The organism is Paractinoplanes lichenicola, from assembly GCF_016785085.1.
Lineage (GTDB): Bacteria > Actinomycetota > Actinomycetes > Mycobacteriales > Micromonosporaceae > Actinoplanes > Actinoplanes lichenicola.
The window spans coordinates 336324-393994 of the sequence record NZ_JAENHO010000002.1 but is presented as its reverse complement, the minus strand read 5'-3'; the positions used below and the strand labels follow the sequence as shown (position 1 = coordinate 393994).

45 protein-coding genes (2 of these 45 cut by a window edge) are annotated in these 57671 nt (G+C 70.6%); 22 read left to right on the top strand and 23 right to left on the bottom strand.

The window, feature by feature from the left end:
• Positions 1–635 carry the 3' portion of an APC family permease gene (locus JKJ07_RS06390; RefSeq protein ID WP_202990299.1) on the top strand. It extends 901 nt beyond the left edge of the window, so the window shows 635 of its 1536 coding nt (coding positions 902–1536); its start codon lies beyond the left edge, outside the window; the stop codon is at positions 633–635.
• Between the two features lie 182 nt (positions 636–817).
• On the opposite strand, the gene JKJ07_RS06385 is transcribed toward JKJ07_RS06390, so the two are convergent.
• Together JKJ07_RS06385 and JKJ07_RS06380 are read right to left on the bottom strand one after the other, a co-directional pair.
• A complete protein-coding gene (locus JKJ07_RS06385) occupies positions 818–1369 on the bottom strand; it encodes a GNAT family N-acetyltransferase (RefSeq protein ID WP_184955746.1) in 552 nt (183 codons plus the stop codon).
• A 402-nt stretch (positions 1370–1771) separates the two neighbouring features.
• On the bottom strand, positions 1772–2248 hold the full coding sequence (locus JKJ07_RS06380; RefSeq protein ID WP_202990298.1) for an Lrp/AsnC family transcriptional regulator: 477 nt from the start codon (positions 2246–2248) through the stop codon (positions 1772–1774).
• Between the two features lie 170 nt (positions 2249–2418).
• Here JKJ07_RS06380 and JKJ07_RS06375 point away from each other — a divergent pair, with 170 nt between their 5' ends.
• Positions 2419–4053: a substrate-binding and VWA domain-containing protein gene (locus JKJ07_RS06375; RefSeq protein ID WP_202990297.1), complete on the top strand. Its 1635-nt coding sequence runs from the start codon at positions 2419–2421 to the stop codon at positions 4051–4053.
• Positions 4054–4060: 7 nt separating this feature from the next.
• Here the strand turns inward: JKJ07_RS06375 and JKJ07_RS06370 are convergent, their stop codons facing one another.
• Both JKJ07_RS06370 and JKJ07_RS06365 read right to left on the bottom strand, forming a co-directional pair.
• Positions 4061–4687 (bottom strand): NADPH-dependent FMN reductase, encoded by a 627-nt coding sequence (locus JKJ07_RS06370; protein WP_202990296.1) that lies wholly within the window; start codon positions 4685–4687, stop codon positions 4061–4063.
• A 24-nt stretch (positions 4688–4711) separates the two neighbouring features.
• Positions 4712–5515 (bottom strand): hypothetical protein, encoded by an 804-nt coding sequence (locus JKJ07_RS06365; RefSeq protein ID WP_202990295.1) that lies wholly within the window; start codon positions 5513–5515, stop codon positions 4712–4714.
• Between the two features lie 226 nt (positions 5516–5741).
• Here JKJ07_RS06365 and JKJ07_RS06360 point away from each other — a divergent pair, with 226 nt between their 5' ends.
• Positions 5742–6131, top strand: a complete 390-nt coding sequence (locus JKJ07_RS06360) for a DUF1801 domain-containing protein (protein ID WP_307834139.1) — start codon at positions 5742–5744, stop codon at positions 6129–6131.
• Here JKJ07_RS06360 and JKJ07_RS06355 read toward each other — a convergent pair.
• The 4 genes from JKJ07_RS06355 to JKJ07_RS06340 form a co-directional block, all read right to left on the bottom strand.
• Complete coding sequence (locus JKJ07_RS06355) at positions 6121–6843, bottom strand: TIR domain-containing protein (RefSeq protein ID WP_202990294.1); 723 nt, start codon at positions 6841–6843, stop codon at positions 6121–6123. The two genes, JKJ07_RS06360 and JKJ07_RS06355, sit on opposite strands and share 11 nt — an antisense overlap.
• Before the next feature lie 369 nt (positions 6844–7212).
• Positions 7213–7485, bottom strand: a complete 273-nt coding sequence (locus tag JKJ07_RS06350) for a hypothetical protein (protein WP_202990293.1) — start codon at positions 7483–7485, stop codon at positions 7213–7215.
• 86 nt (positions 7486–7571) lie between these two features.
• Positions 7572–8231, bottom strand: coding sequence for a hypothetical protein (locus JKJ07_RS06345; RefSeq protein WP_202990292.1), 660 nt, complete (start codon positions 8229–8231; stop codon positions 7572–7574).
• Positions 8232–8323: 92 nt separating this feature from the next.
• Positions 8324–11581 carry an NACHT domain-containing protein gene (locus JKJ07_RS06340; protein ID WP_202990291.1) on the bottom strand — a complete coding sequence of 1086 codons (3258 nt, stop codon included), beginning with the start codon at positions 11579–11581 and terminating at the stop codon, positions 8324–8326.
• A 6-nt stretch (positions 11582–11587) separates the two neighbouring features.
• Between JKJ07_RS06340 and JKJ07_RS06335 the strand changes: the two genes are divergently transcribed.
• From JKJ07_RS06335 to JKJ07_RS06305, 7 genes are all read left to right on the top strand, one after another.
• On the top strand, positions 11588–12556 hold the full coding sequence (locus tag JKJ07_RS06335) for a phosphotransferase (protein ID WP_236028444.1): 969 nt from the start codon (positions 11588–11590) through the stop codon (positions 12554–12556).
• Positions 12557–12637: 81 nt separating this feature from the next.
• Positions 12638–13918, top strand: coding sequence for a phenylacetate--CoA ligase PaaK (gene paaK / locus JKJ07_RS06330; protein ID WP_202990290.1), 1281 nt, complete (start codon positions 12638–12640; stop codon positions 13916–13918).
• Complete coding sequence (locus JKJ07_RS06325) at positions 13918–14202, top strand: putative quinol monooxygenase (protein WP_202990289.1); 285 nt, start codon at positions 13918–13920, stop codon at positions 14200–14202. Before paaK ends, JKJ07_RS06325 begins: the two co-directional genes overlap by 1 nt.
• Positions 14202–14879 carry a hypothetical protein gene (locus JKJ07_RS06320; protein ID WP_202990288.1) on the top strand — a complete coding sequence of 226 codons (678 nt, stop codon included), beginning with the start codon at positions 14202–14204 and terminating at the stop codon, positions 14877–14879. The genes JKJ07_RS06325 and JKJ07_RS06320 overlap by 1 nt, the downstream gene beginning before the upstream one ends.
• A complete protein-coding gene (locus tag JKJ07_RS06315) occupies positions 14876–15451 on the top strand; it encodes a hypothetical protein (protein WP_202990287.1) in 576 nt (191 codons plus the stop codon). Before JKJ07_RS06320 ends, JKJ07_RS06315 begins: the two co-directional genes overlap by 4 nt.
• Positions 15448–16959: an amidohydrolase family protein gene (locus tag JKJ07_RS06310; RefSeq protein ID WP_202990286.1), complete on the top strand. Its 1512-nt coding sequence runs from the start codon at positions 15448–15450 to the stop codon at positions 16957–16959. Before JKJ07_RS06315 ends, JKJ07_RS06310 begins: the two co-directional genes overlap by 4 nt.
• Before the next feature lie 174 nt (positions 16960–17133).
• The gene (locus JKJ07_RS06305) at positions 17134–18096 is read left to right on the top strand and encodes a Gfo/Idh/MocA family oxidoreductase (RefSeq protein ID WP_202990285.1); all 963 of its coding nucleotides are present in this window, start codon (positions 17134–17136) and stop codon (positions 18094–18096) included.
• Positions 18097–18130: 34 nt separating this feature from the next.
• Here JKJ07_RS06305 and JKJ07_RS06300 read toward each other — a convergent pair whose 3' ends face one another.
• Both JKJ07_RS06300 and JKJ07_RS06295 read right to left on the bottom strand, forming a co-directional pair.
• Complete coding sequence (locus JKJ07_RS06300) at positions 18131–21943, bottom strand: serine/threonine-protein kinase (RefSeq protein WP_202990284.1); 3813 nt, start codon at positions 21941–21943, stop codon at positions 18131–18133.
• 93 nt (positions 21944–22036) lie between these two features.
• Positions 22037–23029: a hypothetical protein gene (locus JKJ07_RS06295; protein ID WP_202990283.1), complete on the bottom strand. Its 993-nt coding sequence runs from the start codon at positions 23027–23029 to the stop codon at positions 22037–22039.
• A gap of 220 nt (positions 23030–23249) precedes the next feature.
• Between JKJ07_RS06295 and JKJ07_RS06290 the strand changes: the two genes are divergently transcribed.
• Both JKJ07_RS06290 and JKJ07_RS06285 read left to right on the top strand, forming a co-directional pair.
• Positions 23250–23693, top strand: coding sequence for a lamin tail domain-containing protein (locus JKJ07_RS06290; protein WP_202990282.1), 444 nt, complete (start codon positions 23250–23252; stop codon positions 23691–23693).
• Positions 23694–23729: 36 nt separating this feature from the next.
• A complete protein-coding gene (locus tag JKJ07_RS06285; protein WP_202990281.1) occupies positions 23730–24134 on the top strand; it encodes a DUF3224 domain-containing protein in 405 nt (134 codons plus the stop codon).
• On the opposite strand, the gene JKJ07_RS06280 is transcribed toward JKJ07_RS06285, so the two are convergent.
• Entirely contained in the window at positions 24119–24757 is a 639-nt protein-coding gene (locus JKJ07_RS06280; RefSeq protein ID WP_236028443.1) for a TetR/AcrR family transcriptional regulator, read from the bottom strand. The genes JKJ07_RS06285 and JKJ07_RS06280 overlap by 16 nt on opposite strands.
• Before the next feature lie 49 nt (positions 24758–24806).
• Here JKJ07_RS06280 and JKJ07_RS06275 point away from each other — a divergent pair, with 49 nt between their 5' ends.
• Complete coding sequence (locus JKJ07_RS06275; protein ID WP_202990280.1) at positions 24807–25751, top strand: zinc-binding dehydrogenase; 945 nt, start codon at positions 24807–24809, stop codon at positions 25749–25751.
• 65 nt (positions 25752–25816) lie between these two features.
• Here JKJ07_RS06275 and JKJ07_RS06270 read toward each other — a convergent pair whose 3' ends face one another.
• From JKJ07_RS06270 to JKJ07_RS06250, 5 genes are all read right to left on the bottom strand, one after another.
• Positions 25817–26287 carry a VTT domain-containing protein gene (locus JKJ07_RS06270; RefSeq protein ID WP_202990279.1) on the bottom strand — a complete coding sequence of 157 codons (471 nt, stop codon included), beginning with the start codon at positions 26285–26287 and terminating at the stop codon, positions 25817–25819.
• Positions 26284–26853 (bottom strand): CDP-alcohol phosphatidyltransferase family protein, encoded by a 570-nt coding sequence (locus JKJ07_RS06265; protein ID WP_236028442.1) that lies wholly within the window; start codon positions 26851–26853, stop codon positions 26284–26286. Before JKJ07_RS06265 ends, JKJ07_RS06270 begins: the two co-directional genes overlap by 4 nt.
• Positions 26850–27077: a hypothetical protein gene (locus tag JKJ07_RS06260; RefSeq protein ID WP_202990278.1), complete on the bottom strand. Its 228-nt coding sequence runs from the start codon at positions 27075–27077 to the stop codon at positions 26850–26852. The genes JKJ07_RS06265 and JKJ07_RS06260 overlap by 4 nt, the downstream gene beginning before the upstream one ends.
• A gap of 4 nt (positions 27078–27081) precedes the next feature.
• Complete coding sequence (locus tag JKJ07_RS06255) at positions 27082–27414, bottom strand: ArsR/SmtB family transcription factor (RefSeq protein WP_202990277.1); 333 nt, start codon at positions 27412–27414, stop codon at positions 27082–27084.
• Positions 27415–27548: 134 nt separating this feature from the next.
• The gene (locus JKJ07_RS06250; RefSeq protein WP_307834138.1) at positions 27549–28544 is read right to left on the bottom strand and encodes an MsnO8 family LLM class oxidoreductase; all 996 of its coding nucleotides are present in this window, start codon (positions 28542–28544) and stop codon (positions 27549–27551) included.
• Between the two features lie 139 nt (positions 28545–28683).
• Here JKJ07_RS06250 and JKJ07_RS06245 point away from each other — a divergent pair, with 139 nt between their 5' ends.
• Entirely contained in the window at positions 28684–29217 is a 534-nt protein-coding gene (locus JKJ07_RS06245) for a SigE family RNA polymerase sigma factor (protein ID WP_202990276.1), read from the top strand.
• Positions 29204–30394, top strand: a complete 1191-nt coding sequence (locus tag JKJ07_RS06240; RefSeq protein ID WP_202990275.1) for a hypothetical protein — start codon at positions 29204–29206, stop codon at positions 30392–30394. Before JKJ07_RS06245 ends, JKJ07_RS06240 begins: the two co-directional genes overlap by 14 nt.
• Positions 30395–30447: 53 nt before the next feature.
• On the opposite strand, the gene JKJ07_RS06235 is transcribed toward JKJ07_RS06240, so the two are convergent.
• Both JKJ07_RS06235 and JKJ07_RS51050 read right to left on the bottom strand, forming a co-directional pair.
• Positions 30448–30822: a hypothetical protein gene (locus JKJ07_RS06235; protein WP_202990274.1), complete on the bottom strand. Its 375-nt coding sequence runs from the start codon at positions 30820–30822 to the stop codon at positions 30448–30450.
• 32 nt (positions 30823–30854) lie between these two features.
• Positions 30855–37883, bottom strand: coding sequence for a polymorphic toxin-type HINT domain-containing protein (locus JKJ07_RS51050; protein ID WP_268919086.1), 7029 nt, complete (start codon positions 37881–37883; stop codon positions 30855–30857).
• Between the two features lie 235 nt (positions 37884–38118).
• Here JKJ07_RS51050 and JKJ07_RS06225 point away from each other — a divergent pair, with 235 nt between their 5' ends.
• On the top strand, positions 38119–42618 hold the full coding sequence (locus JKJ07_RS06225; RefSeq protein ID WP_202990272.1) for a LamG domain-containing protein: 4500 nt from the start codon (positions 38119–38121) through the stop codon (positions 42616–42618).
• A gap of 45 nt (positions 42619–42663) precedes the next feature.
• On the opposite strand, the gene JKJ07_RS06220 is transcribed toward JKJ07_RS06225, so the two are convergent.
• The 4 genes from JKJ07_RS06220 to JKJ07_RS06205 all read right to left on the bottom strand — a co-directional run bounded on the left by JKJ07_RS06220 (position 42664) and on the right by JKJ07_RS06205 (position 48744).
• The gene (locus JKJ07_RS06220) at positions 42664–43290 is read right to left on the bottom strand and encodes an alpha/beta fold hydrolase (protein WP_202990271.1); all 627 of its coding nucleotides are present in this window, start codon (positions 43288–43290) and stop codon (positions 42664–42666) included.
• A complete protein-coding gene (locus JKJ07_RS06215) occupies positions 43287–44963 on the bottom strand; it encodes a hypothetical protein (protein ID WP_307834137.1) in 1677 nt (558 codons plus the stop codon). The genes JKJ07_RS06220 and JKJ07_RS06215 overlap by 4 nt, the downstream gene beginning before the upstream one ends.
• A 95-nt stretch (positions 44964–45058) precedes the next feature.
• Positions 45059–47674, bottom strand: coding sequence for an AfsR/SARP family transcriptional regulator (locus JKJ07_RS06210; RefSeq protein WP_202990270.1), 2616 nt, complete (start codon positions 47672–47674; stop codon positions 45059–45061).
• A 122-nt stretch (positions 47675–47796) separates the two neighbouring features.
• Positions 47797–48744 carry a ketopantoate reductase family protein gene (locus JKJ07_RS06205; protein ID WP_202990269.1) on the bottom strand — a complete coding sequence of 316 codons (948 nt, stop codon included), beginning with the start codon at positions 48742–48744 and terminating at the stop codon, positions 47797–47799.
• An 84-nt stretch (positions 48745–48828) separates the two neighbouring features.
• On the opposite strand from JKJ07_RS06205, the gene JKJ07_RS06200 reads away from it, so the two are divergent.
• Positions 48829–49422: a TetR/AcrR family transcriptional regulator gene (locus JKJ07_RS06200; RefSeq protein WP_202990268.1), complete on the top strand. Its 594-nt coding sequence runs from the start codon at positions 48829–48831 to the stop codon at positions 49420–49422.
• Here JKJ07_RS06200 and JKJ07_RS06195 read toward each other — a convergent pair.
• The gene (locus tag JKJ07_RS06195; RefSeq protein WP_202990267.1) at positions 49358–52027 is read right to left on the bottom strand and encodes an nSTAND1 domain-containing NTPase; all 2670 of its coding nucleotides are present in this window, start codon (positions 52025–52027) and stop codon (positions 49358–49360) included. The genes JKJ07_RS06200 and JKJ07_RS06195 overlap by 65 nt on opposite strands.
• A 153-nt stretch (positions 52028–52180) precedes the next feature.
• On the opposite strand from JKJ07_RS06195, the gene JKJ07_RS06190 reads away from it, so the two are divergent.
• From JKJ07_RS06190 to JKJ07_RS06170, 5 genes are all read left to right on the top strand, one after another.
• Positions 52181–52675 carry an RICIN domain-containing protein gene (locus tag JKJ07_RS06190; protein WP_202990266.1) on the top strand — a complete coding sequence of 165 codons (495 nt, stop codon included), beginning with the start codon at positions 52181–52183 and terminating at the stop codon, positions 52673–52675.
• Positions 52676–52765: 90 nt separating this feature from the next.
• Positions 52766–53089 (top strand): PadR family transcriptional regulator, encoded by a 324-nt coding sequence (locus JKJ07_RS06185; protein ID WP_202990265.1) that lies wholly within the window; start codon positions 52766–52768, stop codon positions 53087–53089.
• Entirely contained in the window at positions 53086–54123 is a 1038-nt protein-coding gene (locus tag JKJ07_RS06180) for a hypothetical protein (protein ID WP_202990264.1), read from the top strand. Before JKJ07_RS06185 ends, JKJ07_RS06180 begins: the two co-directional genes overlap by 4 nt.
• A 117-nt stretch (positions 54124–54240) precedes the next feature.
• Positions 54241–56157, top strand: coding sequence for an APC family permease (locus JKJ07_RS06175; RefSeq protein WP_202990781.1), 1917 nt, complete (start codon positions 54241–54243; stop codon positions 56155–56157).
• Positions 56158–56494: 337 nt separating this feature from the next.
• Positions 56495–57671, top strand: the 5' portion of a protein-coding gene (locus tag JKJ07_RS06170) for an ABC transporter transmembrane domain-containing protein (protein WP_202990780.1). The gene runs 416 nt beyond the window's last position; only the first 1177 of its 1593 coding nucleotides appear in the window; its start codon is at positions 56495–56497; its stop codon lies beyond the right edge, outside the window.

The following is a 57671-nucleotide window of genomic DNA, read 5'->3' as shown; positions in this document are numbered from 1 at the left end:
GCGTGTTCGCGGCGCTGCTGGCCTTCCACGCGGCGGTGTCGCGCTATCAGTTCGCCCTCGGGCGTGAGGGCGTGCTCCCGGCCGCGTGGGGGCGCACCCACCCGCGTACGGGAGCTCCGCTGCTCGGCTCCATCACCCAGAGCGTGCTGGCCATCATCGTGCTCAGCCTGTACGCCCTGGTCGGCTCCGATCCGCTCGTCTTCGTCTTCGCCTGGCTGACCACGATCGGCGGGCTCGGCGTCCTGATCCTCATGTGGGCGGCGTCGGCGGCCGTGCTGGCCTTCTTCATGCGCAACAAGCGCGGGGAGAGCGTCTGGAAGGCCTATATCGCCCCGGCCGCGGCCTTCCTGCTGCTGACCGTCGTGCTGGCGGCGACATGCATCGGCTTCGGCGAGTTGCTCCAGGTGGACGGCAATTCACCGTTCCAGTGGCTCATTCCCGCGCTCTATCTGGCGGTCGCCCTGGTCGGCTTCGTCTGGGCCCTGATCATGCGGGCCGCCCGCCCGGAGGTCTACGCGGCGATCGGCCGCGGCTCCGAGGGGCGGGTGAGTGTCGTCCCCGATAGCACGTCGATGCTGCGGGCAATGCACGCCGACCCGGTCGGTGCCCGCAGCGGAAGCGGATATCCCTACTAGCTTCCTCCGGCAGGCGCGAGACGTCGCGCCCGCCGGACGGAAAGAACCGGCGGCCGCGGCCGCCGAGAAACCGACATCCACTTCGATCCGGAGGTCGCCTATGGCCTGAAGGTTTCCCCCCAGCTCCGCGGCAGACCGTCGATGAATCGGCGGCCTGCCGCGTTTTCGCGGCCGGGAAGCCGTCAGGCGGCCGACGGGAATTCGTAGAGCCAGTACGACTGCTGGTCGATCCGGGTGAACTTCATGTTGTCCGAGAGCCGGCTCACCATCATCCGGAACACCCGGGACATCCGCCGCACCTCGTCGTTGTGGTTGCAGATGTCCAGACAAACAAGTCCGTTCTGGGCCGAGGCCACCATGTACATCTGCTCGACCAGCTGGGCGAACGCCTCGCGGCCCTGCGCGTGCGGGCTCACCGCGACGAACCCGATGTACCAGATCTTGTGAGCGGCATAGTGCTCGGGCCAATGCCGCTCGAAGTACTGAGGGGCGATCAGGGGCACGGCTTCCAGATCATTCGTGTAGGTCGCCACGCCGCAGATGGTGCCGTCGTCATCGAGGGCAAGATACTTGTCGACCCGGGTGTCCGCCATTACCTCGTCGAACTCGGACCGGAACATCAGATGACGCTGAACCGCCAGGTGATTCAGCTCCTCGAACGCATCCGTGTACATCTTCCACATTGTCTCGTGGAGGGTGGCGTCGGTGATCCGGTCGATGACTTTGATCAGCATGCTCGGCTCCCCCGCAGGCCGCCGCCAGGTCGGCCCGCTTCTCGCACTCATCTTGATCGATGATTGTTGACCATCAGCGTACGAAGGGTCACCCGGACAGAACAATGCGTGTCGACGGATTGAATGTGCCAATTCATCTACCGGACGCGTCGAGTGCCCGTTTTGGCGTGCAACTTGCAGTGGCCACAGTAGATTCGTCCCTCGATTCGGCACATTGTTCAGGCCCCGGAGTACTAAGCATCGTGCGCATTACCCCTGGTGCACGCCCTTGAACAACGGCGAATAGCGCTACCGTTCCATAATTGATCTTTAACGTGGCCAGTCAAGTGCGCAGCGGCTCTTTTTTCGTAGCAACATCAAATTCCTGCCGCAACTCGGTGACGCTCAGTCACGGATCTTTCGTCAGCGCGACTCCGCTGTGTGCCGGCGGAGCAGCCCGTCGACGCTGTTGGGCGCCACCTCGTGCAGCACGATCGACGTCGACGTGCGCACCACGCCCGGGGCGGCCACGACCAGGTTGGTGATCCGATAAAGGTCGGCGGTGTCCTCGGCGACGATCCGGACGAGCAGGTCGCCGTCGCCCGTCGTGGCGAGGATCTCGACCACCTCGGGGATCCGGACGATCTGCCGCGCCGCCAGGTCACCCTCGCGCTGACTGAGCGACAACGTCATGAACGCCATCAGCGGATAACCCAGCGCGGCCGGCTCGAGGCGGCGCGAATAGGCCCCCAGCGCGCCCGACTCGCGCATGCGGCGCAGCCGGGCCTGCACGGTGTTGCGCGACATGGACAGCCGCTCGGCCAGGGCGACCACGGTGGCGTCGGGATCGGCGTCGAGCGCCAGCAGAATGCGCGCATCGGTCGCGTCCAGAGATCGCATCGTTGCATCCTCCCCCGTTACCGGCCATTCTGCTGTGCGTTTGCACAGCGGGCAAGGACATCGGTGGGCAAGATGCTCTTTATGATCAACAACGGTCTATGTGCATTCCTGGTGAAGAAATCAGCCGAACGGCCATGGTCCCGGACCGGCGATCAGATCATGATGTCTCGATGCCTGGCCGTCATCGTCAGCTCCAGCGCTCAGGAATCGTCGCCGTCGTCGCCGCGGCCGCCGTGCTCGTCGCGGCGGGCGGATGGGCCGGATATCGGCGACTGTCCACCGACGAGTGTCCCGAGACCATCGCCCTCGACGTCGCCGCGGCGCCCGAGATCGCGCCCGCCGTGCGTACGGCGGCCGACACGTGGACCAGCAACGGGGCCTGCGTGACCGTCGCCGTGACGGCCGTCGACCCGACGGCGATGGCGGCCGCGGTCGGGCAGAAGCACGGCGTCAACCTGGTCGCCGGGCTGACCAGGAAGCAGGACACGACGGCCGACGTCTGGATCCCCGACTCGGCCACCTGGCTGCTGCGGCTCGCGTCGGAGGCGCCCGGCTTCGTGCCGTCGGCGCTCGGCTCGGTGGCCGAGAGCCCGCTCGTGCTGGCCGCGCCGCCCGGCAGCAAGCTGACGGCCCAGGGGCTGGCCCAGCGGATCGCCACCGACAAGACCCTGCGACCCGCGGTCGCCGACCCCGGACGGGACGCGACCGGGCTGGCCGGGCTGATCGTCGTGGCCGGTGCGGCGGGCCGGGACGCGCGGCTCCGGGTGGGCGCGATGCGGGCGCTGGCCGAGAACCGCTCCAGCATCCGCGACGACGTGCTGCAGGAGTTCCAGAGCGACGACCCGATCGGCATGGCCCCGCTGTCCGAGGCCGACGTGATCGCCTACAACCGGAGCGGGCCGGCCACCCCGCTGACGGCCGTCTACCCGCCCGCGTCGGTGGTGCTTGATTACCCGTACGCGGTCATGCCCGGCATCGACCCCCGCAAGGCGGCCGCCGCGGCGACGCTGCGCACCGCTCTGAGCACCGGCCTGTTCTCGGCCGAGCTGGCCAAGGCGGGGATCCGCAGCCCCGGCGGCACGACCGGTCCCGGCTTCGCGGCCCCGCCCGGCGCGCCCCCGGCCCTGCCGCCGCCGGCCACGCTCGACGCCAAGGCGATCACGCAACTGCTCGGCAGCTGGACGGCGATCACGCAGCCTGGCCGGATGCTGGCCGTCTTCGACGTCTCCGGCTCGATGAACGCCAAGGTGCCGACGGCCGGCGGCCTGACCCGCGCGCAGGTCACGCAGGGAGTCGCGCGGCAGGGCCTGGGCCTGCTCGACGACCGCTGGTCGGTGGGCAACTGGACGTTCTCGACCAACATGGCCGGCACCCGCCCGTGGGTCGAGAACGTGCCGATCTCCCCGTGCGCCACCCACCGGGCCGAGATGGAGGCCGCGATCGGCCGGATCGTCCCCCGGCCCGGCGGCGACACGGGCCTGTTCGACACCGCGCTGGCCGCCTACCAGCGGGTCCAGCAGGGCTGGCGGGCCGGGGTGTCGAATTCGGTGGTCATCTACACCGACGGCCGCAACGACAACCCCGGCGGCCTGACGATCGACGAGCTGGTCACCCGCATGACCAAGCTCCGCAACCCGCAACGCCCGGTCCGCATGATCATCATCGGCATGGGCACGGCGATCGACCGCAAGGAACTGGAAGACATCGTCGAGGCGGCCGGCTCGGGCGGGGTCTTCATCGCCACCGACCCCGCCAAGATCGGCGAGATCTTCCTGGAGGCGATAGCCAGCCGCAAAGGCGCCTGACTTTCGTTCAGCCCGCCTGCCAGTCCGGGAGGGAGGACTTGTCGCGGCGCTCGATCACTGGGAGGACTGTCGAGTAGTGCTGCCACGCCGGGCGGGGCTTGTTCTCGCTCATGGAGAGGACGCGGACCAATGCCTGCAGCGCGTCCTGCAGGGCCTGCAGCAGAAGCGCGTCGGTGATCAGGCCCGACTCGTCGATCGTGCTCGGGTCGATCGGGACCCGGATGCAGGCCGCGCGCAGCACCTTGGCGTTCGTGTGGCTGAGCACGGTCTCGAGCGTGGCGCGGGCGCCGAAGTCCTCGCCCTCGCCCGAGACCGACAGCCAGGCCACCGGCTTGCCGTCGAGCAGGTTGTCCTCGATGAGCCAGTCGAGCAGGTTCTTGAGGCTGCCGGGCAGCGTGCCCGCATACTCCGGGGTGCTGATCAGCACGGCGTCGGCGATGCGCACCTGATGGCGCAGCAGCACCACCGTGTCGTGCGGGTCCGTCTCGCCGGGCACGAAGGCCGGGACGCCGCGCAGACCCTCGAACAGGCCGGCGTTGATGTCGTCCGGAGCGAAACGAGCGGCAGTGCGCAGGGCGGCGGTCTGCAGGCTGTCCGCGCGGGTGCTGCCCGAGATCAGCAGGATGCGGGTCATGCCGCCGAGCCTAGAGGGCGCGGGTTACGAGCCCGCGGCGCAGACCAGGCCGATCCGCTCGGCCACGGCGGTTTTGTCGGCCGCGGCCGGGCTGTCATCACCCGGAAGCGTGGCGACACGCGCGTGATGCCCCGAGTCGTCCGAGCCGTCGTGCTTGCCGCCGTCGTCCTTCCCGTCGTGCTTGCCGCCGTCGTCCGTGCCGTCCTGCTTGCCGCCGTCGTCCTTGCCGTCGTCGTCCTTGCCGTCGTGCTTGCCGCCGTCGTCCTTGCCGTCGTGCTTGCCGCTGTCGTCCTTGCCGTCGTGCTTGCCGTCATCGTCGGAGGCCGGGCGCGCGAGCTTCAGCTTGTCGATGCCGGCCCCGCTGACCAGGTCGGCCACGGTCGCCGGCGAGGTGCAACCCTTCCGGTGCCCCCGCCACTCCAGCGCGGTCCCGTCGGTGACGGTCACAGTCAAGGACGACCCTTTCCCGTACGCCACCACGAGCGCCCCGGTCGTCGCGTCGTACGAGGTGACCGTGAACCGGACCCGGGCATCGTCCTTGACCCTGGGTCGTTTGTCGTCGCCGTCCCGAATGCCGTCGGAATCCGAGTCGGCCTTCGACGGGTTGGTGCCGGCCCGGAACTCGGCCAGGTTGCGCAGCCCGTCCTTGTCCTTGTCGCCGCGCGCGTCGTTCTTGCGCGGGTTGAGCCCGTTCGCCCGCTCATATTTGTCGGGCATGCCGTCACGATCGCTGTCCTTGCCCGAGGAGGCCAGGGCGGCGCCGGGCACGGACAGGGTGGCCAGGGCCACGGCCGCGACGGCGGTGGTCAGGCGCAGGCGAGAGCTCATGCAGGGGGTCCTTTCGAGGGGGTGATCCTCACGGTAGGTCGCGGAAAGCCCCGCGTGCTCGTCCCGGCGGACACCGCTACCGACCTGCTCCTGCCCTGCTCCCGGCGGCCTTGCCGTCTTGATCCGATCCTCGCTTTCCGTACGATCCCGATCCTCGCTTCCGCGCGATCCTGGTCCTCGCTTCCGTGCGATCCTGGTCCTCGCTTTCCGTGCGATCCTGATCCGCGTGACCAACGATGACGTCGAGGCTTTTCTGACCGCGATCGGTGACGAGCAGCGCCGCGGCGACGCGCGTCTGCTGGTCGCTCTCATGGGCGAGGTCACGGGCGAACCGCCGGCGATGTGGGGCAGCAGCATCATCGGTTTCGGCTCGCGGCACTACCGCTACGACTCGGGCCGCGAGGGCGACGTCGCGGCGATCGGCTTCTCACCCCGCAAGGCGCAGACGGTGCTCTATCTGACCGGCGACCTGACGGCGTACGGGGAAATGTTTGCTCGGCTCGGACCCCACACGCTCGGCAAGGGTTGCCTGTATCTCAAGCGCGTCGACCGGGCCGACCAGGCCGCGCTGCGTTCGATCATCGAGCTGTCCTACGAGACGGCCGTCAGCGGATGAGGCCCATCGAAATCTCGAGCATGGTGGTCACCGGCCCGAGCGCCGACACCAGGTTGGTGCTGTCGGTCGCGTCGAACGTCGCCGGGGTGATGCCGGCCATGTCGGTCGGCAGCTCGGTGCCTTCCTGAACGACCATGAACACCCGCTCCCGGCCGAGCGCCCCCATGAACAACCCCAGCTCGAAGACGACGTTGTCCCGCGGCACCTGCCCCGGCTGCTCCCGCTTGACGCGCATGTCGTCCGGGGTGAGCACCAGAACCGCATAGTCGTACGACCGGCACTGCGCCACGAGCGTCTCGAGCGTGCCCTTGGACAACCCGAACACGCCCTGATTCCAGATCGTCGTGTGCGTAGCCGAGGCCAGCTGCAACTGAATCAACTTCGCGTAGGTCAGCCCCTCGACAGAGCAGCCGATGAAAATGCGCGGCTTCGCCGAGACCTCTTCTTTGCCCTCGACCGCCCTCTCATCCAGCCCCAGCACAGTCGTAGCAAAGTTGATCTGACTAACCAGGTCAGCTACCCGCGGCGGCTCCAACACCCGCGCCGCCGGAATCTGAATACTGGCCCGCTCCCGCGCCGCCACGGCAAGCGCATTGAACTGATGCCCATAACTCACGTCAACGGCCGACTCCCCGGACTCCCCCGCGGCCCCCTTTACTTGCTCCTTGAGCGCAAGAAAGAGCCGAATCAAATCCTTGTTGTCCAGTCCCATACAACGTCCTCAGCATTAGATCGATGGTCAAGCCGCACCCCTGCCGCGACCAACCAGCCCGGCGGGTTCGCAGGTCACCAGCGGGGCGCGGTGGTCTCGGGCAGGGCGCGGTGGTCTCGGGCAGGGCGCGGTGGTCTCCGGTGGTTGACCGGGTCTCCGGCGGGGCGGGGTGGTCTCGGGCGAAGCGCGGTGGTCTCCGGTGGTTGACCGGGTCTCCGGCGGGGCGGGGTGGTCTCGGGCGAAGCGCGGTGGTCTCCGGCGGGGCGGGGTGGTCTCGGGCGGGGCGCGGGGTCTCCAGCGGGGCGGGGTGGGGTGGTCTCGGGCGCGAGGCGGGTCTGCGGCGGCCATTCCGGTTGGCCTCGGCGGTCCTCAGGTGGCAGGTGCAGCTGACTGCCGGCGCATGACCAGCGCGGCGCTTACGGAGATCGCGGCGAGCACGACGCCCGAGGCCGTGATCGTCACGAACGGCACGAGGCTGTCTCCGCGCACGGTCAGCGAGAGCACAACCAGCGCCGCGAGGCAGAGCGAGTTGCTGCCGATGGCGATCAGCAAAGTGAGCCAGACCCGATGGTCCATGGTCCGCTTGTGTTCGGCCGCCAGCCGTTCCTCGCCCATCCGGAACTGCTGATAGTCCTTGGCCATCATGATCACGTCAGCCGCCAGTTCGGGCGCGGACTGCGTCCACTGGGCCGCCTTCTCCTACGGATCCAAGGTCGACCACGACGACGTCATTGCACGCCTCCCGGAGTGACCGGAACCGGAGCAGTCGGCCGTCGGCCGATCCCCTCGGGTGGTGGACCCATGAGCGTGAACACGTGATCGAACGCGTCCGAGGCGCTGTCCAGGTCACGCCCCGCAAGTCCCGACTGCTCGACGAGCCGGCGCACATGCTCCGAGTTCGGTGGGCGGCCGGCAGTGGCCGGCCCGAGGACAGCCATGACCGCGTCGGCAATCCGGTCGGCATCGTCGGGTGCCAGGCTCAGCTTTCTGAACGCCTCGAGCGCGCGCCCCCTGATTGCCCAGGCCTGGGCCGCGGTCAAGCCGTTGCCGGTCGCCTCCCGTCGCGGTGCCGTTCGCCTGGCGAGCACGTCGCTCGGGCCTTCGCGGAGTCGCCGGGCCACCCTCTCCAGATACCCGCTCGACGCCTCACGGCGGCGGCGCAGCCAGGACCATCGAAAACTCGCCACCGGACGAAGATGGCTAAAGCGGGCGCGGACAACCATCCACCGATCGGCCAGCCACCCGAACGAGCGACAGACGGCCGAGAAGCGATCAAAGTGCGCGGCAAACGCGCACACACGGCCGATCGAAGTGCGCAGCAACGCGCACAAGCGGCCGATCAACGCGATCAGCAACGCGCACAAGCGGCCAGCCAAAGTGATCAGCAAACGCGCACACACGGCCGATCAACGCGGTCAGCAACGCGCACACACGGCCAGCCAAAGTCGTCAGCAAGCGCACACACGGCCGATAGAAGCGGTCAGCGGAAGGCGTCGAGCCGTTCGGCCAGGGTGGGGTCGTGGCGTTCGACTGCGGTTCGGCGGCGGCCGTCGGCGACGGTGTCCAGCTGGTTGACCAGGTCGTGGATGCGGATGCCGTTGACGTCGCCGTGGGCGAGGATGGCGTTGAGGGCTTCGGCCAATGTTTCGCGGCTCAGCGTTTCCATGTGGGCGGCGACGATTCCGGCCAGCACGGGAGCCGTCGCGAGCATGGTGGCTGTTTGCGGGCTGAGCAGGCAGCGGGCGGCCAGTTCGGCGGTTCGCGGCGGGGTGTCCGGGAGGCCGAGGATCACCGACTTCGTGAGCTCGACGACCAGGTCGCGGGGCAGGCGGTCGGTGTCGGCCAGCAGCGCCTGGGCGAGCAGGGCCAGCACGGCGGGGATGTCCGGTCGTGACCAGCCGGCCTCGGCGATGGCTGCGCGAAGGTGCTCGTATCGCGCGATCCTGGTCTCCGGTGGGTCGTCGTCGGCGGCCGAGGCGAGCCAGGTCTCGACCACGGTGCGCGCGAGGGATTGTTCGATTCCGTCCGTTGCGACGAAGGTCGTCAGCGCGTCGGGCATCAGGGCGAGCAGGGGCTCCAAAGTGTGCAGCAGTGTGCTGTCGCCGAGGGAGTTGCTCAGGTGCATCGACCTGAGCAGCGTGTGCACACCGAAGTCTGAGCGATAGATGTTCGGGTGGTCGGTGCCGGGGGCGTGGTCGTTGAACCAGGCGACGTCCATCGGGGCGGGTGGGTCGGCGGTCCAGTCGAGTGCCAGTTCCAGGGTGATGTCGCGCTTGCCCTCGTGCCAGCCGCGGGTGACCTTGAGGACCTCGAGGGCGTCCATGTACATGTCGCCGGGGATGGCGGCGCGCCACTGCAGGGCCGAGGCGCGCATCCAGTAGGCGGGGTCGTTGGTCAGGGTGTGCAGGTCGGATGCGCGAAGTTGTCCGCCGCAGGCCAAAGTGAGCAGGAGCAGGTTGAACGAGTACGTCGCCATCCAGTGGTCGGCCCGCTTGTCGATCGGGCGGTAACTGCTTTCCGCGTACGTCGGCCGGGTCACCGCCAGCGAGGTGCGCTCGATCAGCCACGCGCGCAGGCGCTCGCGGTCGGGGCCGGCGAGCTGTTCGGCGATGAACGGCAGGATCGTGGCCCGCGCGGTGAGCGCCGTGAAGCCGAGCAGGGAGCGCAGCAGGTCGTCGTCCTGGGCCGGGCCGAGGCGCAGGGCCAGGGTGCTCGCCCGTTCGCGCGCCTCGGTGTCGCGGACGGCCTGCACGACGAAGCGGGCGACGAGGTATTCGCCGAATGTGGCGTGCAGGAACTCGTACGTCTGCAGGGTTTGATCGTCTTGGACGGCCTGGGCGCGCTGGATGAAGAAGAAGCGGCCGACCATTTCCTGCCCGGCGGTGAGCGGGGTGCGGAAGGCCTCGGTGCGGCCGGGGCGGGACGGGGTGAGGCCGAGCCCGGCCAGGTCGGCGTCGAGCTCGCGTTCGGTGACCCACAGGCGCAGGCGGTGAAACATGGCGAACGCGACCACCGACAGGCGCAGCAACTCCTGCTCGACCAGGGCCGGCAGCTGCGCGTCGGGCTGCCCCGCGTGCAGCCGGCGCACCTCGCGCGCGGCAAAGGACGCCAGCAAACGCTCATAAAGCTGCCCGCCCTCGAGCACCGCGGCGTCACCGCGCAAAGCGTCGCCGGTGGCGTCGTAGAGGGCGAGCATCAGCAGTAGCAGCGGCTGCTCGGCGAGGTGTCGCAACGGGCGTAACACGTCCAGAGTGAGCGGTCGCGCAACCGACGTGTTCCAAACGCTCAACCAGCGCTCGATCTGCGCATCATCGAACGGTTCCAAGCGCACGGCCAGTGCGCCGACCGGCAAACGCGCACGGTCGGCCACCGCCACGCGACTGGTGACCATGATGGCGACCGGCCGGCCCAGGGCCGCCTCGCGTTGCTGGAAGGCGGCCACCCGCTGCAGATAGTCGGAGTGGTGCAGACCGGTGGCCTGCAGCAGCTCGTCGAAGCCGTCGAGCAGCACGACCGGCAGCGCGCCGTCGGCCGACGCCACCAGCGACGCCCACGAGACGGTCTCGCCGATCGCGGCGCGCAGGGCCAGTTCGATCTGGTCCTGCACCTCGGCCTCGGCCGGCACCTCGCGCAGGGCGACCCGGCACACGAAGAAGTCGGCCGCGGGCAGGCGGGCGGCGAGGATCCGGGTCAGCGACGACTTGCCGGCGCCGGGCTGGCCGAGCAGCAGCATGGGGGCCTCGGCGGCCCGGGTCGTCATCAGGTAGGAGGCGAGGAAGCCGGCGATGTCGGTGCTGGTCTGGGCGGCCGTCCACCAGTGGTCGTCGGCCGGGCGGGCACCCGGTCCGGCCACCCGCATGCGAAAGATCGGGTCCAGGTAGGCGGCCCCGAGCGCGGGCAACCGCAGTCCGTCGGACCCGCTGCCGAACACCGAGCTGCCGAACACCGGACGGTCGAGGTCGGCCCGATAAGCGCGGGCCAGCGCGGCCCGGTGGCGGCTCGGGTCACGCCCCGACGTGGCCTCGAGCAGCACGGATTCGAGGCGTTCGAGCCCGCGGGTGGCCGCCCGGGCCGCCAGGCGCTCGGACCAGATCGCGAACTCGGGGATCTCCTCGGCCAGGCGCCGGTGCGCCTCGTCGTAGCGGGCGACGGCCAGGTCGGGCAGCCGGTTGGCGAGCAGGCTGGTGGCGGTTCCTCGCTTGCGGTCGTCGGCCCGCTCCCATGCGGCGAAACCCGTGAGGTGACGCCGCATGATGATGGCCGAGTCGATGAACCAGGAGCGCAGCCGGTCGAGCAGACCCGCGTACGGCACGTCGGGCGCCGGCAACGGGACGGCCGTGGACAGCACCCGGCCGACCAGGTCGCCCACGGCCAGGTCGCCCGCGAAGCGCAACTGGTCGTCCCGGCTGAAGTCGACACTCTCCACGCCCGCCGCGGCCAGGCACTCCTCGAGCGACTCGAAGAAAGCGGCCACCACCAGCACGGCATGCGCGGCCTGCAGACGCTCACTGCGCTCATACCGGCCCAGCCCGCGTACGGAATCGCTCAGGGTGGTCGAGACCAGGGTGCCCAGCCGCACCACCTCGGTCTTCGCGTCGAACAGGCTGATCGCCAGGTCGCTGCCGCCCGCCGTGGCCACCGAGAGCACGCCGCCGAGCAGATTGTCGACGGCCTTGGCGAGCGGACCGGAACCGCCGAGAATGCGGACCGCGTCGGCATAGGACAGACCCTGAGACATCGCCCCATGATGGCGTACGGCCTAAAGTCCGGATTCATGCGTGCGAACGACTGGCAGGACCCGCAGTGGCGGGAGTCCGCCCATTCCTGGATCCGCGCGACTCTCGACGGGCTCGGCACTCCGGTCACCGGTGAGATCGAGCAGACCCGCGTCCGGCCGTGGTCGGTGACGCACAAGGCGCCGACCGCGGCGGGCTTCCGGTGGTTCAAGGCGAATATCACCGATTGCGCGTACGAGGCCGGGCTCGTGGGCGCGCTTGCGCAATGGGCACCCGATTCCGTATTGACGCCGCTCGCTGTCGACGCGTCGCGCGGCTGGCTGCTCACCGCGGATCTCGGGCCCACCCTGCGGGAGGCGCTTCCCGGCGACCGGGAGGCGCGACTGCGCGGGTGGCGGGAGATGCTCCGGGCGTACGGGGAACTGCAACGCACCCTGGCCCCGAAGGCGCAGGCCATGACGGCCCTGGGCGTGCCCGACATGCGCCCGCAGGTGCTGCCCGAGCGGCTCCGCGCGATGCTGACCGAGATCACCGTGGACGGCGGGGTCGACGTCACGACGTACGGGGAATGGTGTGCGGAATTGGCGGCGGACGGTGTGCCGGCCTCGCTGCAGCATGACGACCTGCACGATGACAATGTCTTTCCGGGGAACCGTTTCTTCGACTGGGGCGATGCGGCCGTCGCGCACCCGTTCGGCTGTCTTCTCGTCGCGTTGCAATCGGCGCAGTTCTTCTTCGAGACGACGCCGGCCGAGCTTGCCGCATTGCGGGACGCCTATATCGACGTGTGGTCCGATCTGGGCCCGCCGGAGAAGTTGCGCCGATCGGCCGTGCTGGCGTGTCACGTCGGACGGGTGGCGAAGGCGGCGGCCTGGCAGCGGGCACTGCGGGACGCGGCCCTACCGGTCGACGACGACTTCCGCACGGCGGCGGCGTATTACCTCGCGGAGATTCCAAAACCGACTCCGGTGTCTTGACAACCGTCACCCGAAAGGACTGTTGTTGGCTGTGCGCCGATCAGGTGATTACTGAGCGTTAGACAGCCAACGGAGGCCGCGATGCTCGACGAGGCCGAACGTCTGAGCGTGGACGAACTGCGAACGGTCCAGCTCGAGCGACTGAAATGGACCCTGCGGCACGCGTACGACAATGTCGCGCACTATCGGCGCGCGTTCGACGCCGCCGGGGTGCATCCGGACGACTGCCGCGAGCTGGCCGACCTGGCCCGGTTCCCGACCACGAGCAAGGCCGACCTGCGCGACAACTACCCGTTCGGCATGTTCGCCGTTCCGGAGGGCGAGGTGCGGCGCATTCACGCGTCCTCGGGCACGACCGGGCGGCCCACGGTGGTCGGCTACACCGAGCACGACCTGGACGTCTGGGCGACGGTGATGGCCCGCTCGATCCGCGCGGCCGGCGGGCGGCCCGGCGATCGGCTGCACAACGCGTACGGGTATGGGCTGTTCACCGGTGGGCTGGGCGCGCACTACGGCGCCGAGCGGCTCGGGTGCACGGTCATTCCGGTGTCGGGCGGGATGACGCCGCGGCAGGTGCAGCTGATCACCGACTTCCGGCCGCGGATCATCATGGTGACGCCGTCGTACATGCTCACGGTGATCGACGAGTTCGAGAAGCAGGGCCTCGATCCACGCAAGTCCAGCCTCGAGATCGGCATCTTCGGCGCCGAGCCGTGGACCGAGCAGATGCGCGTCGAGATGGAGGAACGCGCGGGAATCGACGCCGTCGACATCTACGGGCTGTCCGAGGTGATGGGGCCCGGCGTCGCGCAGGAATGCGTCGAGACCAAGGACGGGCTGCACATCTGGGAGGACCACTTCTATCCCGAGGTGCTCGACCCGGAGACCGGCGCGGTGCTGCCCGACGGCGAGCCGGGCGAGCTGGTGTTCACCTCGCTGACCAAGCAGGCGATGCCGGTCATCCGCTATCGCACGCGTGATTTGACCCGCCTGCAGCCGGGCACGGCCCGCCCCGGGATGCGCCGCATGGAGAAGATCACCGGCCGCACCGACGACATGATCATCCTGCGCGGCGTGAACCTCTTCCCCACGCAGATCGAAGAGATCATTCTCCGTACGCCGGGACTCGCGCCCCATTTCCAGCTGGTGCTCACCACGCGCGGGCGGATGGACCATCTCACCGTGCAGGTGGAGGCGCGACCGGACTGCCCGCCGGATCGGCGCGACCCGGCCGGGGCCGACGTGGCCCGTACGGTCAAGGACACGGTCGGCACGTCGGTCGAGGTGGTGGTGGTCGAGCCCGAGACGCTGGGGCGGTCGGCCGGCAAGATCCAGCGACTCGTCGACCACCGGGAGCGGTGATGGCCGTCTTCCGGATCCTCGAGGCGATCGCGCGGCCGGGCACGATCGATCAGGTGGCCGACCTGCTCGTCCGGCAGCAGCGCGACGTGGTCGCCAACGCGCGCGGCATCGTCTTCGTGCAGTCGCTGCGCAGCGGGCCCAACCTGATGGCCGTGTCGAGCTGGGCCAGCGCCGAGGACATGCAGCGCTACCTCGACCTGCCGGCCACCGGCGACTTCTATCGCGCGCTGCCACCGCTGCTGATGGGCGTGCCGAGCGTCCGCACGTACGAGGTGATCGGCTGATGAGCTGGTATTACCCGAAGGGCTGGACCGACCAGGAGGACGGCGTCGAGCAGGTGCTGATCCACTACACCGCGACGCCGCCCGGGCAGTGGCCGGACTGGAGCTGGGGGCACGAGGCCCGCGTGCTGCAGGACCTCGGCGGTCATCCCCGGCAACGGCTCAAGGTGCTGCGCATGCCGCGCACGGTCCGCGACGTCGAGCACGGCTGGTCGACCCCCGAATACCGGTTCCACTACTACTTCGAGATCTTCCAGCACGGTCATCGCTGGACGACCGACCTGTTCACCGAGGACATCGTCTACCGCGACCTCGAATACGCCGACCCCAACGGCTGGGTCACGAACATCTGCATCTATTGGTCGGTCGGGGACTGGTCGGCGCCCGTCTACAGCCCGATGGAGGACCCGCGCGTGCCCGGCGACTCCGAGTTCGTGGCGACGAACTATTACACGTACGGGGACAAGGAGCGCTTCCACCACGAGAAATACCACCTGCTGTACGGGCTGGACCTGCCGCACCGGTTCCGTTCGCGCATGTGGGGGCCGCGCGGGGCGACGCTCGTGCAGCAATACCACATCGGCCGCATGTATCCGCCCGACGAGAAGAACGAGACGTGGCTGGGTCCGCAGGGCTCGTCGGCGCCGGGCGGGGACAACTGCTGGGTCCACCACCTATGAGCATTTTCGGACTGCGCAAGACGTGGGTCGACCCCGGGCCGGGCATCGCGATGGTGCAGGTGCACTGGACGACGTCGCCGCGGGGCACGCCGCCCGACTGGTCGGCGGCCGATCAGGTGGTCGCCTCGGGCGGGCCGGTGCGCTCGGCCGTGCTCGAGGTGCCGCGCGACGACAGCCTCTCGTTGCATCACTTCTTCTTCGTGGTGACGGCCTCCGACCGTACGGCGTCGCCGGTCTTCACCGAGGACATCGTCGCGCGGGAGGTCTCGTACGAGGATCGGGAGGGTTTGTGCACCTCGGTCGGGGTCGTCTGGAGCTCGCGGGAGGTGCCCAACTACACGAGCGCCGTGATGGACGGGCTGCCCTTCGCGGCGTTCGACTCGGCCCCGGCGGCCGGCGACCTGTACGAGTTCGTCCGCGCCCAGCCGCTGCCGCACACCTTCCGTGGCGCGGTGTGGGGCGTCGCCGGAGACACGGTCGAATACGGCTACCACCTGATCAGTAACGGTCGCCCGGACCCGTCGGAGGACCACGAATCCTGGCTCGCCGACGGCCGGACCCTGCAGCTGTGAACCGCTTCGGGCGGCCGCTGCGCTGGCTCGACCCGCCCGGCTCGCGCGACCGTGTGCTCTACACCGGCCCGCTGGCCCGCGACGGCCGCGACCTCGTGCTGCATGTCGGGCACGACGGCTGGTCGGAGCCGGTCGACGTGCCGATGGAACGTCTCGGACCCGATTCCTGGGTCGCCTCCGTGCCCACCGCGGGCCGGCTGACGCTCGAATGCGTGGTTCGCTCGGCCGGCCGGTGCGACAACAACCACGACGCCGACTATCGCCTGTGGACCGCCCTCGACCCGGTGGACGCCCACGTGCACGCCCGCGCGCCCGGCGCCGGCCAGCTCGGCTTCGACAGCCTGGTCACGGCCGCCCGCTCCGGCGGTATGACCCACGCGGTCGTCTCGTGGGGCGACAACGACTTCGTCGAGATCGCGGCGGCCGCGGCACCCTGGCTGACCCGGCTAGTCTGGGTGCGCCCCTTCGGACCCGACCCCGACGCCGTACGCCGAGAGCTCGCCGCTGGCGCCGCCGGACTCAAGTTACATCCGGCGTACGACAACTTCCCGGCCGACACCGAGGCCCTCGACCCGTACCTGACGGTGGCGGCCGAGATGCGCGTCCCCGTCACCGTCCACAGCGCCCCCGGCCTGGCCGACCCCGACCGCATCGCCCGGCTGGCCGCCCGGTTCCCCACCGTGCAGTTCGTGCTCTACCACACGTTCCTCGGCCCGCCCGAGGGCCGCCGAAGAGCCGCCAAGCACGCCGTACGCCTGCCCAACCTGCACCTGGAGACGTCGTGGTGCGCCTCCCGCGAGGTGGAACGCCTGCTCGACACCCTCGGCCCGGCCCGGGTCCTCTTCGGCTCCGACGCGGCCACCGACGGTCCCACCCACTTCGTCCGCCGCCCACCCAACATCGAGCTGACCGAGAACTACAACAACTCCCTGCTCCGCCTGGCCCGGCGCCTGCCCGGGACGACGTTCCGCGCCTTCCTGGAAGACAACGCCCGCACCCTGTTCTCCCTGCCAACCCCGCCGTACGACCCCTCCCCGGCCCGCCTCCGCGCCCTGCTGACCACGGCTCTGGACACCCACCGCCGCCTGATCGCCCGCCTCGAACCTCGCGACCTCGACCGGCCGACCCCGTGCCCCGGCTGGAACGTCCGCACGCTGCTGGGGCACATCCTCGGCGTCGTCCGCGGCACCGGCCCGGCGTCAGTCACCCTCGCCTCGCTCGGCCGCGACTTCGACGCCGCGGCCGGCGCTTCCCGGCTCGCCTCAACCGCGCTGTCCGCCCTGGTGCTGGACCTGACCGCACACGCCTGGGACCTGGGGCGAGCCTTGGACGACCAGACTCCGCTGAATGCCGACCTGTCCACGGCCGCCCTGCAGATCGCCACCCGCCTCGTCCCGCCCGAACTCCGCGACGGCCTCACCTATGGCCCGCCCGTCCCGGCACCGCCCGACGCCGGCCCCTCCACCAGACTCGCCGCCTATCTGGGCCGCAAGATCGCAAGCCGCTGAGGGGCCCTCCCCTCCCCCCGCCGCCGCCACAGCCGAAAGAACTATGGCAAAAACTGCGGATCTTCGCCCGGCACCCTGTGGATAACCCAGACCCCTGTGGACAAGGCAGAGACGCCTAGCCATTTGACTTATCGTCATTACAATCTGACCTACTGTCAGCCTGGGGAGGTCCGCATGACCCGTGGGATCGGGGTTGTCGGGGTGGGCAACATGGGGGCCGATCATGCGACCACCCTGCAGCGATATGTCTCCGGAGCCCGCGTCGTGCTGGTGGCCGACCTCGATGTCGCTCGGGCCGAGACCGTGGCGCGCGAACTGGGCTGCCAGGCCACCGGTGACGCGGCCGCGCTGATCGGGGATTCCGAGGTCGAGGCCGTCGTCGTCGCCGCGCATGACTCGACGCATGCCGGGCTGGTTAGGGCGTGTGTGGCGGCCGGCAAGCCCGTGCTGTGTGAGAAGCCGCTGACTCCGACCTACGCCGAGTCGGCGCGGTTGCTTGACGATCTCGGTGACCGGGCCGGGCTGGTCCGGGTGGGGTTCATGCGGCGGTTCGATCCGGGCTATGCCGAGCTGCGGGCGAGGATCCGGGCCGGGGCGATCGGGACGCCGCTGATCGTGCACGCCGTGGCCCGTACGGTCGGGTCCTATCCGGGGGCCACGACGGAGTCGATGATCGGCAACTCGGCCGTGCACGACTTCGACGTCCTGCCGTGGCTGCTCGGCTCGCCGATCGCCGAGGTCAGCTGGCAGGCGCCGGGGCGCAGCGCGCAGCCGGGCGGCGTACAGGACCCGCAGTTGATTTTGTTGCGGACCGAGGGCGGCACCCTGCTGACGGTCGAGTTGTTCCTCAACGCGGGTTACGGCTACGACATCCGCTGCGAGGTGGTCGGGCCGGGCGGCACACTCACGCTGGCCGAGCCCGTACGGGTGGTGACCGACTCCGCCCTCGCGAGGTCACGCTCCTACGCCGCGGACTGGCGCCCACGCTTCGCCGACGCGTACCGGCTCGAGTTGCAGGCCTGGGTCGACGGCGACGACGATCGTCTCGCCACCGCTCGGGACGGCCTGGTCGCGGGCGCGGTGGCCGAGGCGGTCGTCCGCTCGATGCGCAACAACGGCGCCTGGACCCGCGCATGATCCTGCCGCCGGGCGACGCCATCGCAACCGGCGGTCACGGGTCGGTTGCGGCTATTTGTTCGCGTAGTAGTTCGTGGCGGAACTGGTAGGCCGAGCCGGCTGCTCGTAGGACCTGGCGGTGGCGGTGGGCGTCGTCGAGGAAGGGCATCAGGCGCCACGGGAGGTCGTCGCCGGCGGCTAGCCATGCGTTGCGGATGACGAAGACGCCGTAGCGGGTGGAGGAGGCCGCGATCACCAGGCCCGCGGTCAGGCCGTACGTGGCGAGGGTGGCGATCGCCCCGGTCAGCGCGGCCAAGGCGGACTGTCCTCCGGCGGCCGCGCGGAAGCCGACGGCGATGCCGATCGCGACCGCGATCACGGCGGTCATGCGCAGGAACACCCGGCGGTCCTGGCGAAACAGGGTGGCCGGGGATGCCGCGAGCCGGTTGCTGGGGTCGTCGCCGCGGATGCCGAACGCGTACGCCCCGGCCACGCCGCCCGAGAGGCCGATGACGGCCAGCGAGTACGCGGGGAAGCCGCTGGTCGCCGCGGCGAAGGCGGCCATCGTGCCGAGCAGCGCGCCGCCGGCGATCTGGGTCCAGGGGGCGCTGATCCGCAGCGACGGCAGTTTGCGCTGGGAGATGTCGGTCGACACCCGCGACGCCAGGCCGCAGACCAGCCCGAACAGCAGGGCGTAGGCGAAACCGGCCACGAGCCCGACCACGGTCAGCCCGGCCACCCCGGCCTCGATCGGGTCGATGCGGCCGGGCCCCGACCGTACGGTGTCGCGGGCCAGGAAGAACAGCGCGGCCAGCGTGACGGCGACCCCGAACGCGGCGCCGCGGGACGCCCCGGCCGACTGCACGTGGGCCAGGCCGAGCACCAGACCGGCCAGCCCGGCCAGCAGCACCGGCGGGAGGATCTGCCGCAGCGAGCGCCGTTGCGGGCCGGGCCGCCGCTCGCGCAGGGCCAGCAACACCAGCAGGGCGACCGCCGCGCCCTCGCCCAGCGCGCGGACGACGTCGGCGTCCACATCGGTGCGACCCGCATAGCCGAGCAGGTTGAGCCCGGTCGTCAGGCCGCCCAGCAGGCCCGCCGCCGCGAATCGGGTCGAGCGGCGATGAAGCCGGGGCGAGGACCAGGAGGAAACCCACCACACGGCGATCCCGGCGGCCAGGCCGTCGCCGGGGCCGAGCAGCCACGGCTGGTCGATGCCGGGCCGGGCCCCGTCGGCCCACGAGTTGATCGCCCCGACCAGCACCGCGGCGACCAGCCCGTGGAAAGCGGGCCGGGCCCACCAACGGGACGAGGCGGGGGCCGGGCCGCCGCGGGTCACCTGGATGCCGATCCACGTCAGCAGGCCCGCGACGAGACCGGTGGCCAGCCAGCCGTTGACGTCCTCGTCCCAGCGCAGGGCGAAACCGTCGAACGTGCCCGCGCCGAACCCGACCACCAGCGCGTCGTCGAGGGGGACGAAGAGGGAGAGCGTACGGATGGCCGCAGTCACCACCATCGCGGCCAGGCCGACCTGGAACGCCCGCGCGAGGTCGCCGCCGCGGCCGGGTGCGCGCACCCGCAGCGGGCGCCACGAGAAGCCGGCGGCCAGCCCGGAGCCCAGGGCCAGGTCGTACGAGCCGCTCAACGTGCCGGTGATGTAGGCGCCCACGACCGCCAGCACCGCGGCCGGATAGCTGCCGATGATGCGATAGAGGGCCGCGTAGCAGACCACCGCGGCGGCGGCGATCCGGATCGCGTCGGTGGTGCCGGTGACCGTGCTGCCGAACACCCACGTGTTCATGACCCCGGCCGAGAGCGCGGTCCAGGTGATCACGGCGAGCAGCGTGAGGGTGTGCAGCAGCGCCCGGGAGCTCGGCAGCGACGTGACCCGCAGCTCCCACCAGCGCAGCTCGCCGGTGTCGGCGACCATGCGCGCGAGGTAGCCGAGCCAGCGTCGCGCCTCCGGAGCCTCGTACGGGGTCGGCTCCTCGGTGTAGCGCGCCGGGACGAATTCTTGAAGCAGGTGGTGCGTGATCTCCTCGGTGCCGTGCCGGTCGAGCAGCTCCCGGGGGTGCGCGAGCGAGTCGGCCAGCATCACCATCAGCGGCGTGCGGAGCACACCGGCCAGGTCGGGCCGGTGCGGCAGGCTCGCCACGACCGGGTCCCACCGCTGCTCGCCGGCCGCCCCGCCGCGCAGATAGGCGGTGACGGTCTCGAGGTCCTGCGGGCCGAGGGCGATCGTGGCGCCGCCAGGGAACAGCTCCCGGTGAGCGTCGCGGCAACTGACCAGCAGCTGGGCCGGGCCGTCCAGGTTGTTCAGCTGGTCGACGACCGTACGGGCCCCGGCTTTGTCGAGAACCTCGTCCAGCCCGTCGAGGATCAGGGCGAGGTGCTGGTCGTCGAGGAGCTTGGCCGCCTTCGACTTGCGTACGGGACCTTGGGCTTGACCGTCGAGGAAGCGATGGTTGACGTGCAGCCACTCGATCAGCCACGTGCGCAGGTCGGTCAGCGCCGGATCCCAGGAGGCGAGCGGGATCAGCAGCGGCACCGGCTCGCCCTTCCGCCAGCCGGTCAGCAGCTCGCGAAAGACGCCGACGAGCAGCTCGGACTTGCCCGAGCCGGCCGCGCCCAGCACCACCATCCGGCCGCTGCCGGCGTCGCGCTGCCACGTGTCGATCAGCCGTGGCGCCGCGTTCTCGTCGGCCGCGCCCGGCGCCCAGCCGATCGGCAGCCGGCGGCCCGAACCCACCCGGACCCACACCGGGTCGGAGCGCCAGCGTTCCCGCAACGCCTCGTGGAGCACCTCGGCCGCGGCGGTCGCGTCGTCGTCCAGGGCCGGCTTGCGGCGAACCGCACGCGGACGCCGGCGCCACCGCGAGCGCTGCTCGTCGAGCGCGGTCACCAGTTCGGCCGCGGTCGGGCGGTCGGCCGGGTCGGGGGCCAGCGCGTCGAGCACCAGCCCGGCCCAGTCGCCCGCCTCGGCCAGCGGGCCGGGCACCGGGTAGGCCGGGACGCCGTGCCGCATCCGGGTCCGCTCGAAATCCTCCAGCGCGACGCTGCCCAGCGTCTTCGACCACGGGTGCCGCCCGGCCGAGGCCCCGGCCACGAACAGTCCCCAGCTGAAGACGTCGGCCGACGGGCGGCGGTCGGGGCGCTCGTGCAGCGGCGAGCTGATCACCTCGGGCGCGTGCCAGTCCGGGGTGCCGTTGACCCCCTGCCGGGTCAGGCCGGTGCTCATCGTCTGCTCGATGCCGTCGTCGATCCAGCGCGGCGCCCACGAGACCCCGAAGTCGGTGATCACCGGGCCGGCCGCGGTCAGCAGCACGTTGCCCGGCGACAGGTCACGGTGAACGATCCCCAGGTCGTGCAGGTGGGCCAGCCCGGACGCGTAACCGCGGGCCAGCCGCAGCCAGTAGTCGAGCGGGGGCGGCCCGTCGGCGATCAGGTCGTTGAGCCGGTGGTGCGGGGTCAGCGGCATGACCAGCCACGGGTCGCGGGAGTCGCCGGGGCCGGGCCGCAGGTCGTCCGAGTCGGGCCGCACCAGATGCGGTGGTCCGCTGCCGAGCGTGGGCATCACGTTCGGGTGGGCGGGGAGCGAGCCCATGATGCGGGCCTCGCGGATCATGCGGCGCTCCGGGATCCGGCCGGCGCCGAAGGGACCGTCCGCCCGCAGGATCTTGATCGCGACGGGCAGGTCGCGCTCCTCGTCCACCGCATACCAGACGTACGCCTGACCGCCGCCCCGGAACGTGCCGACCAGCCGATAGCGCCCGTCCGGGCCGAGCCGCCGCAACCTCGTGCGGCCGTCGGCGGCCAGCGGCCACACCCACTCGTCCGCCGGCGGATCGGGTTCACCGATGGGTTCCGGCAACCCCAGCATGATCCCCCTCCCGCCGGGCGAGGTCCCAGCTTGGCCCGCCGCGGGCGTCAGCGGCATCCGGCTCCCGGGGGATGGCGTTCCGCGTCAGTCCCGCTCCTCGAGGTATTTCTCGAGCTGGTAGCGGCGGAACGCCCAGAGCCCCTTGACCACGGCGATCAGCTCGGTCAGGCCGCCCGTGCCGCCGGGGCGCGCGTTGATCGGCCGGTCCGGCTCGAGATGCTCGGCGACCAGGCTGGTGTACCACTTCGGATCATGCGCGGGCGGGGCGCCGATGCCCTCCAGGATCACGCGGTGGATCTCGTGGGTCGGCCGGCCCTCGGCCACATTCGTCAGTTCCCGCCGTACGTAGAACTGCCAGTCCTCGATTCCCTTGCGCTCGACGAACGCCCGCAGGCTGGGGCTCGCGCTCAGCCTCGCCCGTACGGGATCGCTCTCGAGAAACGTCCTGAGCAGCGGAAAGTTTTCGCGGTCGGCCAGCTGGATCCGCAGCGCGGCGTCGTCGAGCTCCTGCTGCTCGCGCGGGCCCAGCGGCGTACGGGGGTCGAAGGTGAAGTCTGTGCCGGCCGCGGGCAGCGGGCGGATCGGCGCCTCGATCCACACCACGAAGCCGGTGCTCAGGTTCGAGATCGTCAGCGTCGTGCTCGCCGTCTGCACCGCCACCATCGGCGTGCCGAGCAGCTCCGACCGTTGATCGCCGGGGTCGGAGCGGACCGCGGGATGCAGCGTGACCGGCCGTGGCAGCCGGGGTGAGCGCAGCTCCAGCGTGTTGTTGGTGGACAGGTTCTCGACCAGCACCCGGGAGCCCTCGGTGAGCGAGGTGAACCAGATCCGCCCGACCACCTTGCTGACCGCGGACGGCAGCTCGGGCTCGGCCCGGCCGACCTGCAACCAGTTGCGACCGCCGTCGGGCCGCTGCGCGCCGAACCACAGCTGCCCGCCCGGGCGCAGCCGCTGAACCCGGCATCGGCGCTGGTAGCGCTTGTCCATGACCCGGTTGATGTGCCCCGGATACCCGCACACCCCGGGCAGCGGCACGTCGCCGGCGTCGCACGGGGTGTGGATCTCGGCGGCCGTCACCCACCCATCCTCAGTGGCCGATCGGCGGCCCGCAAGCTTTCGCGCCGCCGATCGCCGCGTCGCCGAACCTGATCTCGCAGGGCACACACCTCTTCGGGGAGAGACGCCATGAATCAGATCGGTTTCTCGACGACACCGTCACAAATGTCGTCCGCACGGTGACACGGGACGACCGATCGCCCGAAGGCTTCCGGGCGGGTGGGTCGTTACAAAGTTCATCATGCGAAAGCTTCTAGCGCCTCTGGCCGTAGTCGCCGCCGTTCTCGGATTCGGCGCCGCGCCCGCCTCGGCGGCCACCAAGCCGGTGCTTTTCACGTACGTTTACGTCGACTCGCCGGGCACCGACAACCGGACCAATGCGAGCCTCAATCAGGAATACTTCCGCCTGACCAATCAGCTGGCCAAGCCGGTCGGTCTGCGGAACTGGTCGGTCAAGGACGCGGCCGGCAAAGTGATCACGTTCGGCAATATCACGCTGCCCGCGAAGGGCTCGTTCGTCGTGCACACCGGCAAGGGCACGCAGGGCTCCCCGACGGGCCACTTCTATTGGAACTCGGGCAACTACATCTGGAACAACACCGGCGACACGGCCACGCTGCGCAGCCCCTCCGGCGCGACGATGGACACCTGCGTGTGGAAGAAGGTCAGCACCACCAAATGCTGACGGTAGTTGTCAGTCTCTGGTCGTACGGTGCTGGGCATGCAAGCAACCGCAACATTTGAGGTAGCCGACTTCACCCCGGCCCCGGTGCCGGCCGGCGAGATCAAGACCGCCCTGCCGGTCGGCGTGGCCACGATGCGCAAGACCTTCACGGGCGAGATCGACGGCCGCTCCGAGACCCTGTTCACCGCCGCCTTCGACCCCGTCAGCGGCACGGGCACGTACGTGGCCATGGAGTCCTTCGAGGGCAGCGTCGCGGGCCGGTCGGGCGCCTTCAACTTCGTGCACTCGGCCGCCACGACCGGGCAGGACCGGCAGGCCGAGTTCCTGCTGATCGTGCCCGGCAGCGGCACCGGCGACCTGACCGGCATCAGCGGCACGGGCGTCCTGACGGTCGACGACGACGGCACCCACCACCTCCGGTTCGACTACGAGGTGGGCTGAGCCAGGATTCCCGGCGTGAGCCCGGCCGGCGGGGGCAGGGTGGTTGTCGTGGGTGAGGCGCGCAGGGCGTCGAGGGTCAGCGCCGCGAAGCGCCGGGCGGCCTTCGTCCGTACGGCGGGTGGGGCGGCCCACAGGCCACGGCCGGCCATCAGCACGAGGATCAGGTCGTCCAGCACGAAGTCGGCGCGCAGCGAGCCGGCCTCCTGCGCGCGGCGGCACAGCAGCGTCAGCGGCCGCAGCATGCTCGCGCGGTGGGCCGCGAAGTCGGCGGCGCCCGGGTACGACGAGACGAACGCGTCGACGAATCCCTGGTTGTGCGTGTTGAGCTCGGTGATGCCGGTGACGATCGAGCACAACCCGCGCCACGGGTCGGGGTCGGCGCAGCCGTCGCGCACGATCGCGGCGCAGGCCCGCAGCTCGTCGGTGAACGCCTCGTCGACGAGCGCCTGCTTGGTCGGGAACCGGCGATAGAGGGTGGCCGGCCCGACCTCGGCCCGGCGGGCGATCTCGCGCATCGGCACGTCGAGGCCATGCTCGGAGAACGCGGCCCGGGCCGCCTCGAGCAGCCGATCCCGGTTGTCCTGGGCATCCGAACGCAGGTTCTGAGACAAACGGCCGGTCATGGGCTCTCACTTTAGCCAAGTGGACGGGGGCGTCCGTTACGTTCGCGGCATGAGAGCAGTCAGCATCCAGAAGTTCGGCGACCCCAGCGGCCTGGCGGTGATCGACGCCCCGGAGCCGAAGCCCGCCGCCGGTCAGGTGCTGGTCGAGGTCGAGGCCATCGGCGTGGGCGGGGTCGACGCCGTGGTCCGGCGCGGCACGCTGGGCAGCTACGGCTTCCGCGAGGGTCTCGTGCCGGGCAGCGAGGTGGCGGGCCGGGTGGTCGCCGTCGGCGAGGGCGTCGACGCCGCGTGGATCGGCCGCGTCGTGTGGGCGTTCACCGGGGTCGGGGGCGCGTACGCCGAATACGCGGTGGCCGACGCCTTCACCGCGCTGCCCGAGGGTCTCTCGCCGGTCGACGCGGTGACGCTGGGCGGGGCCGGGCCGGTGGCTCACTTCGCGCTCGCCCACGGGCACTTCGCACCGGGCGAGTCGCTGCTGGTCCGGGGCGCGGCCGGCAGCCTCGGCATCATGGCCGTGCAGCTCGCCGCGGCGACCGCGGGCCGGATCGCGGTGACCACGTCGTCGCCGGCGCGGGGCGAGCGCCTGCGCGAGCTGGGCGCGACCGAGGTGCTGGACCGTTCCGCCGCCGCCGCCGATGAGTTCGACGTGATCCTCGACATCGTCGCCGGGCCGGGCCTGCCGTCGTTCCTCGACAAACTGGCCGACAACGGGCGTCTGGTCGCGGTCGGTGTCGTCGGCGGTTATCCGCCCGAGGACTTCGGCATGCGGCTGCTCGCCTCGTTCCAGCGGTCCCGCTCGTTCGCCACGTTCAGCCTGAACACCGTGCCCGAGTCCGCCCGCCACACCGTCCGGGAGGCCCAGTTCCCGGCGGCCGTCCGGGGCGAGCTGCGGCCGGTGGTGCACGGGATCCTGCCGCTGACCAAGGCGGCCGAGGCGCACCGGCGGATGGATGAGGGCGAGGTCTTCGGCCGTTTCGTCCTGACCCCTCAGTAACCGAGGTGCGGCACGCTTTTGCGGCGGTCAGTAGCCGGCCAGGTGCGGCGCGCTCTTGCGAGCGGTCAGTAGCCGGCCAGGTGCGGGGCCAGGGCGATCGTCACGAAGCGGATCGCCCGGCCCAGCAGGCACACCGCCGCGAAGACGGCCGGGCGCATCGGCGTACGGCCCAGATAGACGCTGACCGCCAGCAGGGGTGGAATGCCGGTCACCGCGCCGGCCAGCAGCATCCCGATCGCCTGCCGAGGGCGGTCCATGATCGCGATGAGCCGGGCGAGCAGCCGGCCCACTTTCCCCGGTTCCTTCCCCGTACGTTTCTCCGACCGGCGCCGCAGCCACGGCGAACGGACGACGCCGCGCGCGGCCAGGAAGATCAGCACTTTGCCGGCCGTCTGGCCCACCGCCGCGGCCACGCCGAGCGCCACGCCCGGGGCGCCGGTGGTGGCCGCCGCCGCGATCAAATAGGGCTCGGCCGGCGTGAACGGGAGAAAAGCCGACAGCAGCCCGACCGCGGCCGCCGCGAGCACGGCGATCATGGCTGGGGGCGCAGCACACCCACGGGCAGCCGGGCCGCGGCGACCAGCGAGACGATTTTCACCGAGGCGACCGCGACGGCGAAGGTGACAGCCACGGCGACCGGCGCCCACAGGGCCAGCCCGACCACGGCCGCGGTGTTCAGCGCCTTCGCCGGCGGGGACCAGTTCCATCGGTAGATGCGGCGGTCGACGGCGGCGAAGTAGTTCGGGCTCAGCAGCGGCCAGCGCAGGAACATCAGGCTCAGCAACTGGTCGATGACCATGAACTGGACGAGGAACACCGCGATCGGCACGGCGGTGCCAGGGCTCAGCACGACCAGCGCGGCGGCGCAGGCCGAGGTGCAGGCGCGGTCGGCGACGATGTCGAAGACGGCACCGGACCGGGTCTCCTGCCCCAGGCTGCGGGCGGCCAGACCGTCGAGGATGTCGCCCGCCCAATAGATCAGGTAGGCGGCGACGAGCAGGTGAGGACTGCGCTGATGCAGGGCCGCCACCGCCAGCGCGACCGAGGCGGCCGTGCGTACGGCGGTGATGGCATTGGGCACGTTGAGCAGCGTGACTCTCATTCCGCGTCCTTGAGGATGCGTTGCAGGTCGGCGGTGCGCTGGTTGAGCTCGGTCAGCTGCGCGCTCATCTCGGTCAGCAGCCGCTGCGTCTCGGTGGCCTGCTCGGCGTACTGCCGCTGCAGGTCACCCGAGGCCGACGCGCGCGAGCGCACAGCGGCCGACCAGATGGCCGCGATGAGCACGGCGGCGACCACGACGAGGAAGACCGGGGCGGTGAAGTCCATGGCGCTATGTCCTTTCGGTGGTGCTCAGCGTTGCGGCGGCGACCGCCACCGAGCCGGGGGTGAGGTGCAGCGAGAAGGGCGCGGCCTCGTAGAACTTGAGCGCCTTGCCGTCCTCGGAGAGCTCCAGATGGGCGGTGACCAGCCCGGCCTTCTCCAGCTTTTTGAGGTGCACCTGCAGCAGGGCACGGCTGATGCCGAGGTCGCGGGCGAGCTGCGAGACGTAGACACGGCCGCCGGCCAGCGCGGCGAGCACGCGCAGCCGGTGCGGGCTGGCCAGCGCGGCCAGCACCTCGACCAGCCGGTCCCCATCGGGCTCCGACAATGCGCCATGGCTCATGCCAACTATTTTTGGCAGGTGCAAGCGCAGCCGTCAACCCTGAGCTCACCCTGACTAACGCCGGCTTTCCGACCGGGCTCGGGGCGGCCTTCGGGCGGCCTTCGGGCGGCCTTCGGGCGGCTTTCGGGGCGGCCTCAAGGGCGGTCGAACAGGGCGGCCAGCGCCGCGTCCGAGGCGCTCAGCGCGGCCCGGTCGAAGGTGCTGCTGGAGGCGACCAGCTCGGCTGCCCCCGTACGGTCGAGCAGCTCGGCCAGGCGCCGCTCCACCTCGGCCGCCGTGCCCGCGACGGCCGAGGCTACGGTCCGGTCCAGGTTCTGCTGCTCGCGCGAGGTCCGGCGGGCGGTCTTGATCGCGGCCACCGGCTCCAGGGGCGGGAACTCCCCCGTCGTGCGGCTGCGGGCCATCGCCCACGCCTCGGGCAACAGCAGGTCGGCGGCCTCGGCAGCGGTGTCGGCGACCAGCACGTCGAGGCTGATCGCGACCCACGGCGCCGGCTGCTGGGGCGACGGCCGGAAGGCACGCCGATAACCGGCCAGCGCCTCCAGCCCGGGTGCCGGGTCGCCACCCACGCCGAGCAGCGGCCCGCCCACGATCACCGGCAGCCCGAGCCCGGCCGCGATCTGCAGTCCGCTACCGGTCGCCAGCACATACATCGGCACCGGACCCGCCGGGTGCGGATGCACGCTGATCTCCCCCGTGCCGTCGAGGAACCCGCGCAGCTCGGCGAGGTCGGCGGCGAAGTCCCGCTCGGTCTCGCGCAGGGCCCGGCGTACGGGCGGGGTGAAACCCGGGGAACGCCCCAGCCCCAGATCCACTCGCCCCGGCGCGAACGCGGTCAGGGTGGCGAACTGCTCGGCCACCACGAGCGGCTGGTGATGGGGCAGCATGACCCCGGCCGAGCCGATCCGGATCGTGCTGGTCGCCCCGGCGACGGCGGCCAGCAGCACCGCGGGGGCCGCGCCGGCGATCCCGGGCACGCTGTGATGCTCGGCCACCCAGAACCGCCCGTAGCCCAGCCGCTCGGCCCGCGCGGCCCGGGCCACCGTGCCGGTCAACGCGCTCGATTCGGCCTCACCGGCCCTGATGCGCGACCGATCCAGCAGCGAGACCCGAACCCCCGAGTTGATCACCCCTGGTGCAGCGCCGACCGCACCGCCCTTGTTCCCCGGCCTGGTGTGCTCGGGGTAACCAGGCAACTACTTTTGACCCTCGTGCAACTCCTGGGACCGGCGGGACCGTTCTACCTCCGCCACAAAGGAGGCAGTCGAGTTGAAAGCCGAAGACGAGCAGGCGTTCCGCGAGTTCGTGACGTTCCAGCTGCCCCAACTGCGGAAGCTGGCGTACCTGACCTGCGGCGACTGGCACACGGCGGAGGATGCCGTGGCCAACGTGCTGGCGAAGCTCTACCCGCGCTGGCGCAAGCTGGAGCGGCCCGACCTGTACGCCAAGACGATGGTGTACAGGGCCGCGATCGACGAGACCCGCAAGCCCTGGCGGCGCGAGCGTGCCGCCGGTGACGCCATGCCGGAGGTCGCGCACGGTGACCCCGCCGGCACGTCCGACGTGCGGCTGCGGCTGCGCGACGCGCTCGGCACGGTGCCGCCGCGGCAGCGGGCCGCCGTGTTCCTGCGGCACTACCTCGGCCTGAGCCTCGAGGAGACGGCCGGGGTGCTCGACTGCAACGTCGGAACGGCGAAGAGTCAAAGTTCGCGGGGCCTGGCCAAGCTCCGCGAGCTGCTCGCCGCCGAACGGATCAATCTCACCGGGGAAGCGATAGAGGAGTGGAACAATGCAGTTGCATGAGTTCGTGGACACGGTGACGGCCGACGAGCCGCCGCTGTCACGCAGCGCGGACGACATCGTCCGGGCCGGCCGCCGGCAGCAGCAGCGCCGCCGGGCCGGGTTCGCCTCGGCCGGCGCGGCCGGGGTGGTCGCGGTCGTGGTGGCGGGCGCGTTCGCGCTGCCGTCGCCGGGCACCGACCAGCAGACCCCGAATGCCGACGCCCCCGCCGCGCCGCCGGTCAAGGCGGCCACGTGGACCGACGCGCCGCCGTTCACCTTCACGTTCCAGGGCTTCAAGGCCGGCAAGTTCCAGGTCCAGGACCCGATCGTGGCCTCGACGGCCTACCAGATCGCCTCGGTCTACATGGACGGCGCGGAGTCGAACGACAAGCCGTCCACCGACAGCGGCGAGGAGCTCACGCAGGAGCAGCTGCTGGAGCGGAAGAAGAACGCGAAGCCGACGCTCTACGCGTATCTGACCGTGTACCGGCCGGGCGCCTTCGACCCGGCGGGGATCAGGAACGGCAAGAGCACCACCGTGAACGGGCAGCGGGCCGTACAGGCGATGCTGACCGCGGGCCTCGACCCGACGAACGCCGCCGACCCGCGCAACAAGCTGCTCGCCTGGGAGTACACCGCCAACGCGTGGGCGTCGGTGACCTCGATCTCCAGCCGCGAGTCGTCGCCGTCCTTCGCCGACCTGGGCGCGCTGGTCGAAGGCCTCAAGCCGGGCACGGCCAAGCCGGCCACCCTGCCGTTCACCGTCGGCTACGTGCCCGCGGGCTTCCAGCCGGTGCAGACCGGCACGGGCGCCATGCCCGGCCTCGACGGCATCGCCAGCGCCCGCGGCGGCGACTACGGCGGCGCCACGTACGCGAAGCCGGCCCCGGCTCCGACGGGCCTGTCGGCGCCGTTCGACCAGGCCACCGAGGCCGGCATCCCCGGCAGCTTCAGCATCTACGTCACGCCGAGCAGCAACTCGAATCAGAAGGCGAAGGCCGGCCAGACGGCCTGCTACCCCAACGGTTTCTGCAACGTGTGGAGCGCCGACGGCAAGGTCCAGGTGCAGGTCAGCAACCAGGAGACCGGCGCCAACCTGCCCGAGGCGGAGCTGAAGAAAATCGCCCGGTCCATTAAGGTGGCCGACGTCAAGGACCGCTCCACCTGGCACCCCGCCGCCCAGGCCCTCAAGCAGTAACCGATCCCATGACGACGGCGCCGCCCCAGCGGCGCCGTCGTTGTCCTGCCGCCCTAGGAAATCGAGATCAAAATCCTGTTCGGCAGTTCCCGCGGCTCAACGAAGATCCGAGCCGAAACGCTTCGGCGCGGAGCCAGGTCTACATCAGCTGTCCGGTCGGCAATCGAATTTCCAACCCTCAGCACACCGCTCGGCAACGAGATCTCGCCGGAAAATACTTCCACACCGTCATGGCCGTCGTTTTCGTCGGACACCACACGAATCGTGACCGCCCCGTCGGCGTCCGACTGCGTGGCAATGAAGACCATCGACTCGTTGGAGACTGCGGTCTCATCGCCGGTCTCCCATTCGGGCACTTCGATGGCATCCCTGTCTCCGGCCTCGACCTGGCCGTACAGCGGCGGCACCTCCAACGAGATGACTTCCATGCTGCCTCCACTTAACCAAAATCACGGCGGGGCTACTGTACTACAACCTCGTAGGCGTCACCATGGCCAATTTTATTCTTACGATAGAAGCCATTCATCATCCCGCCCTGCCGCCTCTGTTCCTGAATAGGCACTGCCGCAATTCTCGCCCCGGAACCGCCCTCCATGGAGGACGCAAACGGGTATTCATCGGGGCTCAGTGGCCTCCCGCGAAATCCTCGAGTCGCCGCGGCGCGATTCGCGTCGATAGCGGCGGCGCCCATTTGACGATGCAATACCATCGGGTGCCCGGAGGCATGCGCGGCGCGGATGTTCGCAGAGATATCGGGCATGCGACTCGAGTCGTAGACCATTCGAGGAAGCGTTACCGGCCCCTGGCCACTGGCCGTTTCCGGCCCGATCGCGGTGTCCGACATGGACGGAGCGGGCCTGTCACCGCAGTTGTGGACGAGGATCGGATTCGCACCGGCGACCACATAGTAGGTGTGAATCTCGGCGACTGTGAGGTCGCGCATCGCCCGGTCGCCGGCGAAGTTCTCGACGGAGACAACGAGAACGGGCGTGCCGTCGAGCCGGCCGAGACGTTCCCCGTCGTGCAGCTCGGAAGCGTTGACCCACGCCTGGCGGCTTCGGCTCCAGAACGGATGGTGCTGGGTGGTGCTCAGAGTGACCTGCTCGCCGTCCTCACCGCGGATGGTCAGGTCGGTCAGGTCTCTGTCCTGATTGACGTGCAGCGCCTCGACCGGCTTCGCCGAAGTCGTTCCGGTGACGGGATCTGTTGATACGACCTTGTCGCCGACCTCGACGTCCGCTATCGGTTTGGTGGACCCACTGGCCAGCAGGACGGGAGTGCTGGGCGCGAAGCTGTGGACACAACTCGTGGCCCGGCTCGCGCCTGCCTCAGCCGAGTCCCGGCTCAAGACGGTTTTGGCAACCTGAGTTTCGGCCTGGCGGGTCGTCTGGCCCGCTCCGCCGGTAAGGAAGGCCTTCGCGCTGCGGACCATGCCGCCGGCATTGCGGACCATGCCGCCCGCATTGGGAATCATGACGCCGGCCGCGCCGCCGATGGCCGCCGCCCCCGCGGCATTCTTGAGCATGTCTTTCGTGCTGGTGCCGGCGGCCCAGTCGGTGGCGATCGAGCCCACCGCGCCCGCGATGGCGCCGCAGCCGGCCAGGCCGGCGGGTCCGGCGGCGATGCCACCGGCGCCCAGGCAGACGGCGCCGGTGATCGCGCCGGCGACGAAACCGGTGATCTGCGGGTGGTCGGTGATGACCTTCTTGGTCTTCTTCCAGGCCTTCTTGAAGAAGTTGCCGCCGCCGTCGTCGTTGTTGCTGCCGTGGTCGCCCGAGTCGCTGGCGCCGCCGCCGCCACCGCCACCGCCGCCACCGCCGCCACCGCCGCCACCGCCGTTGTCAGCCGGGGGCGTGTAGTAGCCACCCCCGCCCCCACCCTCGGTCGGGGCCATGAGCATCAGGCCGCTCGAGTCGCTGAACGTCGTCGGGTTGTTGCTGGAGTACGCGTACCCGTTCCACTGCTGCGGGTTCTGCAAGTCCTGAATCGGATCGACTGAGATGAAGCGGCCGATGACCGGGTCGTACTCACGGGCGCCGACATTGGTCAGGCCCGTGCTCGCGTTCAGCGGCTTGTTGAGGAAGCCACGGTTGTCGGGCGCTGTGATGGTCGCGCCGCGCGGACCGCCGTACGGGGTGTACTGCCGCCACGTGGGCGTCTGCGCGGTGTTGTTCAGGTACAGCGTCGGGGTGCCCTGCGTGTTGGCCAAGGCGAACGTGTACGCCGTACCGGACCCGGTCCGGACCACCGAGCCCGCGCCCGGCAGTGCCTGATAGCGGGTGCCGGTGACGGCGCCGGTGGCCTTGGTGAGCACGTGTTGCTGGGTGCCGAGGTAAAGCGTGGTCGTGGTCGGGTCGTCCTGCAGCAGCAGGTCGCCGTTCGCGTTGTAGATGCTCTTGCTGGTGCCGGACGCGTTGGTGACGCTGCTCAGCTTGCCGTCGTCGGTCCAGGTGAGGGTCTGGTTGCCGTTGCCGGCGTTGCGGACCGTCATGTTGCCGGCCACGTCGTACTTGTAGGTGGCGCTGCCGGTGGTGGCACCGGTGGTGGCGGTGGACGTCAGCGTGTGTGGTTGCCCGGCTCCGTTCTCGTTGTACTTGTAGGTCGTCGAGGTGTCGTTGGTGCCGGTCAGCGCGTGCTTGACCTCGCTCGTCCGGTTGCCGAGGTCGTCGAAGCGCCAGCTGGTCCAGTAGGCGCTGGCGCCGCCGATCGTGTTGCCGACCATCGCCCGGTTGCTCGTGGTGGGCGCGGTCGCACACTTGTCGGTTCCGGTCCACGCCTCGGTGAGCCGGCGCAGCTCGTCGTAGGCGAAGCACTGGGTCTCACCGATGTTGTTCGCGGCGAGCCTGGTGCTGGTCTGCGTGAGCAGGTTGCCGGCCTTGTCGTACGTGAACTCCTGCTGGTCGATGCCTGACGGCGCCGTAGGTTTACGGGTAGTGGTCTGCTTCTTGAGCAGGCCGGTGTGCTCGTCGTAGAGGTTGTCGACCGCGGCCTGGTTGGTGCCCGTCCCGATCACCGTCTGGTTGATCCGGCCGTACGCGTCCTCCGTCGTCGACTGCAGGTACGGGTTCAGCCCGGTCATCACCTGGACCTGGTCGAACTTGTCGTACGAATACGCGACGGTCTCGGCGGGCAGGCCGCTCTTGGCCGGGAAGGTATCGCGGAAGAGCAGCCCGTTGTTCGGGTAGTACGAGTGGCTGAATACGTAGTCACCGGCCAGCGCGCTCGGCGCCGGAATGCTCACCGTCTCGCCCAGCGATGAACCGAAGACGTTGAAGTTCGCCGCCTGCGTCTTGTACTCGAGCCCGCCGGAGTAGGCGATGCTCGTGGTCAGCTGGCCCTTGGGGAACGTCATACCGGGTACGGCGTTGTCCGAGTTGTCGTAGACAGACTTGGTGAGCTGGGTCGTTCCGGCGAAGCTGGCGGTCGGCCGGTTCAGGGCGTCGAACTGGAACGAAGTGGTCTTGCCGCGGGCATCCGTCGACTGGGTCAGGTTGCCGTTGTCGTCGTACCGCATGTCCTTGGTCGTGCCGGCGTCCGCGTCGGTCTTCTCGACGATCTGACCGAGCAGGTTGAACTTCGTCGTCCAGGGGTTGCCCTTGGCGTCGACGACCTTGCCCTGCAGGCCTCGCGAGTCGAACTCGTACGTCGTGGCCAGAGACGTTCCGCCGGAGACGCTGAAGGTTCCGGTGAAGTAGTCCGAGGGCGTGTTCATCGACGGCCGGGTGGTGTACTCCCTCATGGTCGTCGTGCGGCCCAGCGGGTCGGCCACGGTGGTGGTGACGGTGCCACCGGTGGGCGGGAAGATCGTCGTGCTGTCGCCGTTGTGGACCGTGAACGTCTTCGAGACGGTCTCGTTGTCCTTCATCCGCTCGACCAGCACGACGCGTCCCAGACCGTCGTACGTGGTGTAGTTCTGGCTGGGCACCGGAATGTCGACGTTCGGGTCGTACGGGTCGACGACGTTGCCCACCGTGGGCTCGACGTTGTCGTCCCAGTAGCCCTCGTACTCCTTCGTCACCCAGCCGTGGGTGTCGTAGAAGGTGTCGTTGACCAGCCGACCGCTCTGAGGAGTCTCGGTCTGGGTCTGGCGGGGCCGCAGCAGCGCGTCGTAGAGCGTGACCGACTTCAGGTAAGCGTTGCTGTTGTTGGTCCGCTCAGTCGTGGTGGCGCTGATGCCCGTCTTGGACACCGTGTAGCCGAACTTGTAGTTGGCGTTCTGCGCGGTGGTGCGGTTGTTCAGCCACACGCTGGTCGTCCGGCCGAGGGCGTCGTACGCCTGGGTCGAGACCACGTCGTTGATGTCGGTGCTGGTCAGGGTCAGGCCACGGCGTGGGTTGGCGGTCGACGAGGTGGTGTGGCCGAGCGGCTGCGCGACCGACATGCCGGTGACCAGGCCAACCGCGTTGGCCGTGTAGTCGGTGTGGGTCTTGTTGCCCTTGCCGTCGTACTTGTCGTCGGCCCGCCCGACCGCGTCGTAGTGGGTGCGGCCGAGGCTCTGCCAGGTGTACGCGCCGTTCACGTAGTCCTTGGCCTGCCGCTCCATCGTGACCAGGCCACGACTCACCAGGGCCGTCTGCGGGAAGGCTTCCGACCAGGTGTAGTCGTCGTAGAACTTGCGAGTCAGCGAGACCACCTGGGCCGGGCGGGAGACCGAGGCCGGGGCGCTGAGGGTGTTGACCGATCCCGGCTCGGAGACCGGCGAGCCCGCGGTGTAGCCGCCGCACGGAACGGCCACGGTCTCGATCTGCGACACCAGGTCGACGAGGTTCGCCGTCGAGTTGGCCGGGGCGTAGGTGTTGGTGGTGCACCGGTCGTACTTGGCGTCGGCCGGCACGGTGTGGCTGTAGACGTGCTTGACCGAGCCCAGGGTCGGCGATCCGAGCGCGGTGTCGTAGCTGGTGTCGACCGCGTGGGTCCGCCACGTCGTCCCGGTCGCGCTGGTGACCCGCTGCCGGCTGACGTTGAGCACCGGGGTGACCCAGTTGGCGGTCAGGGCGGGCAATCCCGTACGGGCTCGGGTCGCGGTCGCGCCGGAGACCCAGTACGAGGTGATGGCCGTGTTGTCCAGGGCCCCGCCCTCACCCTGGTAGGTGCGCGTCTCCAGGACCCGTCCGGCCAGCTCGTTCTGGTCCTCGTGCTGCCCGCCGAGCGAGTCCTCCAGGTTGAGCACTGTGCTGTTGTTGTTCTTCGACATGCCGCGGTAGAAGACCGACTCGGACTTCGTACGGCGGTCGTTGACCCCGTCGCCCTCGTACGTGGTGACCTTGCCGTAGCCGCGGAACTGGCCGTACGTGCGGTACTTGGCCTTGACCACCTCGTTGTCGTCGAAGTGCCAGGCCGCCCCGCCGTCGTACTGGTAGCTGGTCGCCGTGGCCGCGGCGCCGCCGGTCGGGTCGGTCTGGGTCACCCGGGTCACCGCGTACTTGTTGAACCAGTCCAGCTTCGGCTCGATCAGCCCGTCCGGGGTCCACCGCACCGGGTAGCAGGAGCTGGTGTTGGTGGCCGGGTTGAGGCTGCCCACCGACGTGCACGGCTTGGGCAGCTCGTACGCGGCCGAGATGACCGAGCCGGTCTCGGTGGTGATCGAGGTAAGGCGGTGCCGGTAGAACTCCGGGAACCCGTCGGTGGCGACCGACCGGTTGGGCAGCCGGGTGCTGGCGAACGTCATCGCGGGCAGGGCGATCGAGGCGTTGCCCTCGTGCCCGGTGCGGGTCACCGACGACAGCCACAGGGTGGGCGAGGTGCCGTCCTCCGTCGTCGGGATGGTCTGCCCGAGGTTGTACGTGTCGACCGGCAGGTGCTTGGCCGCGGCGACGTCGTACTGCTTGGTGACGATCTGAGTCAGGCGCTCGGTCGAGAAGAACGACGGCGCCTGGGGCGTGCAGTTCTTGCCCGCCTCGCAGATCAGGTCGAACGGCACGTCCGGGTAGCTCGCCTTGGTGGTGGAGCTCAGCGCCGCGCAGGTCGTCTGGACGCACCGGCCGGCGGTCTCGAACTTGACCTGGTTGGGCACCGTGCCGTAGGCGCCGTTGTCGCGGAAGCCGTAGTCGATCCGGTCGAGGTAGCTGTCACGGACGTACTCAGTGTCGGTGTCGCCCTTGTGCCGGCCGTAGAAGTTGGTCTTCTGGTCGTAGTAGTACGACATGGCGTTGCCGCTGACGTCCACGACGTAGTCGAGGTTCCAGCGCCGGGCCGTCGTGCACTGCGCGTCCTTGAACGTCTCGTCGTAGCAGGGGTCGCCCGCGTGCGGCGAGTACACCGGCACCGTGTCGACCGACTTGGTGACCGGCTTGCCCGTGGTCCAGCCCGGCAGCCGGTTGCGGCCGAACATGTATTCGGTGCCGTCGCGGGTGACGACGGTCCAGTAGTTCTTGTCGTCGGCCGTGGTGCCGTTGTCGAACCCGGTGCTCCGCTTGATCACCTCGCCCTTGTCGTCCTCGGCCTTCCAGACCTTCTTGTCCTCGTCCCAGATCAGCCGCTGCGTGCTGCCGTTGAGCGACAGCGTCATGATCGGGCCGTCGTAGCAGAGGTCGGCGGTCTTCTCCGGCGCCGCCTTGCCGCCCGGGTTGTCCGAGCAGGAGACGAACGTCTGCTCGACGTACGAGCTCGGGGTGCCCCAGCCGTCGCCGACCCAGGACGCCTGGGCCTGCGTCGAGACGGTCTGCCCGTCCACGGAGCTCGAGTCGTACGAGAGACCCACCGACGGGACCAGGCCGCTCGGGGCGGGCGGCATGCTGATCGGGTAGTTGTAGGTGAACGAGCCGGTGCTGCTGCCCCCGGCCCAGGAACCGGACGGCTTGAGGTCGCTCGCCGCGTAGCTGCCGCCCGAGTCCTTGCCGCCCTCGGTGGCGGGGTCGGTCACCGCGGCCACGACGACCGGCGCGCCGGCCGCGAGGGCCACCTCGGCCGAGACCGACTTCGCGGCCGGGTCGTTTGCCGAGGCCAGCGGCGTACGGGTCTGGCAGGCGGCGAGGCCGGGCGTGGTCAGCGCGCAGGACGGCAGCTGCACCAGCCGGAGCCGGGAGCCGTAGTTCCCGCCGTACGCCTGGGCGAAGCCCGCGTAGTCGACGCCGACCCGCGCCCGGCCGGACCGCTGGTCGCGGGCGGTGACCGCGAGCAGCACGCCGGCCACCCCGGCCTGCTCCGCCGCGGCCTGGTCGACGACCCGCACCTCGGCCTGCGCGTCGGCGCCGAAGCCGCTGACGGCCCGCGTCCAGACCGGTGTGCCGGGGGCCTTCTTCTGTGCCGTGGAGAGGCCGACCGACGCGGAGGCGGCCTTGGGCAGGGCCGTGGCGGCCGGCTTGTAGGCGGTCCGGGAGTCGTCGTGCGGGGCCGCGAAGCGGTACGGGATGGGCTTGGTGGCCACCGACCGTCCGGGCGAGGGCTTCGGCAGCTCCGTCACCGGCTCGGCGGCGTACGCGGGCACCGACACCGCCACGCTCACCAGACACGTCATCGACAGGAAAAACGACAGCGCGGAACGCCGCATGGATCTCTTCCTCCCCGTTCGGGCACAGCACGCCCGGCGACCCATGATCGAGTGGTCGCGAACGGACACTGACAGATTCCGAACCGGATGGATACAACGCTTGATGAAGATCTGATAACAGAAATATTTAGATGTATGACTGTCCGCACGCGGGATGGACATCGATGGCCGGGACGGCCTTAAGCTGCGCCCCACACGATCAGCATTGAGATGCTCACGGGGGCGGTCCGCGTACATGAAGAGATCTAGCATTTTGCCCGCTCTGACCATTTTCGGTCTGCTGGCGGGCATATCCGTGGCGTCGCCCGCGGCCGCCGAGCCGCCCGCCCCCACGCCCGCCCCGGCCGCCGCCGACGACACCGGTTCGGTCGAGGGGGCGCTGACCGAGGCCCGCCGCACCCGCAAGCCGGTCGAGGCGACCGGCGCCACCACGGCCACGTCCAAGAGCACGGCCAACCCGGACGGGACGGTCACGCTGGAGCAGTCGGCGGTGCCGGCCCGCAAGCGGGTCGGGGACACCTGGCGCGAGCTCGACGCCACGCTCGCCCGCAACGCCGACGGCACCTGGTCGCCCAAGGTCGCCCTGACGCCGCTGCGGCTCTCCGGCGGCGGCACCGGGCCGATGGCCACCGTCGGCGACGCGAGCGTCAACGCCGCCTTCACCGCCCCGGTAACGCTGCCCGAACCGGCCGTCGACGGCGCCACCGCCACCTACGGCGCGGTCCTGCCCGGCGTCGATCTGCAGGTCACGGCCCTCGCCACCGGCGGCTTCGCCGAAGTCTTCGTCGTCCGCGACGCCGCCGCGGCGAAGAACCCGGCCCTGGCCGAGCTGTCGTTCGGCACCAGGACCAAGGGGCTCACGCTCGAGGCGGACGCCCACGGCAACCTCGTCGGCAACGACCGCTGGGGCAGCCCGGTGCTCACCGCGCCGGCGCCGATGATGTGGGACTCCGCTCCCCCGGCCAAGGCCGCCGCCGGGGCGCGAGCCACCACGTCCACCACCCGCGGGCCCGGCTCGTCGGCCCGCAAGGCCCGCCTGGCCGCCGCCGTGAAGCCGGGCAAGATCACCCTCACTCCGGACAAGAGCCTGCTCACCGGCGCGGCCACGAGATACCCGGTCTATCTCGACCCGACCTTCGCGTGGTCACCGGCGGCGGGCGCGCGCTACGGCTGGGCGACCCTGCCGGCCGACTTCCCGCAGACCAAATACTGGAACTCCACTCCCGACCCCCGGGGCCGCATGCAGGTCGGCAACTCCGGTGAGATCAAGTCGCGGACGTTCATCAACTACGTGCTCCCCATCGCCACCCTGCGCGACGCGGACATCAACACCGCCACCTTCAAGATCACGCAGACCTGGGCGTACTCGTGCACTCCCACCCGGGTCAACCTGCACGCCCCGACCCCGGTGCTGACCCAGGCCAACGCCTTCTGGAACGCCTGGGTGAACAACCTCGGCTCGGTCGTCGCCTACGCGACCGTGGCCAACGGCTACAACTCCTCCTGCCCGGCCGACGGCGTGCCGTTCAACGTGAAGCCCGCGATCGAAGCCGCCGTCGCGGCGAACAAGACCGTCCAGACGTTCGCGCTGGCCGCCGCGAGCGAGTCGGACACCAACGGCTGGAAGGAGTTCCTCCAGACCAGCCCGACGCTGGCCATCACCTACAACCACCAGCCGAACAAGCCGACCGGCATGAAGACCTCGCCGGCCACCTCGTGCGGCGCCACCTCTCCCACGATCGTCGGGCAGACCGACGTCACCCTGTACGCCCCGGTCTCCGACCGCAACAAGAACGCGCTCGGCGTGGAGTTCAAACTCTGGAAGCAGGGCGCCTCGGGCACCGTGCTCGCGCGGTCGAACCCGGACCTGCTCTGGTATTCCTCCGGTTCCACGGCGGTCCTCAAGATTCCGATGAAGACGCTGAAGGCCGCGGCCGGCACCAGTATCGCGACCTTCGAGTGGAACGTCCGGGCGACCGACTACAAAGCGTGGAGCGATCCGTCCGCGACCTGCCGCTTCAAGTTCGACGCGTCCCGGCCCGGCAACCCGATCATCGCGATGCCGGAGGGCGTGACCCCGCAGATCGCCGTGCCGCTGACCATCGGGATCAAGCCGCCGGTCGACGAGAACGGCAAGGTCGTCACGCCGGTGCCGACCAGCTACCTCTACCAGCTCAACGGCGGCCCGTACGCCACGGTGGCCGCGACCAACGGCACCGCCGAGATCAAGAACCTCAAGCCGACCCGGTTCACCAACACGCTGAGCGTCACCAGCCTCAGCGCCGGCGGCAACGTCGGTGCGGCCACCCAGGAGATCTTCAACGCCGACCCGGCCGCCGTGGCCGCCGACGGCGACCTCACCGGTGACAACCTGGCCGACCTGACCGTGGTCGGCGGCAAGAACAAGCTGCCGGCCGGCGTGTGGACCTCCACCGGCCGTGGCACCGGCCAGATCGCGCCGATCGCGGCGAACTTGGGCGCGCACGGCGCCGGTCAGAACGACGTACCGGCCGACTTCAACACCGCCGACGTCATCACCGGGCACTTCGGCGGCACCGGCCTGCAGGACCTGCTGGCCTTCTACCCCACCGGCGTCGTGGGCCGCAGCGACTCGAAGGGCACCGCGGTGATCCTGCGGGGCAACGGCGACGGCTCGGTGATCCAGTCCGAACTGGACAGCAACAGCCAGACCATCGAGCCGATCTTCCTCAACGAGGACCCCGAGGGCAGCAGCCTGCTCCAGCTCGTCAACGCCGGAGCCCACACCGCGGAGTGGCTCGGCCCGGACCTGCTCGGGGTGCTGCAGGATCCCGACGGGTACCGCCTGACCTACCACCCCGCCCTGGGCGCAACCGGTCAGTTCAACCAGTCGGCCAAGCTCAGCCAGCTGACTCCCACCGGGGGCACGGACTGGAACACCTGGACCCTGACCAGTGCCCAGACCACGACGGGTACCGCCCTGTTCCTCTGGCAGGCCACCACGGGCAAGCTCTACCTCTGGAACGACGTGCTGTGGGCGGGTGGCACCGGCCTCACCTTCGACCAGTACCTGCTGTCGGAGAACTTCAAGACCGGCCAGAAGCAGACCCTGCGTGCCGCCGACTTCAACGGCGACGGGACAGCCGATCTCTGGACGGTCAACGAGAACGGTGAGGTCACCGGCTCGCTGGTCGGCAACCTGAACGGCGGCACCGGAAGCCTCTCGGCCCAGCCGTGGCAGGTCTTCACCCCGCCGACACACACCTGGAAGCTCGACGACGCCGAGACCGGCGCCATCGGCGCCGCGGGGGCCAAGGACACCTCCGGCACGCTGCACGCCAGCGGGGGCGGCGGCACGGAGTGGGCCTCGGGCGACCTGTTCGACCCGGCCGCCGAGTTCCCCGGCACGGCCGGCACCGTGATCTCCACCTCGGCCAAGGCTGTCACCACCAACGCCGACTTCTCCGTCTCGGTGTGGGCCAAACCCGACGCGTACGAGGGCATCGTGGTCTCGCAGGACGGCGTCAACGGCACCGGTTTCAAGGTGTGGCCGTCCGCGATCGACAACTCGTGGCGTTTCGGCATGCAGCGGGCCGACGAGCCGTACGCCGGCGCCACGTGGGACATCGCCGTCTCGGCGCCCAACACCGCCAAGCTCGGCGTCTGGACCCATCTGACGGTGACCTACAAGGCGTCGACCAAGAAGATGACGCTCTACGTCGACGAGAAGCGGATCTCGTCGACCACCCGCACCACCACCCCGTGGTCGGCCGCCAAGAGCTTCCGCATCGGCGACACGCAGAAGTCGGCGGGCACCCACGGCGACTCCTTCAAGGGGCAGATCTCGCAGGTGCAGACGTGGGACACGGTCATCTGGCCGATCGCCGAATTCCAGGACGCGCTGTGGGACCGGGTCCGCGGGACCGACGGCGCCTGGTCGAAGACGCCGTCGATGATCGACAGCAACCCGGCCATCACCACCAGCGCCATCACCCGTACGCCGGACGGGGTCGTGCACGTCTTCAACATGGTCGCGGGCAGCGGCGTCTGGTATCGCACCCGCAGCGCGAGCGGGGTCTGGCAGGGTGACGCCGTCCAGATCGACTTCAGCACCCAGATCACCGACCTCGCGGCGGCGGCCCTGCCGGACGGCACCATCCAGTTGCAGACCTTGCTTCCCGCGTACGGGGTCTACAACCGCACCCGCAGCGCCGAGGGGGTCTGGTCGGCGGCGACCAACTTCGACGCCAGCACCCAGATCAGCCGGATCGCCTCGACCGCCACCCCGGACGGCCGCACCCACGTGCTGACCCTGCTGCCCGGGTACGGCGTCTACAGCCGCAGCCGCTCCGCCGCCGGGACGTGGGGTCCGTACACCCGCTTCGATCAGCAGGGCAACCTGACCGACGTGGCGGCGGTCGGCATGCCCGACAACACCGTGCACTCGGTGACGGTCTATCCCGGCTTCGGCGTCTACGACCGCACGATGAGCAGCACCGACGTCTGGGGGCAATACACCCTGCTCGACAACAACGGCGGCCCGACCTCGGTCTCCGCCGCGGGCGGCGCTGACGGCTCGATGGTCATCGACACGGCGGGCGCCGGCACGACGGTGACCCATCGCGTCCGGACCGCGGCGGGCACGTGGGAATCCGCACAGAGCTCCTTCACCACGGCCGCCAAGCCGACCAACCTGGTCAGCTGGCTCACGAAGGACGGCCGGGCGCACGTGGCATACCTGCCCGACCTGCCGTAACTCCGCCAACGAGAACGGCCCGCCGGACAACCCGGCGGGCCGTTGTCATTTGCCCTGAACCCACTCCGTGACGGTGCGGTTGAACAGCTCGGGCAGATCCTGATTCCAGAGGTGCTTCGCCTCCGGCACGATCCGCAGTTCGGCCTGCCGGATCCCGGCCGCGGCCGCCCGGGACGCGGCCAGGTTGAGTCTGTCCTTGGCGCCGCACACCACCAGCGTCCGCGCCTTCACCAGCCCCAGATCGGGCCGCAGGTCGGCGCGTGCCAGCTCTGCCATCGCGTGCAGCAGGTGCTTCTTGGTCACGCCGCCGTCCGCCTCGAAGACCCGCGCCGGGATCAGGCGCATGACTGCCGCCTGCAAGCCCAGCAAGGCCCGGGGCGGGCGCACCTGAACGCCGGAGAGGATCAGGCCGGCCACATCCTCGGGATGCCGCGCCGCCCAGCGCAGCGCGACCATGGCGCCCGCCGACAGGCCGCACACATGGACGGGGCCCGGGCGGTCGAGGGCGTGCAGGGCATCGACCGCCGCGTCGAGCGAGAACGGACCGGGTGAGTCGCCGTAGCCCGGCAGGTCGGGCAGCAGCAGCTGGAAACGCCGGCCCAGCTCCTCGCGCTGGGGATCCCACATCGTGTGGGTCTCGCCCACCCCGTGCAGCAGGACCAGGGCCGTCACGAGCGGGCGGGGCAGACGACCAGGCCGTCGGGGGCCGGGACGCGGGATTCGGGTGAGCAGTCGAAGCGGCTCGAGATGAGGGTGCGGACCTCGGGGCTGGCCCGCTTCCACGGGAACCAGCCCGGCTGCAGCACCATGTAACGAGCCCGGTCGTCCTCGGTCAGGCAGCGCAGGTTGTCCACGTACGAAGGGAAGGTTCGCACTTGCTTGAAGTGCGCGCCGCGCTGCACCCACTGCGGTGACGGGTAGCGGCACGTGGACGGGTTGCGCAGCAGGTAGTTGATCGAGCCGAAGGCCAGGTAGAAGACCGGGGTGTCGGGGCCGATCCGCTCGCGCAGGGCGGCGTAGCCGGGGGCGGACGGGCTCTCGTTGAACCGGGCGTAGTTGTAGCCGCTGAACGCCAGGGGCGCGTTGGGCAGGGTGGCCAGCACCAGCGCGGCGGTCAGGGCGACCGCGCCGGCCTGGGGCGGGACGAGCGGCGTGGCCCTGCGCTCCAGCATCCAGGTGGCGACGGCGGCGAGCACGGCGACCGCCAGGTAGCTCAGCGAGACCGGCGTCACGTGGGCGAGGCGCCACTCGGGCGACTGGGCCAGCAGCACGAAGCTCGCCACGGCGAAGAGCACCGTGGTCGCGAACAACGGCGTACGGGCGCCGGGGCACAGGGCGAAGGCGACGCCCCAGACCGCGGCGGCGAGCACCGGAACGATCGCGTAGTGATACATGTAGAACTCGCCCTGGCCGTAGGCGGAGGCCACCGACAGCCCACCGGCGACCACGGCGACCGCCGCGCCGATCCAGCGGGGGCGGCCGGGCGGGAGGCGGCGGATCAGGGCGGCCGCGGCGGCCGGGGCCACGGCCACGACCGGGCTCAGCAGGGCCACGTCACCCAGCCCGACGAGCAGCAGGTGGAAGTCCTCCCAGCGCAGCCCGTGGTGGATCGGCGAATCCGCGACCAGGTTGGCCTGGTCGTCGAGCCACGTCCACTCCCACGGCAGGAAGTGCTTGGTCGCCACGTACCAGATCACCGTGGAACCGGCGGCGGCCACGCCGGCCCAGGCCGCGCGGCGCAGGCTGAGCACGCCGACCAGCACCAGGGCCAGCAGGGTGATCGGCACGGTGGCCAGCTTGACCGCGATGGCCAGGAAGGCCGCGAAGCCGCCGAGGAGGGCGCCGAGCCAGACCCGGCGGGGTGCGCAGGCCGCGCCGACCGCGAGCACCGCGAACATCGCGGCCACCCAGTCCGGCTCGAGGAAGTGCCACTGCGGCGCGATGATCAACGCCAGGCCGGCGGCCGCGGACACGGCGGCGGCCGCCCGCACGTCCAAGTAGCGCTTCATCCCGAAGAACAGCACGACGGCGACGCCGACGACGAGCAGCGCGGTCTCGAACCGGATGACCGCGTGCGCGACCCGCAGCGGCGCCTCCGTCACGGGCGCGTCCAGCAGGGCCAGCAACAGGCGATACGCGACCGGGCGGGCCACGAACACGTCCCACACGCTGACCCCGGTCTTGCCGGCCGTCTCCATGCCGCCGAGGGCGTAGGTCACGTCGTTGTTGAGCGCGGACCAGAGACTCACGCCGAAAGCCGCGGCCGCGGCCAGGGCGGCGACGACCCAGCCGGTGAGCCGCCGCGGCGACAGGGCCGGCTCGGGCCGTGCGAGCTGCGTAGTCACGTCGTTACCGACGTGAATATTCGTCGTCATCGAGCGGGGATTATGCCACGCCCATCGATCCGTCCCCGCGCCCACGATGTGCGACCTGTTCCGGATCAGACGGTTTGGCGGCGGATTTCCTCGGCCTGGTGACGGGCATCACGGGCGGCGTCGAGATCGCCGGCGGCCTCGAGGGACGGCGCGAGGTGGTCGAGCACGTCGGCCTCGCGGTAGCGGTCGCCGGTCTCCCGGACGAGGGTCAGCGCGTTCGTGTAGCACTCCCGCGCCTGCCCGTAGTCGCCCAGCTGATGGTGGATGAAGCCGAGCGAATCCCAGGTGGCGGCCTGGGTCCACCCGTCGCCGATCTTCTTGGCCAGGGCCAGCGCCTCCTGGCAGTGCATCAGGGCCTGGTCGTAGTCGCCGAGCTGGGCGTAGCACGAGCCGAGCATCCCGGGGATGTTGCCGCCGTCCTTGTCGATCTCGTAGACGGTGGCCGCCAGCTCGATGTGGTCGATCGCCTCCTGCCAGCGGCCCTGCCCACCGACCAGTTCGGCCAGGTCGAGGTGGGTGTGCCCCCACTTCAGGTCGTCCTGATCCTCGGCACACAGCTCCAGGGCCTCGGTGAACTGCCCGTACGCCTCCGCCGACCGGCCCTGGCGGGTGCCGGCCAGGCCCAGGTCGCGCAGGGTGTGGATCTGCCCCTGCCGGTCGCCGGCGCGGCGGGCCGCGGCCAGGCCGACGGTGTGCAGGTCGGTCATGTCCGTCCAGCGGGAGTGATGGTTCAGATATGTGGTCAAACTGCGTGCCAGCTGCCAGGCGTGCGTGTCGAAGCCCTCGGCGGCGGCGAGGGAGACCGCGAGGGCCACTGTCCCGTGTTCGGTCGCGAACCACTCCCGGGCCGCCTCGGCGTCGGGCGGGGCGGCCACGACGGCTCCGGCGGCGGGCGGGGCCGGTTCGACGGTGTCGCGCCGCGGGTTCAGCAGCAGCGCGGCGGCGTCCCCGACGTACAGGTAATGGTCGAACATCCGGCGGTACGCGGCGTTCCGCTCCTCCGCCGGATCCCCGGCCACCAGGCTCATGGCGTACGAGTGCAGCAAGTCGTGGACGGTCCAGCGGCCCGGTCGCGGCTCGGCGGTCAGGTTGGCCTCGGCCAGTTCGGCCATCAGCGGACCGGCGTGACCCATTGAGACTCCGGCCAGGCTGGCCGCGGCCGCGATGGCCAGCTCGGGCACCGGGTGCAGGCCGAGCAGCCGGAACATGCGGGCGGCGGCGGGCGTGAGGGCGCGGTAGGACCAGGAGAACACCGTGCGCGGATCGGTGCGGGGGTCGCCGCCGGCCAGGGCGGTCAGCGCGGAGTCGCCGAGCTGCGCCGCGAGCACGGCCAGCTGCTGGCGGGGCCGGGCCGCGGCGCGGGCGGCGACGACGGCGAGCGCGAGGGGCAGACGGGCGCAGGCGGCGATGAGCGCCGTGACCGCGGCGGGTTCGGCGTCGGCCCGTACGGCACCCAGACGGCTGCGGAAAAGCTCGCGCGCCTCGGTCTCGGTGAACGTGTCGAGCGGAACGCCGGTGGCGCCGTCGGAGACCACCAGGCCGGTCAGGTCGATCCGGCTCGTGACGACGGCCAGGCAGTTCGCGGCGGCCGGGAGCAGCGGTCGCACCTGCTCGGCGTCCCGGGCGTTGTCCAGCAGGACGAGGATCCGCCGCCCGTCGAGCAGGCTGCGATACAGGCCGATCTTCGCGTCCAGCCCGGCCGGGATCTGCGCCGGCCGCACGCCGAGCCCCTCGAGGAAGCCCTGCACCACGTCGGCGGTTGACGCGACCACGTCATCGGGATCGAAACCCCGCAGGTTGACGTACAACTGCCCGTCGGGGAACCGGCCGCGGGCGGCCGTGGCCCAGCGCACGGCCAGCGCCGACTTCCCCACGCCGGCGGTGCCCCAGATGGCGACGACCGGGCCCGCCGCGGCGTCGAGCCGGGCGATCTCCGCGGCCCGGCCGACGAAACCGCTCAGATCGGGCGGCAGTTGCGCGGGGCCGACGGTGCCGCCTTGAAGCAAGGCCTGGTGGACGGCCAGCACCTCGGGACTCGGGTCCGACCCGAGCTCGTCGGCCAGGCGTTCCCGCAGGGCGGCGTAGTGCTCCAGCGCCGTCGCCGACCGGTTGGCCGCCTGCAGCGCCCGCAGCAGCGCGGCCGCGAGCGGTTCCAGCAGCGGATGCTCCTCGGCAAGCTCGGTCAGCGGCCCGAGGGTCGCCTCGGCCCGGCCGATCCGCAGCTCGGCGCCGGCCCAGACGATCGTCGCGTCGACCCGCTCCCGGGCCCACGACTGGCGCATCCGGGCCGCCCACTCGCCCGGCAGCCCGGCCAGCGGGGTGCCCTGCCACAACCGCAGCGCCTCCCGCAGCCGCTCGACCCGGCCCGGATCCGCGGCCAGCCGCCGGAATCGGTGCAGGTCGACCGTGTCGGGGTCGACCTCCAGCAGGTAGCCGCCGGAGCGGTGGACCAGCGGCGCCGGGATCATCCGGCGGAGGTGGCTGAGGTGGGCGTGCAGCACGCGGCGCGCGCCCGGCGGCGACGCCTCGCCCCACACCCGGTCGATCAGGGTCTCCGGCGTCACCAGCCGCCCGGCGTCGACCAGCAGGGCCGCGAGGACGGCGCGCCGTTGCGGCCGGCCGACGTCGAGCCAGCGACCGTCCACTTCGATCTCGACCGGCCCGAGCAGCCGAAACTCCACCGCACCTCCCCCGACGGCCTCAGCGTATCGAGTGTCAACAATGCGGCAACACCTTGGACAACAGGCGGCGGCGACGATCGGCGCCATGAAAACGCTCGACGACAGGTCGAACTCTCAGCCCGCTAGGCGGCCTTCTCACTAGTGAAATACGGCTCTGCCGCTTCCAGCCGGGGCACCGGCACGCCCCGCCGGCGCGCCTCGGCCAGGGTGTCGCGGCAGACCGCGCGCAGCTCCTCCGGATTGGCGTGCGCCTGAGTCACCCGGCGCATCGGCGGGAAGTGGTTGAACGCCCAGGCCAGGGCCGGGGCCGCCAGCCGGAGGGGCGCCGTGAAGGGCAGCAGCTCGCCGCGGTGCCGCCGCAGATCGACGCCGCGCGCCTCGAGCAGCGGGAACAGCTCACGAATGGCGAGGATCGCCGCCCGTACGTCCCTGGTCGTCATCCCGGCCAGCGAGCCCAGCCGCAGGCTCTGCGTGTGCAGGCCGGCGTTCTGCACGAAGTGAACCGCCAGCCAGCCCCGGAAGTCGGCGCTCTCCTGGATCCGGAAACCCGCCCCGCGGAACACCTCGCGTACGGCCCGATCGCGCTCGGTCAACGGCCTGTCGATAGTGCCGAGGAAAACGACGGGCAGCAGCGCCCCACGCAGCACGCCGTCCTCGCCGAAACCGCCGCCCGCCCCGGGAAAGCCCCAGGCCACCTGCTCGATCGGGAGGCCCTCGACCGCGGTCAGCGGCTCGACCCACAGGTTGTTGAAGACGAGCACCGTGGCGTTGCCCACCCGCGGCCCCAGAAACTCCACGGCCTCCGCGAAGCGGTAATGCTGCACGCTGAGCACGATCAGATCGAAGTCGTGATCCGGTTCCAGCGTCTCGCGACAGCGCACCGGCCATGTCTGGGCGACCCGCTTGCCCCACGGCCGCCGCCGCGCGTCCAGCAGATCAAGATCAACCGCTTCCCCGTACGCCGCCGAGCGCCCCGGCCGCACGAAGAACTCGACGTGGTGCCCGGCTTGCTCCAGGGCCCACCCGTACATCGCGCCGATCACACCCCGGCCGAACAGCAGAATCCTCACGCCGCACCCCATGCCCTAAGATTTGGAGATCATCTCCACTTCCAAAATATGGAGACAGTCTCCACTTGTCAACGTGAGGACCCCGTGACCGACGCCAAACCCTTGCGCGCCGACGCCCGCCGCAACCGCGACGCCCTGATCGCCAAGGCCCGCGAGCTCTTCGCCGACGGCCGCTTCGACCTGCGCTTCGACGACTTCGCCAAGCTGGCCGGCGTCGGCACCGGCACCCTCTATCGCCACTTCCCCACCCGGGAGGCCCTGGCCGAGGCGGTCTATCGCGAGGAGCTCGCCGCCCTCTGCGACCGCGCCCGCGAGCTGCAAGCCACCCTCCCGGCCGACGAGGCCCTGGAGTCCTTCCTGCGCGGCCTCGTCGCCCACCTGCACTCGCACGAGGGCCTGGCCCGCACCCTGGCGACGCTGATGGCCACCCGCTCGGGCGCGCTCGCCGAGGGCGCGCAGGCCCTGGGCGAGGTCATCACCGACCTGCTGACCGCCGCGGTCACCGCCGGCACCATCCGCGCCGACGTGGGCGCCGGCGCCGTCATGATGGCCGTCCAGGGCATCTGCGCCGCCTACGACCACCCCACCTACCAAGCCGACGCGGACGGCGTCATCACCCTCGTCCTGGCCGGCCTCCGCCGTCCTCGTGCAGATATCTCGCACGCTCCTCCGGCGTGAGATCCCGGGTAGTGAGCTGCTTGGAGAGCGCGAGCACGTCATCGATCGGGCCGCACACCTCGCACGGGGTCGAGCGGACATTCGCGCCGTGCAAGGTGATGAGCCGCCGCCCGTCGGCGCTGAAAGCGAGTTGGCTTGCGCCGCCGGGATGGTCGAAGGTCAGGGCCTCGCCGCTCCCGTCGGTGTTCCACACGCGCAGAACGTCGTCAGTGCCGATGCCGGCGATCAGCTTGCCGTCGGGGCTGAAGTTCATCGCCGTGGCCTTTCCGACCGGGTCGTCATGGCCGGCGGGAGGCCAGATCCGGATAGCGCCGTCGTCGTCGGCCACGGCCAACTCCCGCCCGTCGGGGCTGAAGCGGAGCTGAGTCGCCCGGCCCGTCAACGTGCGTACTGCCCGCTCGTTTACCGGATCCCACAGCAGCACACCGCCCGCCCGGTCGGACATCGCGATCAAGGTGCCGTCCCGGTTGATCGCCACGGGCCCGGCCCCACCGAACCGGGCGGCCGGTCGTCGATCACCCATCCGCCAGACACGGATCTCGTTTTCACCACAGTCGGCGGCGAGCAAGCTCCCGTCGCTGCTCAAGGTGACATCCCGCGCCCGGCATTCCACAACGGCGGGCTTCTCGTCCGTTGCCGTTCGCCACCAGTGGATCTGATCGCCGCTCAAGTCCGCGATTGCGAAACTGCGACCGTCCGCGCTCACGGCCGAGGAACTCGGCGCTGAGGGCGCCCCGGCCAGGGCGACGGACACGTCGATCGTGGCAGTCTCCTGGGCGTCGGCCGTGGCCTGTCGCAGCACCGACTCGGTCTGATCATCCGGATGGAGTCCGTACGCCCGGGACGCGAGCAACAGCGCCAGTTCGGGATCGTTCTCGCGCTCGGTTCGCGCGGCCGCCGCCAGCTCCCACGCCGTCGCCCGGTCCCGCTCGGCTGTGGCGCGGCGAGCGGACACGATCGCGCCGACCGCGAGCGTGACGACAACCGTCATGGCCACGGTGATCCGGGTGAACAGCCAGCGCGTACGGCGTTCCCGTCTGCGCTCCTCCCGGGCGGCCGATGTCCGGCTGGCCTCGAGGAACTCCCGCTCCGTACCGGCCGGCTCGATGACCTTCGTATCGGCCGCCTCCGCGACCGTGGACAGGAGCGAGCCGCGGTACAGCGCGCCCTCATCGCGATCGTGGGACTCCCACGCGACGGCCGCCTCGGTGAGCCGCCGATGCAGCCGCAGACCGGCACGGCCCTCCTCGACCCAGCCGCGCAACCGGGGCCAGGCTTGGATCAGCGCCTCGTGCACGAGCTCCACACAGTCCCGGTCCATGCTGACCAGCCGGGCGGCCGCGAATACCTCGATCACTTCCGGCGCCCGCTCGATCGCGCCCAGCTCGGCCTGGCTGAGACGCCGTCGAGTGATTACCTCATCCGGCCCCACGTCGACCATTCGCACCAGTACCTGCCGGGCAACTTGTCGTTCCGCCGCGGACAATCGCGCGTACGCCCGCTCCGCGGTGTGCGCCACCGCGCCCGCCATGCCGCCGGCCGCCTGATAGCCGGCCAGCGTCACCATCGCACCCTGACGGCGATGCCATGCCTCACGCAGCGCGTGCGCCGCGAGGGGCAGCGCGCCGGGCGAGCCGTTGACCTCGGCTACGACAGTGGCCACCAGCGCACCCTCCACCCGGGCGCCGTGCCGCTCGGCCGGTCCGGTCACCGCCTCCCGCAGCTCCGCCGGATTCATCCCGCCGATCAACATGTGCGCGTCCGACATCGCCGCCAGCAGCTGCGGATGCTCGGTGAAGCGGGCGTAGTGGTCGGCCCGTACGGCCAGCACCACACGGGCACGACCGTCCGGTTCCCGGCACATCGCTAGCAACGCGGTGACGAAGTCCGCCCGTTCGGCCGGATCGGCGCAGGCCGCGAAGGTCTCCTCGAACTGATCCACCACCACGAGAAGGTCGGCCTCCGGAGCGCCCTGCCGAACCAGCAGTTGCGCTCGTACAGGATCCGCACGTAACTCACTCAGCAGTCCGCCGGCTGATACACCGGCATACCGGGCCAGGTGCACCGCCAGCTCCGCCAGCGGATGCTCGCCCGGCGTCAGCACCATCGCCGGGCCGGCGAAGGCTGGAACCAGCCCGGCCCGCACCACCGACGACTTGCCGGCGCCGGAAGAACCGAAAATCACCAGGAAACGACTCCGGCCGAGCCTGCTCACCAACTCGTCCACCAGGGCGGCACGCCCGAAGAACAACTCCGCGTCCGCCGGTTGAAACATCGCCAGTCCCGGATACGGCGATCTTTCGTGCCCGTACGCCGTCGATTCGTCCTGGGCGGCCCGCACGCTCAGGCGCTCGGCCTCCCGCCAGAGCCGCTCCCACTCCACCGGGTCACCATCACAGGCGGCCGCGTAGGCCAGGGTCACCTCCAGCGTCGGCAGCTTCCGGCCCGACGCGGCCGCCGACAGCGTCGCCACCGAATAGTTCGCCCGCGCGGCCATCTGCCGATAACCCGGCTTGCCGGCCCTCTCCCGCAGGTGCCGCAAGGCGGTGGCCAGTTGAGCGACCGGGCCGCCGTCGTCGTCCAGGGGTCGCTCGGGCCTCGGCATCCATGACCTCCCCCGTCATGCCGCGCCATCCATCGTCCATTGTCGCTGAGTTGTCCAGAGTTGTTTGTCTGACCGCGGTGAGCAGGGACCAGACAACTGCCGCGTCGCTAGACAGAGACGGCACAGCCAACAGCGACGAGGGGGAGGACCTCGATGTACTCCAAGTTCAAAGCGGTAGCGGCGATCTTGCTGATGGCGGCCGTGGTGCTGCTGTCGCCGGCCACGCCGGCCGCAGCAGCGGCACCGGCCGCGGTTTTTGTCTGGAACGGCGCCTCCGGCGACTGCCTGGATCAGCACTACAACGGCAACCAACCGACCACCACCGCATCCGCCTGGTACGAATGCCACTATTTCGGCAACCAGCAGTGGACGTTCGTAACCGTGGACACCAACGCCTATTGGCTGGTCAACGCGCGCAGTGGGTGGTGCCTGTCGGCGCCGAACGGCGCAGGCAGCCAGGTGTATGCGGAAGTCTGCAGCAGGCCCATCCCGAACAAGCAGATCTGGGTGCCATCGTCGGCCCCGGACGGAGGCCACATCATGATCAATAGGCTGTCCGGTCAGTGCCTGGTGGAAGCGCCTGACTACAAGGTGTTCGTGGCCAAGTGCGACTCGAAGGCGGGGGTCCAGCGCTGGTATTGGGGCTGAGGAACGGGTCGTCGGCTCCGGCCCCTGGAACGGAGCCGACATCAATACATCGGTTGACGATACATATCGGCCGGCGTACGGTCAGCGGCCATGCAGATACCGACGTTGCTCATCCTCGCGGGCCTGGCCGAGCAACCCCGCCATGGCTACGGCATCGTTCAGGTGGTGGCCGACCTCTCCGCCGGTGAGGTGAAGCTGCGGCCGGGCACGCTCTACGGGGCGCTCGAGCGGCTCACCGAGCAGGGGCTGATCGAGGTGGATCACGAGGAGGCGGTGGAGGGCCGGCTGCGCCGCTATTACCGGCTCACCACGGAGGGCGCCGCCGCGCTCGGGGCCGAGATCGATCGGCTGCAGCGGCACACGGAGGCGGCCCGGAAGCAGCTGCGCCTGCGGCCCGCAGGGGGCACGGCGTGAGCGACGAGGCACGGCAGGTGCGCCGCTACCGCCTTCTCTTGCTCGCCTACCCGGGACGCTTCCGGCGCCGGCGCGGCACCGAGATGATCACCACGATGCTGGAGCTGGGTGAGCCGAGCCGCTCCGACGCCTGGCACCTGATCGCCAGCGGGGTGCGCGAACGGTTCCGGCTCCCCTCGGGCCGTCCGTTCACAGTGGTCGGCGCGTTGCTGGTGACCCTGGCGCTCGGCATGTTCGGCGCGGCCGCCGGCAGTTGGCTCGGCTCTCCCGGCCTGCCGGCCCGGTCCGAGGTCATGCACCTGGTGAACCCCGCGGTCAGCAACCCGATGGCGAGCTTCTCCCACCGAACCAGCTGGTCGGGCCGAGCCGATTCCCTCAACTTCACGCTGGCACCGAAGGCGCAGCAGCCAAGCTGGACCGTCGAAGATGCCCGCACCGGCCTGATCGCGGCCGGCTGGACGATCACCGAGTTCACCGCCGACCCGCGCCCGGCGTCGATCACCTGCACCACTGACGACATCTGCACCTTCGATTCCTCGTCCGCGACCGTGCTGGCCGAACGCGACGGCCTCGTCCTCAGCGGCACCGCGACCGACTTCCTGGCCGACAAAACCGGCACCGCCTGGATCGGCGGTCTCACCGGCAGCGTGGTCGTCGGACGGGGCGCCGTCTACCTGCCCCTGACGATCGCCGGCGGGCTGCTCGGCGCGCTGACCGGCTGGCTGCTGACCGCCGCGTTCGCCTACCGGATCAGGTCCCGGCCGCTGGCCGCGGTGTTCACCGGGGTGGCGATGACCGTCGCCGCCCCGCCGGTGTGGGCCCTCATCGTCAACGCCGTCATGCTCGGTCAGCATCTCTCCGGCACCGGGCTGGTCTACACCCTGCATGCGGCGCTGCTACCCGACTCGCACCTCGACGGCGTCCCGGCCTGGCTGATCCCTGCCTGCGCGATCGCGGCGGCGGCGATCGCGATCGGCGTCCTCGTCCTGTCCACCGACCGGGAGGACCTGCCGGGGGCCACCCGGCCGACCTGATCCGCCGAATTTTGACGCGTTATTAACGCCCGGGCCCGGGCGGCGACGGGCCCGGGCGTGGACTCTGGTCCGGTGAGTGAGCAACAGGCCCCACCCGAGTTCGCCGTGCCCGCCGTCATGGCCTCGCCGGCTCACGAGACTCCGCCGTCGAAGGGGGTCGCGGGGTGGTTGCTGCGTCACCGGGTGCAGCCGGTCGGGCCCGCGGCCGGCGAGGGCCACACGGAGCAGCACTCCTGGTGGAAGGTCATGTGCCTGACCGGGGTGGACTACTTCTCCAGCCTGGCCTACGTGCCGGCGATCGCCGTCGCCGCCGCCGGGGCCGTCTCCCCGCTGGCCACCCTGCTGATCGTCGCGCTCACCCTGTTCGGGGTGCTGCCGATGTATCGGCGGGTGACCCGGGAGAGCCCGCACGGCGCCGGTTCGGTGGCCATGCTCGAGCGGTTGCTGCCGTTCTGGCAGGGCAAGCTGTTCGTGCTGGTGCTGCTCGGTTTCGTCGCCACGTCGTGGCTGATCACGATCACGCTGTCGGCCGCGGACGCCAGCGTGCACGTGGTGGAAAATCCGTTCTTCCCCTCGTTCCTGCACGGCCACGAGGTCGCCCTCACCGTCGGGCTGCTCCTGCTGCTCGGGTTCGTCTTCCTGCTCGGCTTCAGCGAGGCCGTCAGCGTCGCCATCCCGCTGGTCGCGCTCTTCCTCGGCCTCAACGCGCTGGTCATCGGGGCCGGCCTGGTCGAGGTCGTCACCGACGGCACCGCCTGGTCGGCCTGGACGTCCGCGCTCGGCGACACCGGCAACCTGTTCCAGCCCGCCTTCGTGGCCTTCCCCCTGCTCGTGCTCGGGCTTTCCGGCTTCGAGACCGGGGTCAGCATGATGCCGCTGGTCGCCGCCAAAAACCTGGAGGAACGCGTCCGCAACAGCCGCCGGTTGCTCACCACCGCGGCGGTCATCATGAGCGTCTACCTGCTCTCGGCCAGCTTCGTCACCACCGTGCTCATCCCGGCCGACGAGTTCGGCCCGGGCGGCGAGGCCACCGGCCGCGCGCTGGCCTGGCTGGCCCACGAGCAACTGGGCGAGGTGGTCGGCACCGCGTACGACATCAGCACCATCCTGATCCTCTGGTTCGCCGGCGCGTCGGCGATGGCCGGCCTGGTCAACATCGTGCCCCGCTACCTGCCCGGCTACGGCATGGCGCCCGAGTGGGGCCGGGCCGTGCGCCCGGTCGTGCTCGTCTACACCGCGATCACCGTCATCATCACGATCGCCTTCGACGCCGACGTCAACGCCCAGGCCGGCGCCTACGCCACCGGCATCCTGGCCATGATGGTCTCCGGCGCCTTCGCCGTCACCGCCTGGGCCTTCCGCCACCGCAAACGCGGCGCCACCGTCGGCTTCGCCCTGCTCACCCTGATCCTGGGCTACGCGCTGGTCGAGAACATCATCGAGAAGCCGGACGGCATCGCCATCTCCGGCCTGTTCATCGCGGGCATCATCATCGTCTCGCTGATCTCCCGGGTCAGCCGCACCACCGAGCTACGCGTCGACAGCATCGAGTTCGACGAGACCGCCCGCCGCTTCATCACCGAGTCGATCGAGCTCGACGGCGCCCTCGACCTGGTCGCCCACCGCCGCCAGACCGGCGACGCGGCCGAATACCGGTTCAAGGAACGCGAGCAGCGCGGCGACAACCCGGTGCCGGGCGCCAACGACATCCTGTTCCTCGAGATCGACGTCGTCGACCCCTCCGAGTTCAGCAACACCCTGCTCGTCCGGGGCATCGACGTCGACGGCTACCGCATCCTGCGCACCGAGGCCCCGGCCGCCCCCAACGCCATCGCCGCGATCCTGCTCGCGCTGCGCGACGCCACCGGCGTACGCCCGCACTGCTACTTCGCCTGGGCCGAGGGCAGCCCACTGGTCCACATGATCCGCTACTTCCTGCTCGGCCGCGGCGACACCGCCCCCGTCACCCGCGAGATCATCCGCAAACACGAGCCCGACCAGGCCCGCCGCCCCGGCGTCCACGTCGGCTCCTGACCAGGGCCGCGCCGGATGCACTGCGCAGTCCACGACAAGCGGGTCGCCTTCGACTTCTGGATCCGGTGGTGGCCGGACACCGGGCTGCCGTTGTACTCGGTGCGACACCAAGACGGTCAACGTGCTCATCTGATCGCGGCCGCCGCCTGATACCGCCCAGTTTAGACCGACTGCTGCCGCACGGACGAACCGGCCGGTCCGTCCGTGCGGTTATCCACAACCGGGTGAAACTGGGCGGCGGCCATCGACCGGTTTGAGGCAGCATGACGGCGTGGACTTACGGGGACCGGCGCGCTTTCTCTGGTGGTTGGGACGCACGAACAAGCGTCGAGTGGCGATGGGGGCGCTGTTCGGCTCGCTCTGGTTCCTCAGCCTGGCCACCACCCCGTGGCTGCTCTCGCAGGCCATCGATCACGGCCTGGCCCGTCAGGATCGCGGCACGCTGATCGGCTGGGCGGCGACCGTCCTGGTCGTCGGCGCGGCCAGCGCGGGCCTCGGGATCATGCGGCACCGCAGCATGACGAAGCTGCGGATGGCGGCCGCGCTGCAGACGGCCGACCTCGTGATGACCCACGCGACCCGGCTCGGCTCGGCGCTGCCCCGGCGGATCACCGCGGGTGAGGTCGTCACGATCGGCATCTCCGACGTGTGGACGATCGGCCGCGCGATGAACGTCGGCGGCGTCGGCGTCGCGTCCACCCTGGCCATCTCGGTGGTGGCGACGATCCTCTTCCGTACGGCACCCACGCTCGCCGTCGTCGTGCTGATCGGCGTACCGGTGCTCGCGGTCTTCGTCGGCCCCCTGCTGCAGCGCGGTCAGCGGGCCGGGCTCACCTATCGCGAGCAGCAGGGCGAGCTCAACACCCGGCTGGTCGACGTGCTCGGCGGCCTGCGCATCCTCAACGGCCTCGGCGGCAAGCAGACACACCTTTCCCGGTACGACGAACAGTCCGCGCGCCTGCGTGACCAGGGGTATCGCGTCGGTGGCCCGTTCAGCTGGATCGGCGCGCTCGGCGACGGGCTCCCGGTCGTGTTCCTGGCCGTGATCGTCTGGCTGGCGGCCCGGCTCGCGGCCTCCGGCGGCCTGACCGTCGGCGAGCTGGTCGGCGTCTACGGCTACACCGCCATGCTGGTCATCCCGGTCAACGTGCTGATCTTCTGCTCGTTCGACGTCACCCGGGGCCTGGTCGCGGCCCGCCGCGTGGTCGACTTCCTGCGCCTGCCCGAGGACGATCTCTCCGGCGCCCCCGGTCCGGCCGGTCCGGCCCCGCTGCGTGACCCGGAGTCCGGTGTGGTCGCCGAGCCCGGCCGCCTGACCGCCCTGGCCGGCGCCCGCCCGGCCGACGCGGCCGAGGTGATCGACCGCCTCGGGGCGTACGGGCCGACCACCGCGACCTGGGGCGACCGGCCGCTGGCGCAGATCGCCCAGCCCGAGATCCGCGCCCGCATCCTGGTCGCCGAGCCCGACGCCGACCTGTTCGCCGGTCAGCTGCGCGACGTGGTCGCCGGCCGCG

Excerpts from the sequence above, each read along its gene's own strand:
- JKJ07_RS06275 (WP_202990280.1), top strand. The coding sequence starts at position 24,807 with ATGAGAGCAGTCAGCATCCAGAAGTTCGGCGACCCCAGCGGCCTGGCG.
- JKJ07_RS06285 (WP_202990281.1), top strand. The coding sequence starts at position 23,730 with ATGCAAGCAACCGCAACATTTGAGGTAGCCGACTTCACCCCGGCCCCG.
- JKJ07_RS06175 (WP_202990781.1), top strand. The coding sequence starts at position 54,241 with ATGGCCTCGCCGGCTCACGAGACTCCGCCGTCGAAGGGGGTCGCGGGG.
- JKJ07_RS06225 (WP_202990272.1), top strand. The coding sequence starts at position 38,119 with ATGAAGAGATCTAGCATTTTGCCCGCTCTGACCATTTTCGGTCTGCTG.
- paaK (WP_202990290.1), top strand. The coding sequence starts at position 12,638 with ATGCTCGACGAGGCCGAACGTCTGAGCGTGGACGAACTGCGAACGGTC.
- JKJ07_RS06315 (WP_202990287.1), top strand. The coding sequence starts at position 14,876 with ATGAGCATTTTCGGACTGCGCAAGACGTGGGTCGACCCCGGGCCGGGC.
- JKJ07_RS06195 (WP_202990267.1), bottom strand. The coding sequence starts at position 52,027 with ATGCCGAGGCCCGAGCGACCCCTGGACGACGACGGCGGCCCGGTCGCT.
- JKJ07_RS06365 (WP_202990295.1), bottom strand. The coding sequence starts at position 5,515 with ATGAGCTCTCGCCTGCGCCTGACCACCGCCGTCGCGGCCGTGGCCCTG.
- JKJ07_RS06340 (WP_202990291.1), bottom strand. The coding sequence starts at position 11,581 with ATGTCTCAGGGTCTGTCCTATGCCGACGCGGTCCGCATTCTCGGCGGT.
- JKJ07_RS06265 (WP_236028442.1), bottom strand. The coding sequence starts at position 26,853 with ATGAGAGTCACGCTGCTCAACGTGCCCAATGCCATCACCGCCGTACGC.
- JKJ07_RS06325 (WP_202990289.1), top strand. The coding sequence starts at position 13,918 with ATGGCCGTCTTCCGGATCCTCGAGGCGATCGCGCGGCCGGGCACGATC.
- JKJ07_RS06270 (WP_202990279.1), bottom strand. The coding sequence starts at position 26,287 with ATGATCGCCGTGCTCGCGGCGGCCGCGGTCGGGCTGCTGTCGGCTTTT.
- JKJ07_RS06380 (WP_202990298.1), bottom strand. The coding sequence starts at position 2,248 with ATGCGATCTCTGGACGCGACCGATGCGCGCATTCTGCTGGCGCTCGAC.
- JKJ07_RS06355 (WP_202990294.1), bottom strand. The coding sequence starts at position 6,843 with ATGGGACTGGACAACAAGGATTTGATTCGGCTCTTTCTTGCGCTCAAG.
- JKJ07_RS06290 (WP_202990282.1), top strand. The coding sequence starts at position 23,250 with ATGCGAAAGCTTCTAGCGCCTCTGGCCGTAGTCGCCGCCGTTCTCGGA.
- JKJ07_RS06350 (WP_202990293.1), bottom strand. The coding sequence starts at position 7,485 with ATGGCCAAGGACTATCAGCAGTTCCGGATGGGCGAGGAACGGCTGGCG.
- JKJ07_RS51050 (WP_268919086.1), bottom strand. The coding sequence starts at position 37,883 with ATGCGGCGTTCCGCGCTGTCGTTTTTCCTGTCGATGACGTGTCTGGTG.
- JKJ07_RS06235 (WP_202990274.1), bottom strand. The coding sequence starts at position 30,822 with ATGGAAGTCATCTCGTTGGAGGTGCCGCCGCTGTACGGCCAGGTCGAG.
- JKJ07_RS06240 (WP_202990275.1), top strand. The coding sequence starts at position 29,204 with ATGCAGTTGCATGAGTTCGTGGACACGGTGACGGCCGACGAGCCGCCG.
- JKJ07_RS06260 (WP_202990278.1), bottom strand. The coding sequence starts at position 27,077 with ATGGACTTCACCGCCCCGGTCTTCCTCGTCGTGGTCGCCGCCGTGCTC.
- JKJ07_RS06190 (WP_202990266.1), top strand. The coding sequence starts at position 52,181 with ATGTACTCCAAGTTCAAAGCGGTAGCGGCGATCTTGCTGATGGCGGCC.
- JKJ07_RS06320 (WP_202990288.1), top strand. The coding sequence starts at position 14,202 with ATGAGCTGGTATTACCCGAAGGGCTGGACCGACCAGGAGGACGGCGTC.
- JKJ07_RS06185 (WP_202990265.1), top strand. The coding sequence starts at position 52,766 with ATGCAGATACCGACGTTGCTCATCCTCGCGGGCCTGGCCGAGCAACCC.
- JKJ07_RS06305 (WP_202990285.1), top strand. The coding sequence starts at position 17,134 with ATGACCCGTGGGATCGGGGTTGTCGGGGTGGGCAACATGGGGGCCGAT.
- JKJ07_RS06385 (WP_184955746.1), bottom strand. The coding sequence starts at position 1,369 with ATGCTGATCAAAGTCATCGACCGGATCACCGACGCCACCCTCCACGAG.
- JKJ07_RS06255 (WP_202990277.1), bottom strand. The coding sequence starts at position 27,414 with ATGAGCCATGGCGCATTGTCGGAGCCCGATGGGGACCGGCTGGTCGAG.
- JKJ07_RS06335 (WP_236028444.1), top strand. The coding sequence starts at position 11,588 with ATGATGGCGTACGGCCTAAAGTCCGGATTCATGCGTGCGAACGACTGG.
- JKJ07_RS06375 (WP_202990297.1), top strand. The coding sequence starts at position 2,419 with ATGCCTGGCCGTCATCGTCAGCTCCAGCGCTCAGGAATCGTCGCCGTC.
- JKJ07_RS06280 (WP_236028443.1), bottom strand. The coding sequence starts at position 24,757 with ATGACCGGCCGTTTGTCTCAGAACCTGCGTTCGGATGCCCAGGACAAC.
- JKJ07_RS06370 (WP_202990296.1), bottom strand. The coding sequence starts at position 4,687 with ATGACCCGCATCCTGCTGATCTCGGGCAGCACCCGCGCGGACAGCCTG.